Here is a 56822-nt window from a genome sequence, read left to right as displayed (position 1 = left end):
GCGCGCTCCGCTCGGCGGCGCAGATGATCTCCTACGAGGTCTCGCTCGGCTTCGTCATCATCTGCGTGCTGCTCTGCGCCGGGAGCCTAAACCTCTCGCGCATCGTCATGGCCCAGGACACGGCGCTCGGCCTGTTCGGCTGGTACTGGCTCTGGCTGTTCCCGATGTTCGCGGTATTCTTCGTCTCGGCGCTGGCCGAGACCAACCGCCCGCCCTTCGACCTGCCGGAGGCCGAGTCGGAACTCGTGGCGGGCTACATGGTCGAGTACTCCTCGACGCCGTACCTGCTGTTCATGCTCGGCGAGTACGTGGCGATCATGACCATGTGCGCCCTCGGCACGGTGCTGTTCCTGGGCGGCTGGCTCTCGCCGATTCCCTTCGTGCCCTTCACGTGGGTGCCGGGCGTGATCTGGTTCGCGCTGAAGGCCAGCTTCCTGTTCTTCATGATCGCCATGGTGAAGGCCATGGTGCCCCGCTACCGCTACGACCAGCTCATGCGGCTGGGCTGGAAGGTCTTCCTCCCGCTCTCGCTGATCTCGGTCATCGTCGTCGCCTTCGTCCTGAAGCTCACCGGCCTCGCGCCGGGAGCCTGATCGCAACCGCATCGGAGATCGCGCCGTGAAGCTCGATCAGGTCGCCAGAAGCCTCCTCCTGAAGGAATTCGTGTCGGGGTTCTTCCTCGCCATGAAGTATTTCTTCAAGCCGAAGGCCACGATCAACTACCCCTTCGAGATGGGCCATCGCGGGCCGCGCTTCCGCGGGGAGCACGCCCTGCGCCGCTATCCCAACGGCGAGGAGCGCTGCATCGCCTGCAAGCTCTGCGAGGCGATCTGCCCGGCCCAGGCGATCACCATCGAGGCGGGTCCGCGCCGCAACGACGGGACCCGGCGCACCACGCGCTACGACATCGACATGGTGAAGTGCATCTATTGCGGCATGTGCCAGGAGGCCTGTCCGGTCGATGCCATCGTCGAGGGTCCGAACTTCGAGTTCTCGGTCGAGACCCGCGAGGAGCTCCTTTACGACAAGGAGAAGCTTCTCGCGAACGGCGACCGTTGGGAGCGCGAGATCGCCCGCAACATCGCGATGGACGCGCCGTACCGCTGAAGTCCAACGGCGCGCGGTTGTGCGCCGCAAGACCGAGTTCTATAGACGGGCCGCCGACTGCGGCCGAGGGTCCACCGAGGCAGAAGGGAGCCGCTCGCTCGAGCGGCCGATGCTGAAAATCGCATGACCGCAGCCGCCGCCTTCTTCTATCTCTTCGCGGGCCTCGCCGTGGCCTCGGGCTTCATGGTGATCGCTGCCAGGAACCCCGTGACCTCGGTGTTGTTCCTGATCCTCGCCTTCGTGAACGCCGCCGGGCTGTTCGTGCTGATGGGTGCCGAGTTCCTGGCGATGATCCTCGTCGTCGTCTATGTCGGCGCCGTCGCGGTGCTGTTCCTCTTCGTCGTGATGATGCTCGACGTGGACTTCGCCGCGCTCCGCCAGGGCTTCCAGCGCTACCTGCCGATCGGCGGGCTGATCGGCGCGATCTTCCTGATCGAACTGCTGCTGGTGGTGGGGACCTGGACCATCGATCCCGGCCTCGTGCAGGCGCCTCTGGGCCGCGCCGCCCACGGCGAGAGCCTCACCAACACCCAGGCGCTCGGCCGGGTGCTCTACACGGACTACGTCTACTTCTTCCAGATCGCCGGCCTGATCCTGCTGGTGGCGATGATCGGCGCCATCGTGCTGACCCTGCGCGAGCGCACCGGCGTCAAGCGTCAGAACATCGCCGTGCAGAACGCCCGCACACAAGGCATGGCGGTCGACACCATCAAGGTGCCCTCGCGTCAGGGTGTGGAGGTCTGAAGCCGATGATCGGAGTGAGCCACTATCTGACGGTTGCCGCGATCCTGTTCACGCTCGGCGTGCTCGGCATCTTCATCAACCGCAAGAACGTCATCGTCATCCTGATGTCGGTCGAGCTGATCCTGCTCGCGGTCAACATCAATCTCGTCGCCTTCTCGACCCATCTCAACGACATCACCGGACAGGTCTTCGCCCTGTTCGTGCTGACGGTCGCCGCGGCGGAAGCCGCGATCGGGCTCGCGATCCTGGTGGTGTTCTTCCGCAACCGCGGCTCCATCGCCGTCGAGGACGTGAGCATGATGAAGGGCTGACGGCTCGCGAGAGCGCCGCCCCTTCGTCCGCCTGCTACGAGGCAATCGAATTCTATGTATCACGCGATCGTCTTCTTCCCGCTGATCGGCGCCCTGATCGCCGGCCTGTTCGGCCGGTCCATCGGTGCGCGGATGAGCGAGCTCGTGACGACGGGCTGCCTTGCCTTCGCGGCCCTGCTCTCCTGGGGCGCCTTCTTCCTCGTGACCGGTGACGGCCGCGCCGAGACGGTGCCGGTGGCGCAGTGGTTCAGCGCCGGCGACCTCGTGGTCGACTGGGCCTTCAAGGTCGATACGCTGACCGCGGTGATGCTCGTCGTCGTGACCTCGGTCTCGACTCTCGTGCACCTCTACTCCATCGGCTACATGCACGAGGATCCGCACCGGCCGCGCTTCTTCGCCTACCTGTCGCTGTTCACCTTCGCCATGCTGATGCTGGTGACGGCCGACAACCTCGTGCAGATGTTCTTCGGCTGGGAGGGCGTCGGCCTCGCCTCCTACCTGCTGATCGGCTTCTGGTACGAGAAGCCCTCGGCCAACGCCGCGGCGATGAAGGCCTTCATCGTCAACCGCGTCGGCGATTTCGGCTTTTCCCTCGGCATCTTCCTCGTCTTCGTGCTCACCGGCTCGGTCGGATTCGACGCGATCTTCGCCAAGGCCCCGGAACTGAAGGACGCGACCTTCCACTTCCTCGGCCATGACTGGCACGCCCTGACGCTCGCCTGCCTGCTCCTGTTCATGGGTGCGATGGGCAAGTCGGCGCAGTTCCTGCTGCACACCTGGCTCCCCGACGCGATGGAGGGCCCGACCCCGGTCTCGGCGCTCATCCACGCCGCGACCATGGTCACCGCCGGCGTGTTCATGGTCGCGCGCCTGTCGCCGCTCTTCGAGCTGGCGCCGACCGCGCTCACCGTCGTCACCGTCATCGGCGGCATCACCGCCTTCTTCGCGGCCACCGTCGGCCTCGTGCAGAACGACATCAAGCGGGTCATCGCCTACTCGACCTGCTCGCAACTCGGCTACATGTTCGTGGGCCTGGGCGTCGGCGCCTACGCCACCGGCGTCTTCCACCTCTTCACCCACGCCTTCTTCAAGGCGCTGCTGTTCCTCGGCGCCGGCTCGGTCATCCACGCGATGCATCACGAGCAGGACATGCGGAACATGGGGGGGCTGCGCCGCTACATTCCCTTCACCACGGCGATGATGACGATCGGCACCATCGCGCTGATCGGCTTCCCCTTCACCTCCGGCTACTACTCTAAGGACGCGATCATCGAGGCGGCCTACATGTCGGACCGCCCGGGCCACGTGCTGGCGTTCCTCGCCACCGTGATCGCCGCGCTGATGACCTCGTTCTACTCCTGGCGGCTGTTCTTTCTCACCTTCGAGGGACCGCAGCGCTGGGTGGCGCACGGCGCCCACGACCACGACGATCACGCGCATGACGATCACGCGCACGCGGCCCATGCCCACCAGGCGGACGGCAAGCCGGGGCACCACGAGGGCGTCGCCCACGACGATCACGGCCACGACGTCGAGCCGGCCTCGCACAGCGCGGTCGAGCATCACGATCACGCGCCCCTCAAGCCTCACGAGAGCCCGCTCGTGATGACGATCCCGCTGGCGATCCTGGCCTTCGGCGCCCTGTTCGCCGGCCTGATCTTCAAGGAGCGCTTCATCGGGCACGACATGGAAAAGTTCTGGGGCAACGCGCTCCCGCACGGGTCCGGCAACGACATCATGCACAAGATCCACGACGCGCCGGGCTGGGTCGCCGCCTCGCCCTTCGTGATGCTGGTGCTCGGCTTCCTCCTGGCCTTCTGGATGTACTTGCGCCGGCCCGATCTGCCGCATCGTCTCGCGGAATCTCAGCCGATCCTGTACCGCTTCCTGCTCAACAAGTGGTACTTCGACAAGATCTACGACCGGATCTTCGTGCGTCCGGCCAAGAACTTCGGCCTGTTCCTCTGGAAGGAGGGCGACGGGCGCGTCATCGACGGCCTCGGCCCCGACGGCATCTCGGCCCGGGTCGTCGACGTCACCCGCGGCGTGGTCCGTCTCCAGACCGGCTACGTCTACCACTACGCCTTCGTGATGCTCGTCGGGGTCGCCGGCCTGATCACGTGGTACCTCGTCTCCGGCGTGCCGGCGGGAACCCCGGGAGTGACCCACTGATGCTCGGCCTCGGCATTCTCTCAGGGCTGCTGATCGTCCCGCTGGCCGGCGCCGCCTTCATCCTCACCCTCGGCGAGGAGACGGCGGCGGTGAAGCGCAACGCCCGTTGGGCGGCGCTGATCACGACGGTCGTCACCTTCCTGCTCTCGCTGGTGGCCTGGGCGCGCTACGACATCGCGAGCCCGAGCTTCCAGCTGGTCGAGAGCCACGCCTGGCTCGCCGAGACGATCCGGTTCAAGCTCGGCGTCGACGGCTTCTCGATGCCGCTGATCCTGCTCACCACCTTCCTGATGCCGTTCTGCATCGGGGCCTCGTGGCTCTCCATCGAAAGCCGGGTCAAGGAGTACTTCGTCGCCTTCCTCGTGCTGGAAACGACGATGATCGGCGTGTTCTGCTCGCTCGATCTGGTGCTGTTCTACCTGTTCTTCGAGGCAGGCCTGATCCCGATGTTCCTCATCATCGGCATCTGGGGCGGCAAGCGGCGCATCTACGCCAGCTTCAAGTTCTTCCTCTACACCCTGCTCGGCTCGGTGCTGATGCTGCTCGCCATCATGGCGATGTACTGGGAAGCCGGTACCACCGACATCCCGACGCTGCTGGCGCACCGCTTCCCCGTGCACATGCAGACCTGGCTCTGGCTCGCCTTCTTCGCGTCCTTCGCGGTGAAGATGCCGATGTGGCCGGTCCATACCTGGCTCCCCGACGCCCACGTCGAGGCGCCGACCGCGGGCTCGGTCATCCTGGCGGGCATCCTGCTGAAGATGGGCGGCTACGGCTTCATCCGGATCTCGCTGCCGATGCTGCCGGATGCGAGCCACACCTTCGCCCCGCTCGTCTTCGCCCTCTCGGTGATCGCGATCATCTTCACCTCGCTCATCGCGATGATGCAGACCGACATCAAGAAGCTGATCGCCTACTCGTCGGTGGCGCATATGGGCTTCGTGACGCTGGGCCTGTTCACGCTCAACGAGCAGGGCATCCAGGGCGCGCTGTTCCTGATGATCTCCCACGGCATCGTCTCGGGCGCGCTCTTCCTCTGCGTCGGCGTCGTCTACGACCGGATGCACACCCGCGAGATCGCGGCCTATGGCGGATTGGTGAAGCGGATGCCGCTCTTCGCCGTCGCGATGATGGTCTTCACCATGGCCAATGTCGGCCTGCCGGGCACCTCGGGCTTCGTCGGCGAGTTCCTCGCGATGATGGGCGCCTTCCGGGCCAACCCCACGGTCGCCTTCTTCTCGGTCTTCGGCATCATCCTCTCGGCCGGCTACGCGCTGTGGCTCTACGCCCGGGTGATCTACGGGAAGCTCGAGAAGCCCAACCTCCAGGGCATCCTCGACCTCGACAACCGCGAAAAGATCATCATCGCGCCGCTCGTCGCCCTGACGATCTGGTACGGCGTCCACCCTGCACCCATCCTCGACACCTTCGCGCCCTCCACCGAGGCGCTGATGCAGAACATGCGTGCCGCGCTGGCCACCACGCAGACCGCCACCAAGGACGCCGCCGCCCGGACGGGCGCCGCCGAGTCCCCGAAGTCCCACCTTGCGACCATCGAGGCCGCCGCGCGATGACACCGATCCAATCCGTCCTGCCGGCGATCACGCCGGTCCTGCCGGAGATCGTGCTGAGCGTCGGCGCGCTCCTGCTCGTCCTCTACGGCGCGTGGCGCGGCGAGCGCTCGTCCGAGGGCGTCAATGTCGGCGCGCTGATCCTCCTGATCTTCACCTTCTTCCTCGTGGTCACGCAGACCGGCCGGGTCACGACGCTGAACGGCGCCTTCATCGCCGACCCATTCGCGCGCATCATGAAGGCGCTGATCCTGATCGGCTCGGCGGCGACCATCCTGCTCTCGCGCGACTACTTCCAGCGCGAGCGCATCGACCGGTTCGAGTACCCGATCCTGATCGTGCTCTGCACCATCGGCATGCTGGTCATGGCCTCGGCCAACGACCTGATCTCGCTCTATCTCGGCCTCGAGCTGCAATCGCTCGCGGCCTACGTCATCGCCGCCTTCCATCGCGACGACGCCAAATCCACCGAGGCCGGCCTGAAATACTTCGTGCTGGGCGCGCTCTCCTCCGGCATGCTGCTCTACGGCGCCTCGCTGGTCTACGGATTCACCGGCACCGTCTCCTTCCCCGGCATCGTCACCGCGCTCGACGGGCCGGCGAGCTTCGGCATCGTGCTCGGCATCGTGTTCGTGGCCGCAGGCGTCGCCTTCAAGCTCGCGGCCGTGCCGTTCCACATGTGGACGCCGGACGTCTACGAGGGCTCGCCCACGCCGGTCACCGCCTTCTTCGGCTCCGCGCCGAAGATCGCCGCCATGGCGATGACGGTGCGCGTCTTCATCGGGGCCTTCCCCGACATGACGGCGGTCTGGCAGCAGATCATCATCTTCGTCTCGATCGCCTCGATGGCGCTCGGCTCCTTCGCCGCGATCGGCCAGCGCAACATCAAGCGCCTGATGGCCTATTCCTCCATCGGCAATGTCGGCTACGCCCTGATCGGCCTCGCCGCCGGCTCGGAAGAAGGCATCCGCGGCGTGGTGATCTACATGATCGTCTACTTGGCCATGACGCTCGGCGCCTTCGCGGTGCTGCTGTCGCTCCGCCGCAAGGACAAGATGTTCGAGACGATCGACGACCTGTCGGGCCTCTCGCGCACCCATCCCTGGCTGGCCTTCTGCCTCGCCGCGATGATGTTCTCGCTCGCCGGCATCCCGCCGCTGGCCGGGTTCTTCGCGAAATTCTACGTCTTCGCCGCCGCGATCCAGGCAGGTCTCGTCACCCTCGCCGTGGTCGGCGTGGTCACCAGCGTCGTCGGCGCGTTCTACTACCTGCGCCTCGTCAAGGTGATGTACTTCGACGAGGCGCAGGCGCCCTACGAGCGGATCCCGCCGGGCTCGGCGATCGTGCTTGGCGTGTCGAGCGCGGTCGTGGTGCTGTTCTTCCTCGTCCCGGCCCCGCTGGTCGCGGCGGCGGGCGACGCGGCGAAAGCTCTGTTCTAGAGGCGCATGCAGTTCCGGTTGAGCCCGGCGGCACGGTCCGACGGCCATCGTCTCCACAGTCACGATACGCTCGGCTCGACCAATAGCGAGGCGCTCGCCCTCGCCAGGGGCGGGGAGACGGGGCCGCTCTGGGTCACAGCCCGGCGGCAGGAGGCCGGCCGCGGTCGCCGCGGCAATGCCTGGGCCTCCCCGGAGGGCAATCTCGCCGCGAGCCTGCTGCTGCCGGTGGCAGGCGTCGCGCCGGAGATGGTCGCGACGGTTGGATTCGTGGCGGGCGTGGCGCTGGTCGACGCCCTGCGCGACGCGTGCCGGCTGAAGCCCTCGCGCCGCACGCGGGCAGAGGATCGCGACGACACGGGCGCCGATGCCCCCGCCCCGCATGCGGGGGGAGGGGATGCACCGTCGCCGCACGGTCTTGCTGATGCCCCGGTTGCCATCCATCTGAAATGGCCCAACGACGTTCTCGCCGAGGGCGGAAAACTCGCCGGCATCCTGCTGGAGGCCGAGACGCTTCCGGGCGGACGGCGTGCCGTCGTGGTCGGTTTCGGCGTCAACGTTGCGGCCGCGCCCGAGAATTTGCCCTATCCGGCGGCGGCCTTGGCCGCCTTTTCCGCGGCGGATGCGCCGATGCTGTTCGAATTCCTGTCGGAACGGTTTGTCGAAGCGGTCCGGATCTGGAACAAGGGGCGCGGATTTCCAACGATCCGGCGGCGGTGGCTGGAGCGCGCGGCGGGGGTAGGCGCCCCCGTATCGGTTCGCATGGCCGAGGCCACGCTGACGGGCATCTTTGAAACGATCGACGAGGGGGGGCGGCTCGTGATCCTCGCCCCGGATGGAACCCGACGAACCGTGACGGCGGGCGAGGTGCATTTCGGAAGTGCCGCGACGGCGGCCTGAGACTGGATAGACGACAAGATGACGACACGGCAGGACGAGCTCGTCTTCGTGCCGCTCGGCGGCGTGGGCGAGATCGGCATGAATGCGGGCCTCTACGGGTTCGGACCCGAGCGGGCGCGCAAATGGATCATGGTCGATTGCGGAATGGGATTTGCGGGCGAGGAGGGCTTGCCCGGCATTGACCTGATGTTCCCGGACCTCACCTTCATCGAGGAGCGCAAGAAGGACCTCCTCGGCATCTTCATCACCCACGCGCACGAGGACCATATCGGCGCGATCTCGGAGCTGTGGCCGCGCCTCAAGGTGCCGGTCTATGCCACGCGCTTCGCCAAGCAGCTTCTGGAGACGCGCCGTCTCTCCGAGCCCGGCGCGCCCAAGGTGGAACTGCGCGAGATCAAGCCGGGCAAGCGCGTGACCATCGGCCCGTTCGAGCTCGAGTTCGTGCCGGTGGCGCACTCGATCCCCGAGTCGAACGCGGTGGCGATCCGCACCGAGCACGGCCTCGTGCTCCATACCGGCGACTGGAAGCTCGACGATACGCCGGTGGCCGGTGACACCACCTCGCCGGAGGCGTTCAAGGCCCTCGGCGACGAGGGCATCCTGGCCCTGATCTGCGACTCGACCAACGTGCTGCGCGAGGGCAGCTCGCCCAGCGAGTCCGAGGTGTCGGCCACGCTCGCCAAGCTGATCGCGGAGGCGCCGCACCGCGTGGCGGTGACGACCTTCGCCTCGAACGTGGCCCGCATCCGCGCGGTAGCCCTGGCCGCGCAGGCCTGCGGCCGTCAGGTCATCGCCGTCGGCCGCGCCATGGACCGGGTCATCGATGTCGCCCGCGAGTGCGGCTACCTCGACGGCCTGCCGGACTTCCTCTCGGCCGAGTCCTACGGACACCTGCCGCGCGACAAGGTGGTCTGCCTGCTCACCGGCTCGCAGGGCGAGCCGCGGGCGGCGATGTCCCGGGTCTCGCGCGACGACCATCCCGCGATCTCTCTGACGGCGGGCGACCGGGTGATCTTCTCCTCCCGCGCCATTCCCGGCAACGAGCGCGATGTCGGCGCCATCATCAACGACCTGATCGAGGCCGGCATCGAGGTCATCACCGACCGCACGGAACTCGTCCACGTCTCCGGCCATCCGCGGCGCGAGGAGATGGTGGCGATGTACGGCTGGACCCGGCCGAAATCGGTCGTGCCCGTCCACGGCGAGGCCCTGCACCTCGACGAGCATGCGCGCTTCGCCCGCAAGCAGGGCGTCGAGGCGGTGGTCAAGGCGCGCAACGGCGCCGTGGTGCGGCTCGCTCCCGGCAAGCCGGAAGTGGTCGAGCACGTCCGGGCCGGTCGCCTCTACAAGGACGGCAACGTCCTCATCGACCACAAGGACCGGGCGATCCCCGAGCGGCGCAAGCTGTCCCAGACCGGCATCGTCTCGGTGGCCATCGCCATCGACGAGCGCGGCGAGGTGATCGGCGAGCCGGCCGTGGACATCATGGGCCTGCCCAACCGCGGTCGCAGCGGCGAGCCGCTCCTCGACACGGTGGTCGACACGGTCAACCGCACCCTCAACGGCCTCTCGCGGGGCAAGATGAAGGACTCGGAGGCCGTGGAGAACGCGGTCGACCGCGCCGTGCGCTCCGCCGTCAACGAGGCGTGGGGCAAGAAGCCCGCCTGCCACGTGCAGGTGGTCGAGGTGTGATAGGCTCCTGAGCAAGCCGTCATCGCGAGCGTGAGCGAAGCGATCCAGCGGCGCGATCGTCCCGGAAGGGACGGCGCGCCGGATTGCCTCGGCTCCGCCTCGCCGTGACGGGCCGGAGAAGCGGTAAGGCAGGGAGGAAAAAAGGATGATCGGACGGCTCAACCACGTCGCCATCGCGGTGAAGGATCTCGACGCCGCGACCGCCATCTACCGCGACACGCTCGGCGCCAAGGTCACCGAGCCGCTGCCGCAGCCGGAGCACGGCGTCACCGTTGTGTTCGTGGAACTGCCCAACAGCAAGGTCGAGCTGATGTCGCCGCTGGGCGAGAACTCGACGATCCAGGGCTTCGTCGACAAGAACCCGGCCGGCGGCATCCACCATGTCTGCTACGAGGTCGAGGACATCATCGCCGCCCGCGACCAGATGAAGGCCGCCGGCGCCCGCGTGCTCGGCACGGGCGAGCCGAGGATCGGTGCCCACGGCAAGCCCGTGATCTTCCTCCACCCCAAGGACTTCCTGGGAACGCTGGTGGAGCTGGAGCAGGTCTGAGCCTTCAGACTCTCCGGCTGCACCAAGACCCTCCGAGAACCATGACGCGTTCACCCCTTCGCACCGTCACCGCCTCGACGCCGCTGACGCTCCTGACCGTGGCGGTGCTGGTCGGGCTGTTGGCCTTCGTCGCCGTGAAGGGGTTCGCCCTCACGGTGTTCGGCGCCTTCGCGCTCTACTTCGTCCTGTGGTGGACCTTCCTGTTCGCGATCCTGCCGATCGGCAACGCCGCCGAGGCCGATCCGCAGCGGCTGGTGCGGGGGCAGGATCCGGGGGCGCCTGCCGCCCCGCGCCTGCGGGAGAAGGCGCTTCTCACGACGGTCGTGGCTGGGATCGCGTTCTTCGCGGCGCTGCTGATCTTCCCGCTCGCACGCCTGTAGAGCATTCACGCGAGTTTCAGGCACAAAAACAAAAAGCAAGGCACAAGGCCTTGCTTTGAACACTTGAAGTCGATGTCAGCCAGATTTTTCTCGCGCATTTCTTGCGGCGCGGTGGCTGGTTGTTCCTCCCAAGACCCGGACCGTTCGCTGCCTCGTGGGCTGCGACCATCACGGCGCTGCTTATAGGAAGAACATTTCCCTTTGTCATCAGGGCAGAGAAGGCTGACGGCGCTTTTTTGCAAGGCTTGCGGTAAACGGTCTGCGACTTCGCGCGATGGAGCGTCGAAGGAGAGCTTGGCCGGCTTCCTTCCGCCGCAATGCGAGCGGACCCTGTGATCGTGCGGCGCTTGTGTTTTGTGGGCGCTATGTGTTGTGTGCCTCCGCACGCCGGACCGGTCCTCTTCGCCGCCGGCCGCGCCCGCCGTCTCCCAAGGTCGATCGATGCGTCTCTCCCGCTACTTCCTGCCGATCCTGCGTGAGACGCCGAAGGAAGCGGAGATCGTTTCGCATCGCCTGATGCTGCGCGCCGGCATGATCCGCCAGGAGGCCGCTGGGATCTACGCGTGGCTGCCGCTGGGTCTGCGCGTCCTCAACAAGGTCTGCGACGTGATCCGAGCCGAGCAGGATCGCGCGGGCGCCATCGAGATCCTGATGCCGACGATCCAGGCGGCCGATCTCTGGCGCGAATCCGGCCGCTACGAGGCCTACGGCAAGGAGATGCTGCGGCTGAAGGACCGCCACGAGCGCGATCTGCTCTACGGCCCGACCGCTGAGGAAGTCGTCACCGAGATTTTTCGCGCGAGCGGGCGGTCCTATAAGGACCTTCCGAAGAATCTCTACCAGATCTCGTGGAAGTTCCGCGACGAGGTGCGCCCGCGCTTCGGCACCATGCGCTCGCGCGAGTTCCTGATGAAGGACGGCTACTCGTTCGACCTCGATCAGGCCGCGGCGCGCCACTCCTACAACAAGGTCTTCGTCTCCTACCTCCGGACCTTTGAAACGCTCGGCCTCAGAGCGATCCCGATGCGTGCCGATACGGGGCCGATCGGCGGCGATCTCAGCCACGAGTTCATCATCCTCGCCAAGACCGGCGAGAGCGAAGTCTTCTGCGACCGCACCTATCTCGACATGCCGGTGCCGCCGCCCTCCGTCGATTTCGACGACGTGGCGGGTCTCCAGGGTGTGGTCGATGCCTGGACCTCGCACTACGCCGCCACCGACGAGATGCACGACGAGGCGGTCTTCGCCGAGGTGCCGGAGACCTCCCGCCTCTCCGCCCGCGGCATCGAGGTCGGCCACATCTTCTATTTCGGCACCAAGTACTCGACGCCGATGAAGGCGGTCGTCACCGGCCCGGACGGTCAGGAGCGGCCGGTCCATATGGGCTCCTACGGCATCGGCCCGAGCCGGCTCGTGGCCGCGACCATCGAGGCGAGCCACGACGAGGCCGGCATCATCTGGCCGGATGCGATCGCCCCCTTCGACGTAGCGCTCATCAACCTCAAGGTCGGGGATTCGGCCTGCGACGGCGCCTGCGCCGAGATCCAGGCGGCGCTCGAGACCGCCGGCCTGTCGGTCCTCTACGACGACCGCGACGAGCGCCCGGGTGCCAAGTTCGCCACCGCCGACCTGATCGGCCTGCCCTGGCAGGTGATCGTCGGTCCAAAGGGGCTCGCTGACGGCAAGATCGAGCTGAAGCGTCGCGCGACGGGTGAGCGCGAGACCCTCGACCCCGTCGATCTCCCTGCCCGTATCCGGCGCGTCTAGGAGCCGGCACCGATGGCGCTGGCGCTGGGCAAGGGAGTTGGCGGGACCATGAGGGGCGTTCTGGCACGGCTGAAGAGCGCCCGCGCCGCCGCCTCGACTCCGCCTTTCGCGGGCTTCGAGTGGATCATCGCCGGGCGCTACCTGCGAGCGCGCCGCCGGGGCGGCGGTGTTTCGGTGGTGGCCCTGTTCTCGGTACTCGGCATCGCGGTGGGTGTGGCCACCCTCATCATCGTGCTCTCGGTGATGAACGGCTTCCGCTCGGAGCTTCGCTCCAAGATCATCGGTCTCAACGGCCACGTCTTCGCCGCGCCGATCGACCGGCTCTTCACCGACTACGTCGATCTCTCCGACCGGCTGGAAAAGGTCGCTGGCGTGCGCGCCGTGGTGCCGATGGTGCAGGGGCAGGCCTTCGCCTCCTCGCCCTATGGCGGCTCGGGGGTGCTGGTGCGCGGCGTGCGCGAGGCCGACCTTCCGAAGATCCCGGCGGTTTCCGCCGCCATCAAGAGCGGCACGCTGGAAGGCTTCGACGACGGCGAGGGCGTGGCGCTGGGCAAGCGGCTCGCCGATTCCCTCGGGCTCCAGGCGGGCGATCAGGTCACCCTCTCGACGCCGAAGGGTGCGAGCACGCCCTTCGGGACGGCGCCGCGCACCAAGACCTACACCGTCAAGGCGATCTTCGAGATCGGCGTCACCGATTTCGACACCACCATGGCCTTCATGCCGCTCACCGAGGCTCAGGCCTTCTTCAACCGCGACGGCGACGTCAGCGTGATCGAGATCTACATCGACAACGCCGATGCGGTGGGCGAGATGCGCGAGCCCCTGGAGATGGCGGCCGAGCGCCCTGTGCTGCTCACCGACTGGCGCCAGACCAACCGCACCTTCTTCGGCGCTCTGGAGGTGGAGCGGAACGTGATGTTCCTGATCCTCAACCTCATCGTCATCGTGGCGACCCTCAACATCATCTCGGGGCTCATCCTGCTCGTGCGCGACAAGTCCTCGGACATCGCGATCCTGCGCACCATGGGCGCGACGCCGGGCACGATCATGCGGGTCTTCCTCATCAACGGAGCCCTGATCGGCCTCGTCGGTACGGCGATCGGTCTGATCGGTGGCGTGCTGTTCACCCTCAACATCAAGCCGATCCAGCGCACGCTGTTTCCCACCGCCTGGGACCCCACCGTGCGCTTCCTCGCCGAGATTCCGGCGGAGATGAACTCGAGCGAGGTCACGATCATCGTGATCACCTCGGTCCTGCTGTCGCTGGTGGCGACTCTCTATCCCTCGTGGCGCGCCGCCCGGCTCGATCCGGTGCAGGCCCTGCGCTACGGCTGACGGAACGCCCCGATCATGGCTCAGACGAATGCCGGCGCGGCCCAGCCGGTGCCGGCCCTGTTCTTCGCGGGCGTCCAGCGCCGCTACCGGCAGGGCGAGGGCGCGCTCGAAATCCTGCGCGGCACCGACCTCGCGATCTGGCCGGGCGAGCTGGTCGCGCTGGTGGCCCCCTCGGGCGCGGGCAAGTCGACCCTGCTCCACATCGCCGGCCTTCTAGAGCGCCCGGACGGGGGCGAGGTCTATATCGGCGGCCAGCCCACCGCGGGCATGTCGGATGCCGAGCGCACCCGCCTGCGGCGTGAGGAGATGGGCTTCGTCTACCAGTTCCACCACCTGCTGCCGGAGTTCTCTGCTCTGGAGAACGTGGTGCTGCCCCAGCTCATCCGTGGGCTGGCCCGCAAGGAGGCGGAGACGCGCGCGGCCGAACTCCTAAGCTTCCTCGGCCTCAAGGAGCGCCTGCCGCATCGCCCCGCCGAGCTTTCGGGCGGCGAGCAGCAGCGCGTCGCCATCGCCCGCGCGGTCGCCAACGGCCCCCGCCTGCTGCTCGCCGACGAGCCCACCGGCAACCTCGACCCGCAGACCTCGGGCCGGGTCTTCAACATCCTGCTCCAGCTCGTGCGCGCCTCGGGCCTCGCGGCGCTGATCGCGACCCACAACATGGATCTCGCCGCCCGCATGGACCGCCGGGTGACGATCCGCGAGGGGATGATCGAGCAACTGGCCTGAAGGCGCGAGCCTCGGGTCCGATCCGCCGCCGTCATCGCGAGCGAATGCGAAGCGATCCAGCGGCGCGGTCGATCGGGAGTGAGCGGCGCCCTGGATTGCTTCGGCTCCGCCTCGCAAAGACGCGAAGGACCCGTCTCTCATCCGAACCGGACATGGCGTCGTCCGAGCGCTCGCGTGCCCGCCTCCTGGCCCTCGTGCGTGGCACCGGCAACACATCGTTCACCATTCCGCCGGTTGACCGCTTCCCCAGGCTTTACACAGAACAAAACAAGAACAAAACTCACTCCATCAACACGGAGTGGAAGCGATGACAAAGAGCGTGTTCCTCACCAGCCTCGTCGAGTTCACCGCGTTCGGCCTGCTCTTCGGAGCGGTGGCGCTCTGGGCGGTAGCCTTGGCGCCGATTCACTAAGGGTTCGCGTTCGAACGCGGTTTGTTCCGGCGCTGGACGCGTTGCTCACAGGAAAGAGGGCTGGGCGGACCCATTTCGCCCGGCAGCACATGCAGGAACGGCTTCGCCCGCGAAGAGCGGTGGATATCGGTCGCGGTGCGGCGCGTCGGTGACAGACTCGCAAGGCCTTGAGCGGCGATCTTAAGGGGTTCGAACAGGGTCCCCCATGGCGCGCACGCTCAAAGACGTCGGCTTCGTCCACCTCCACGCCCATTCGTCGTACTCGCTGCTCGAAGGCGGGGTGAAGGTCGCCGACCTCGTCAAGGCCGCCGCCGCCGACCGGCAGCCCGCGCTCGCGCTCACCGACACCAACAACCTGTTCGGGGCGCTGGAATTCTCGGAGAAGGCCGCCGGCACCGGCATCCAGCCCATCGCCGGGCTTCAGCTGACGATCTGCTTCGAGGCCCCGGACCCGATGGCGCGCCAGCCCCAGGCCGGCTGCGCCAACATCGTGCTGCTCGCCCAGAACGAGGCGGGCTACGGCAACCTGCTGCGGCTCGCGAGCCGCGCCTATTTCGACGGAATGCTCGGCGAACCGCCCCGGGTCGCGGTCTCGGCCTTGGAAGGCGCCGTCGAGGGGCTGATCGCGCTTACCGGCGGCTTCACGGGCCCGCTCGACACGGCTCTGCGCGCCGGGCGCCACGATCAGGCCGCCAAGCGGCTGGACTTCCTGAAGACCGCCTTCGGCGCGGAGCACCTCTACGTCGAGATCCAGCGCCACGGCCTCGAGGACGAGCGCGCGGTCGAGCGCGAGCTGCTGCGCCTTGCCGATGGCAGCGGTCTCGGCATCGTCGCGACCAACGAGCCGTTCTTCGCCAAGCCGGGCGATTACGACGCCCACGACGCGCTGCTCGCCATCGCCGAAGGCCGCCTCGTCTCCGACGAGCGCCGTCGCCGGCTCACCCCGCGCCACGCCTTCACCACGCGCGCCGCGATGATGGAGCTTTTTCGCGATCTGCCGGATGCGCTCTCGGCCTCCGTCGAGATCGCCATGCGCTGCTCCTACCGGGCGCGCACCCGGAAACCCATCCTGCCGAACTTCGCCAGCGTCGCCGCGGGCGAGGCCCCACCCATGGCCGAGGTCTTGGCCGAGGCCGCGGACGCGCCGGTCCAGGCGGTGGCCGCCGACGAGCCGACCGAGCTGTGCCGGCAGGCCGAGGCCGGGCTGGACCTGCGCCTGAAGCAGCACGGCACCGCGCCGGGCTTCACGGAGGAGGATTATCGCGCGCGGCTCAAGTTCGAGCTCGACGTCATCGTCAAGATGAAGTTCCCGGGCTACTTCCTGATCGTTTCCGACTTCATCAAGTGGGCCAAGGACCACGACATTCCCGTCGGCCCCGGCCGCGGCTCGGGCGCGGGCTCGCTGGTGGCGTGGTCGCTCCTCATCACCGACCTCGATCCGCTGCGCTTCGGCCTGCTGTTCGAGCGCTTCCTCAACCCCGAGCGCGTCTCGATGCCGGATTTCGACATCGACTTCTGCGTCGAGGGCCGCGAGCGGGTGATCCGCTACGTGCAGCAGCGCTACGGCGAGCGGCAGGTCGGGCAGATCATCACCTTCGGTACGTTGCTCGCCCGCGGCGTGCTGCGCGACGTCGGCCGCGTGCTGGAGATGCCCTACGGGCAGGTCGACAAGCTGACCAAGCTCGTGCCGCAGAACCCGGCGAACCCCGTGTCGCTGGTCCAGGCCATCGAGGGCGAGCCCAAGCTGCAGCAGGCGATTGAGGAGGAGCCGATCGTCGCTCGGCTCATGGAGATCTCGAAGAAGCTGGAGGGCCTGCACCGCCACGCCTCGACTCACGCCGCCGGCGTGGTGATCGGCGACCGGCCCCTCGAAGAGCTGGTGCCGCTCTACCGAGACCCGAAGACGGGCATGCGGGTGACCCAGTTCAACATGAAGTGGGTCGAGCAGGCCGGCCTCGTGAAGTTCGACTTCCTGGGGCTCAAGACCCTGACGATGCTGCGCTGCTGCACCGACCTGCTCAAGCAGCGGGGCATCGAAGTCGATCTCGCTCAGATCCCGCTCGACGACAAGAAGACCTACGAGCCGATGGGCCGCGGCGAGACGGTCGCGGTGTTCCAGGTGGAATCGGCGGGCATGCGCAAGGCGCTCTGCGAGATGCAGGCCGACCGCCTGGAGGACATCATCGCGCTGGTGGCGCTCTACCGCCCGGGCCCGATGGCCAACATCCCGGTCTATTGCGAGCGCAAGCTCGGGCGCGACGCCGGCAACGAGGCGAGCTGGTACTCGCATCCGATGCTGGAGCCGATCCTGAAGGAGACCTTCGGGATCATCGTCTACCAAGAGCAGGTGATGGAGGTCGCCAAGGTTCTCGCCGGCTACACGCTGGGCGAGGCCGACATGCTCCGGCGCGCCATGGGCAAGAAGATCAAGGCGGAGATGGACGCCCAGCGCGACCGCTTCGTGAAGGGCTGCATCGAGCGCGGGCTGACCAAGGCCAAGGCCGACGAGATCTTCGACCTCCTGGCCAAGTTCGCCGATTACGGCTTCAACAAGTCCCACGCGGCCGCCTACGCACTGGTGACCTACCAGACGGCCTATCTGAAGGCGAATTATCCGGTCGAGTTCCTGGCCGCGGCCATGACGCTCGACATCGACAACACCGACAAGCTCGCCGAATTCCGCCAGGATGCGCAGCGCCTGAAGATCACGGTCGAGCCGCCTTCGGTGAACACGTCCGGCGTCGTCTTCGACGTGCGGGACGGGCGCATCCTCTACGCGCTCGCCGCGATCAAGGGGGTGGGCCGCGCGGCGGTGGAGTCGATCGTCGCCGCGCGCGGCGACAAGCCGTTCAAGGACCTCGCCTGCTTCGCCCGGCGCCTCAACCCGCGCCACGTCAACAAGCGCACGCTCGAAAACCTGATCGCGGCCGGCGCTCTGGACTGCATCGAGCCGGACCGGGCCCGTGCCTGGGCCGCGGTCGAGCCGATGATGAAGATGGCGCAGGGCGCGGCCGAGGCCGAGACCTCGGGCATCACCGACATGTTCGGCGGCGTCGCCTCGGCGGATGTGAGCCTGCGCATCCCGGCCCACGAGTTCTGGACCCACACCGACAAGCTCAAGCGCGAATGCGATGCCGTCGGCTTCTTCCTCTCGGGCCACCCGCTCGACGAGTACGGGCCGATCCTCGAGAAACTGCGGGTCCAGTCCTGGGCCGATTTCTGCCGGGCGGTGCGGGCGGGCACGGCCAGCGTCGGGCGGATCGCGGCCTCGGTGCTCGACCGCTCGGAGCGGCGCACCAAGAGCGGCAACAAGCTCGGCATCGTCATCCTCTCCGACCAGACCGGCCACTTCGAGGCGATCATCTTCTCCGAGGGGCTGAACCAGTACCGCGACATCCTCGAGCCCGGTCGCCCGCTGGTGCTGACGATCCAGGCCAACCTGGAGGGCGAGGACGTGCGCGCCCGCATCACCACCGCCGAGCCCCTCGATCAGGCCGCCGCCCGCCACCAGAAGGGCATGCGCATCTTCCTGCGCGACGACCGGGCTCTGGGCTCGGTGCAGCAGCGCCTGACCTTGCGCGGCGAGGGCGAGGTCTCGCTGATCCTGATCCTCGACGGCGGCGAGCGCGAGGTCGAGGTGCGCCTGAAGGACCGCTATCAGGCCACCCCGCAGGTGGCGGGCGCGCTGCGGGCGGTGCCCGGCGTGGTGCAGGTGGAGGTGGCTTGAGGCGGGCGCCGCCGCGGCGCGCTCTTGCGGCCGCAACGAGCCGGTAACCAAACCTGTCACGGCCGCAGGATATTGGCGGGGCATCACCTTTCGTGCCTCACCGCCGCCACAGCTCGGTGATTCAGCCAAGGTAAGGTTCCCGGTGCTCGGGAGGATCGGCTCGACTCCGGCTCTTCGGAGGTCGCCTCGCTCCATGGCACCGCCGAAGCCCTTCGACGAATGCTGCGGCCCGCACGGCGCCGCCTGATGGAGTGTGGGATGACCGGATACGGTTTGAGGCAAGGGCTGAGAGCGACCGCCGTCGCCGCCCTGATCGGGCTCGCCGGCACGGCGCAGGCCGCGCAATGCGGCAACAGCGCCGCCGGCTTCGAGGCCTGGAAGGACGAGTTCGCCGCCGAGGCCAGGGGCCGGGCGAGCCCGGCGGCGCTGGCGGCGCTCGCCAACACCTCCTACTCCACCGCGACGATCTCGGCGGACCGGGGGCAGAAGAGCTTCAAGCTCTCGCTCGACCAGTTCCTGGCCAAGCGCGGCGGCAACACCATCGTCTCCCGCGGGCGCGCCCTCAAAGCGCAGAACGCGGCGCTCTTCGCCGCGATCGAGCAGCGCTACGGCGTGCCGCCGGGCCCGCTCCTGGCGATCTGGGGCATGGAAACCGGCTTCGGTGCCGTGAAGGGCAACGTCAACACCCTCTCGGCGGTGGCGACGCTGGCCTACGATTGCCGCCGCTCGGCCTTCTTCACCGATCAGCTCTACGCGGCGCTCAAGCTCGTCGACAGCGGCGTGCTGACTTCCGCGACCCGCGGCGCGGCGCACGGCGAGGTCGGCCACACGCAGTTCCTGCCCAAGAACGTCCTGACCTACGGCGTCGGCGGCAGCCTCGACAGCGCACCGGTCGCGCTGAACTCCACTGCCAACTTCCTGAAAGGCCACGGCTGGCAGCGGGGCGCGGGGTATCAGCCCGGCGAGCCGAACTTCGCCGCGATCCAGGGCTGGAACGCGGCGGGCGTCTACCAGCGCGCCATCGCGCTCCTCGGCGCGCGGATCGACGGACAGTAAGTCTCTTCGCACTTCCGTCATCGCGAGGCGGAGCCGAAGCGATCCAGGGCGCGACCTCGTCCGGAGAGGGCGCGACGCTGGACTGCTTCGCTTCCGCCCGCAGGGACGGAGGCGCTACGTGCAGGCCCGTCCCTCGCGTAGGCGCTCGGCCACGCGCGCCTGGAGCGACCACAGGTGCCGGTCGTGAATGCCGAGCGCGGCGCAGGCCTCGACGGTGCGGAACAGGTATTCCGCACTCGGGCCCAGATGGCCGCAGGCCGTCGCGATCCGTTCCGCGATCTCCGCATCCGTCAGGCGGCCGGTGTATCGGTCGCTCGCCCGGTTCACCATGAAGGTCAGCGCCGTGACCGGCCCGGCCTCCGTCTCGACGCGGACCCAGCGCCCCTCGTAGCCCTTGCCCTTCATCTCCCGGCGCCAGACCGGCATCAGGGTCGCGTGCGGGTCGCCATCGTCCAGGCGGAAGGCGACGCCCCGGCAGATCCCGCCCCGGTCGAGCCCCAGCACGAAGCCCGGATTCTCCGGCGTGCCGCGAAAGCGCCGCTGCAGCAGGCAGAAGCGGCGATGCCAGCCCCGCAGCGTGCCGAGCCGCTGCTCGGTGAAGGCGAATTCCGGGCTCCACAGCAGCGAGCCGTAGGCGAACACCCAGAGCCCGCCTTCGGGCGAGGCGCGCCGCGCCAGCATGGCTTCGAGTTCGGGCGACAGCTCTTCGTCGGAGAGCAGCGTCAGCGCATTCGCGTCGTCGGGGACGGCGTCGGGATGGGCTTGGGCGATCAGGTCGAGGGAGAGGGACAGGGGACGCGGGGCCATCGGACCCGAACGGACCATTTTCGAGGGGGGCGGCGCAAGCCCCGTCAGGTCCCCGGCGAATCCAGCTCCGCGAACGGCTCGCTGCGGTGCCCCTCGCAGACGTCCTCCTCGTCGCGCAGGATCGTGAGCGCGCCGGTCTCCTCGCGCAACACGAGCTTCGGCCGCTCCGGCTTGTCGAAAGTGCGGCCCTTCATGCGGGTCGAGACGCAGTAGAGCCGGCGGCCGCCATCCTCGAAGGGGCCGGCGATGCGGCTACGCTCGAACCGAACGGGGAGCAGCGAGACCGAGCCGAACTCGACTTGGCCGCGGGCGAGCATCGCGATCCGCTCGCGGGCCGTGCCGGTCGCGGCCGTCGGGGCAGGCGGTGCGGCGGTCGCGGTGCAGCCACCGGCCGCGAGGGCCATCGCCAGCATCACTCCACCGCGCCGCCCGATCATCGCCGAATCTCCTGAGTGGCAATAGCCTAGCGTTTTCTATCAGAGCGGGAAACGCTCTCGTCCTCGCTATCGGATTTCGATGCCCGGCAGTCCCGTTTCCGCCACGGAATGACTATCTGTCTCCCATGCAGTGGATCGACGAAGGCCTCGTGATCGGCCTGCGCAAGCACGGCGAGACCGGGGTCGTGCTCGAACTGATGACGCCGGATCACGGGCGTCACCTTGGGCTTGTCCATGGCGGGCGCTCGCGGCGGATGCAGCCGATGCTGCAGCCCGGCAATACCCTTCGCGCCACATGGCGGGCGCGGCTCGACGGGGCGCTCGGCTCCTACGCGGTCGAGCCCTTGAACCTCGTCGCCGCCCGGCTGATGGGGTCGGGGCTGGCGCTCTACGGCGTCGCCCATCTCTGCTCGCTGCTGCGGCTCCTGCCCGAGCGCGATCCCCACCCGGCGCTCTACGAGGCGGCCCAGGTTCTGATCGAGCATCTCGACGAGCCGGAGATCGCCCCGGCGCTGATGGTGCGCTTCGAACTGGCCTTGCTGGCAGGGCTCGGCTTCGGCCTCGACCTGTCCCACTGCGCCGCCACGGGGGCCAACGACGCGCTGGTCTACGTCTCGCCCAAGAGCGGCCGGGCCGTCAGCGCCTCGGCAGGCGAGCCCTATCGCGACCGCCTGCTGGCGCTGCCCCCCTTCCTGCGTGATCGCGACCAACCCGGCAGCGGCTGGCAGACGCCCGACGCCCACGCCGTTCGGGAGGGGTTTACCTTGACGGGGTATTTCCTCGATCAGCACGTCTGGCGCCCGCGGGCGCAGGACGTGCCGGAGGAGCGCGCACGATTCGTCGCACTCGGCGCTGGCCAGAGTTGATGCTGTTCGTGTTATGTTCCTGTTTCGAGACATGATGTGGAGTGAGTGATGGGCCAGCCCGTCCTGCCGCCGCCGAGCGACGGCATCGAGAGCGTGGAGCTGAAGACGGCGCTGGAGGAGCGCTACTACGCCTACGCGCTCTCCACGATCATGCAGCGCGCGCTGCCCGATGCCCGCGACGGCCTCAAGCCCGTGCACCGGCGCATCCTCTACGGCATGCGGCTGCTCCGGCTCGACCCGACCTCCGCCTTCAAGAAGTGCGCGAAGATCGTCGGCGACGTGATGGGTGACTTCCATCCCCACGGCGACCAGGCGATCTACGACGCGCTGGTGCGCCTCTCTCAGGACTTCGCGCAGCGCTACCCGCTGGTCGACGGCCAGGGCAATTTCGGCAATATCGACGGCGACGGCCCGGCCGCCTACCGCTACACCGAGGCGCGGCTCACCGAGGTCGCCCGGCTCCTGCTCGACGGGATCGACGAGGATACGGTCGATTTCCGCGCCTCCTACAACGGCGAGAAGGAGGAGCCGATCGTCCTGCCGGCGGCCTTCCCGAACCTGCTCGCCAACGGCAGCCAGGGCATCGCGGTCGGCATGGCGACCTCGATCCCGCCGCACAACGCGGCCGAACTCTGCGACGCGGCGCTCTACCTGATCCAGAACCGCGAGGCGACGTCCGAGCAGCTCTGCACCTTCGTGCAGGGGCCGGACTTCCCCACCGGCGGCATCCTGATCGACAGCCCGGAGACCATCCGCGAGGCCTACCGCACCGGCCGCGGCGGTTTCCGCGTGCGGGCGCGCTGGGCCAAGGAGGATCTGGGGCGCGGCACCTGGAACATCGTCGTCACCGAGATTCCCTACGGCGTGCCGAAGGCCCGGCTCATCGAGAAGCTCGCGGATCTCCTTCAGGAGAAGAAGCTGCCGCTGCTCGCCGACGTGCGCGACGAGTCGGCCGAGGACGTGCGGGTCGTGCTGGAGCCGCGCTCCCGCTCGGTCGATCCGGTTATGCTGATGGAATCGCTGTTCCGCCTCTCCGAACTGGAGGCGCGGGTTCCTCTGAACCTCAACGTCCTCGTCGGCGGTGTCGTGCCCCGCGTCATCGGGCTGGCCGAATGCCTGCGGGAGTGGGTCGATCACCGCCGCGTCGTGCTCCAGCGTCGCTCGCGCTACCGCCTCGGCCAGATCGAGCGCCGCCTCGAGATCCTGGGCGGCCTGCTCATCGTCTATCTCGACCTCGACGAGGTGATCCGCATCATCCGCGAGGAGGACGAGCCGAAGGCCAGCCTCATGGCCCGGTTCGAACTCACCGAGGTCCAGGCCAACGCCATCCTCGACACCCGCCTGCGCTCCCTGCGCAAGCTGGAGGAGATGGAGCTGAAGCGCGAGTTCGACGCGCTGACCCTGGAAAAGGCCGGGATCGAGGAATTGCTGGCTTCCGAGAAGCTGCAATGGACCGACATCACCCGGCAGATCCGCGCGGTGAAGAAGACCTTCGGGCCCGAGACCAAGCTAGGCAAGCGCCGCACCACTCTGGAGAACCCGCCCGACACCGCCGGCATCGACTTCACCGCGGCCATGGTCGAGCGCGAGCCGATCACCGTGATCCTGTCCGAGAAGGGCTGGGTGCGCGCCCTGAAGGGCCACGTCACCGATCTGTCAGGCGTCGCCTTCAAGGGCGACGACACCCTGAAGGTCTCGTTTCTCAGCGAGACGACGGCCAAGATCCTGCTGCTCGCCTCGAACGGCAAGGTCTTCACTTTGGAAGCCTCGAAGCTGCCCGGCGGGCGCGGCTTCGGCGATCCGGTGCGGCTGATGGTGGATCTCGATGACGGCACCGAAATCGTCGCGGCTCTGCCCTACAAGCCGGAGAGCAAGCTGCTGATCGCCGGCTCGGACGGGCGCGGCTTCATCGCGCCCTCCGACGCGCTGGTCGCCAACACCCGCAAGGGCAAGGCGATCCTCGGCCTCGACGAGGGGTCGAGCGCGGTGCTGCTGGTCCCGGCGGAGGGCGACCACATTGCCGTCTGCTCGTCGGACAAGCTGATGCTGATCTTCCCGGCCTCCGAGGTGACGGAGCTCGGCCGCGGCAAGGGCGTGCGCCTGCAGCGCTGCCGTCAGAGCCGGCTCACGGACGCCTGCGTCTTCGCCCTGGCCGACGGGCTGCCTTGGCGCGACGGCGCCGGTCAGCGGCTCGCCCAGGCGGGAATGCTGGAGAAGTGGATGGGCCACCGGTCCGATGCCGGGACGCTGATGACCCGCAGCTTCCCGAAATTTGAGCGGTTCGGGAAGTAGTTTTCGGGATTTTGGCGGTGCCCCTGTCGGGCGCCGCCGATCGGTCTTCCCGAACGAAGGGCCCCCCCATGAAGCGCCGTCTCCGTCATGGCGAGGCGGAGCCGACGCCATCCAAGGCGCGCTGCCTGGCCCGGAAACGTCGCGCCGCTGGAACGCTTATCGGCGACGGAACTGCTGGCCGCCGCGCTGGGGCGGACGCGGACCGGTCGGGCCACGCTCGTCCTTGTGACGGAACACCAGACGGCCCTTCTCCAGGTCGTAGGGGGACATCTCGACGGTGACGCGGTCGCCGGCCAGGGTCTTGATGCGGTTCTTCTTCATCTTGCCGGCAGTGTAGGCCACGATCTCGTGACCCTGATCGAGCTGCACGCGGTAGCGCGCGTCCGGCAGGATCTCGACGACCAAGCCGTCGAACTGCATCAATTCCTCTTTCGCCATGCACTTGTCTCCGGCCGGGCCGCCTGCACGGGGCGCACCGGCAACATTTGAAAAATCGTCTGTCGTGCGGAACGCGCGGCGCTGCGGGTCCGATCCGCTCAGAAGGCGTCAGCGATGCCGGGCGTCGGGTACCATTCGCGAAACTCCCGGATCAGGGAGTCCTCCCTCGGGCCGGAAGACGGCTCGGCGGGCGTTTCGCGAAGGGCACCAGTTCTGCGACTTAAGCGTCGGGGGCGCTTCGTGCAAGAATAACCGCCGCCGCACGGTGAGTTAACGTGGATTGAAGCGGCCGCGCGGCGCGATCTTCGCCCTCAAGGCGAGATTTCGTTGCCGGCAAAATCGAGGTGGCCATCGGGAAGCTTGCGCCACGCATAGACGGCGAAGGGCGGCCTCGTGAGATCGCCGCGGGCATCGAAGGCGATCTCGCCGAGCACCGTGCGCAGGGGCGCGCCGCCGTGCAGGAAGGCGGCGACCCGGGCGGGCTCGGCCGAGCGGGCGCCCTCGATGCCTCGGCGGATCACCTCCACCGCCGCGTAGGCGCCGGCGGCGAACATCTCGGCCTCCGGGTTGCGCGGCGCCTTCGCGGCGCCCCGCGGCTCGGGCAGGCGGGGCGGAGCGGGCGCCAGCGTCATCAGCGTGCCCTCCGCCCCCGGTCCCGCGACTTGCGCAAAATCCTTGTCGAGGAGGCCGTCGCTGCCGATCACCGTCGCGGTGAGCCCCGCCTCGCGCATCGCCCGGATCAGCCCGGCGGCCGGGGCGGAGAGGCCCCCGAAATAGATCGCCTCGATCCCGAGGGCCCGCAGCTTGGAGACCAGCGCGGCGGTCTCGCGGTCGTCGCGGGAGACGCCCTCGAACAGGCGCTCCTGCCCGCCGCGCGCCCTCAAGGCCCGGGCGGCCTCGTCGGCCAGGGCGCGGCCGAAACTGGTCTTGTCGTGGACGATGGCGGTCGGCTTGGCGGCGAACCGCTCGGCCAACAGCGCACCGCCCAGCGCGCCCTGCTGCGCATCGCTGCCGGAGAGGCGGAAGAGCAGGCCGGCCCCGCGGCGGGTCAGCGGCGCCCAGGTCGCGCCGGGCGTGAGCGAGACGATGCCGGCCTCTTCGTAGACGGGGCTCGCCGCCGCGGTCGCGCCGGAGGTCAGGTGGCCGACGACGAAGCGCACGCCGCTCTCCGCGAAGCGACGGGCGCTCGCCGCCGCCTGCTTGGGATCGGCCGCATCGTCCTGCACCACGAGAAGCAACCTGCGGCCCAGGACGCCGCCGGTTCGGTTGATCTCGGCCACCGCCTGCTCGGCGCCGAGCCGCGCCCCCTGGCCGAAACCGGCATCCGGCCCGCTGAGCGGGACCGCGAGCCCGATCTTCAGGGGCTCCGCGGCGCCGGCCGGGCCGGCGAGCCCGAAGAGCGCCAGAGCGATGAGGGCCTGCCACGCGCTCCGCTTCGTCACCCGTAACCCCCCGGACCCCGTCGATGAGACGGCCTCGACTTGATACGCCCACACGCCACCCGTGCAAGCGCCTCCGTTCGCCGCATTGCGGAACGGGGCGACGCGCCTACCTCTTTCGTGACGGGACGGTCGGGGGCGGCGGAACCGGATGTTTCAGGACCCGAAGCCATGCTCTCCACCGAGGACGATATCCTGCGTGCCGCCGAGGGCTGGCGGCGCGAGGGGCGCGCCGTCGCGCTCGCCACCGTGATCGAGACCTGGGGCTCGGCCCCGCGCCCGGTCGGCAGCCATCTCGTCATCGACGGGGACAGCCGCTTCCTCGGCTCGGTCTCCGGTGGCTGCGTCGAGGGCGAGGTCATCACCGAGGCCCTCGACGTGATCGCGGACGGACGCCCCCGCACCCTGGAATTCGGCGTCGCCGACGAGACCGCGTGGCGGGCCGGGCTCTCCTGCGGCGGGCGCATCCGGGTCTTCGTCGAGCGCATCGACTGATTTCGTCGTCCTCAACCCTACGATCCCTTCCGCGCGCGGACCTCCGCCGCGACCAGAGCGTCCGATCCCATGCGCCTCGAGACCCTGACGGCCCTCAACGCGGAGCGCGCGGCGCGGCGCGCCGCCCTGATCGTCACCGACCCGGAGGACGGCGGCCAGCGCCTCGTGCGCGCCGCCGAGATCGACGCCGACCCGCTCGCCGATATTTTGCGCGAGCGGCTGCGCAGCGGTCGCAGCGGCCTCGGCGAGGGACCGGACGGCCGCCCTGTCTTCGTGGCCGTTCACGTGCCGCCGGTCCGCTTCGTGGTGGTGGGGGCCGTCCATATCTCCCAGGCGCTGGTCCCCTTCGCGGCGCAGCTGGGCCTCGACCTGACCGTGATCGATCCCCGCACCGCCTTCGCGAGCCCGGAGCGCTTTCCGAACGTGCGCCTGATCGCTGAGTGGCCGGACAAGGCTCTGGAGGTCGTGGGGCCGCTCGACGCCTATACGGCGTTGTCCGCGCTCACCCACGATCCCAAGATCGACGATCCCGCCCTGATCGCGGCCCTGCGGGCGGACTGCGCCTATATCGGCGCGCTCGGCTCGCGGAAGACCCATGCGCGGCGCGTCGAGCGGTTGAGGGAGGCAGGGTTCGACGAGGCGGCGATCGGCCGGATCCACGCCCCGATCGGGCTCGATCTCGGCGCCGTCTCGCCCGCCGAGATCGCCCTGGCGATCCTGGCACAGGTCGTTTCGACCTTGCGCAAGGGCTCGGACAAACCCCGCGATGCCGCGCCGGCTGGGGCCTGAGGCGATGCGCTTCGGACCCGTCGCGACGCGCGACAGCGCGGGGCTCATCGCCGCCCACACGGTGCGGGCGGAGGGTGCGAGCCTGAAGAAGGGCCGGCCGATCCCGCCGGAGGAAGCTCTGCGGCTCGCCGAATCCGGCATTGCCGAGATCCTGGCCGTGCGCCTCGATCCGGGCGATGTCGGCGAGGACGAGGCCGCGGCCCGCCTCGCCCGCCATCTCGCCGGGGCCGGCCTGCGGCCGGAGCGCCCCTTCACCGGGCGCTGCAACCTCGTCGCCGAGGCGGCCGGCGTGTTCGTGGTCGAGCCCGACCGGATTGATGCCGTCAACGCGGTGGACGAGGCGATCACCGTGGCGACGCTGCCGGCCTTCCGGCCCGTGGCGGCGGGCGAGATGGTCGCCACGATCAAGATCATCCCCTACGCCGTGGCGAGCGCGCCGCTGGAACGGGCGCTCGCCAGTGCGGCCGAGCCGCCGATGCGGCTCGCACCTTACCACCTGACCCGGATCGGCATGGTCTCGACCCTGCTGCCCGGTCTCAAATCCGCGACCGTGACCAAGACCCTGCGGGTGCTGGCCGAAAGGCTGGCGCCGACGGGGGCTCGGATCGTCACCGAGACCCGCGTCCGGCACGAGGCCGGCGCGGTCGCCGCCGCCATCGCGGGCGCGGCGGCGGAGGGGGCGGAGCTGGTCGTGGTGTTCGGCGCCTCGGCCATCGCCGACCGGCGGGACGTGATCCCGGCCGGGCTGGAGGCGGCGGGCGGCCGGGTCGAGCAGTTCGGCATGCCGGTCGATCCCGGCAACCTGCTGCTGCTCGGCGCGCTCGGCGCCGTGCCGGTGATCGGGGCGCCGGGCTGCGCCCGCTCGCCCAAGGAGAACGGCTTCGATTTCGTGCTGCACCGTCTGCTCGCGGGGCTGCCGGTGACCCGGGCCGACATCGTGCGCCTCGGCGTCGGGGGCCTGCTCACCGAGATCCCGCTCCGCGGTCAGCCCCGCTCGGGCGGTGACGGTGAGTAAGTCCTCCGTCGGCGCGGTGATCCTGGCCGCCGGCCTTGGCTCCCGCTTTCGCACGGCGCCGAAGATGCTCGCGCCCTATGACGGTACGCCGATGGTGCGGCGCGCGGCCGAAGCGGCACTCGCCTCCCGCGCCGGACCCGTCATCGCGGTGCTCGGCACGCAGGCCGAAGGCGTGCGGGCGGCGCTTGCCGGGCTCGATCTCGCCTTCGTCGAGAATCCCGATCCGGCCGCCGGCCTCTCGACCTCCCTGCGCGCGGGGCTCGCCGCCCTGCCGCCAGGGACGGAGGCGGCCGTGGTGCTTCTGGGCGACATGCCGCGCATCGGCTCGGCCCATATCGACGCGCTGATCGCGGCCTACGCGGGGGCGGCGCCGCGCCCGTCCGCGGTGGTGCCGGTGAGCGGCGGGCGGCGCGGCAATCCGGTGCTGCTCGACCTGCACCGCCTCGCCGACGCGCTCGCGGGCCTCACGGGGGATCGCGGGGCCGGGCCGATCCTGAAGGGCCGCGGCGATGTTCTGGAGGTGGCGGCCGACCCGGCGGTGCTCTTCGATGTCGACACGCCCGAGGCGCTCGAAGGCTGACGGTCAGCTCTTCCGGGCGGCGCGCTTCGCCTCCGTCCGGCAGCGGTCGGAGCAGTAGCGCACCTCTTCCCAGACCCGCTCCCACTTCTTGCGCCACGCGAAGGGGCGGCCGCATTGCGCGCAGATCTTCTGGGGGAGGTCGCCCTTGCGGCGCATCGGCGGCACGGGCTCTAGCGCCCGATCTGTCCTGCCTCGCTGAGCGGCACCGGGCTCCAACGCGTGATCTGCACGTAGCCGTCGCGGGCGGCGATCACGGCGTGGCGGCGGTGGCGGTGCACCACCGTGCCGGGGGCGTGACGGTGCGCCTCCGTCCAGCCGTCGGCGGCGGCGACGTAGACCCGGGCGTCGCCGAGCCGGGCGATCGTCTCGATGGTGCCGAACGCGCGCACCCGGCGCAGGATCTCGGCGACGTCCTTCCGGAAGTCGAGGCTGCGGTCGGCGTCGTTCACCCGCGGCCAGTAGGAGCCGTCGCCCTGCGGCTCCGGCCGGCGCCAGCGCTCGGCGAGCTCCTTGCCGATGGGGCCGAGGGCGAGGCGGCGGGCCGCCATCTGGCACTTGGCGAGCAGGGTCTCGTGGGTTTCCCGCTCGGCAAGAGCGAAGATGTCCTGGGCGAGGATGTCGCCGGTGTCGAAGCCCTGCTCGGCCAGCACGTGGGCGGTGACCCCCCAGCTCTCGTAGCCGTCGAGGATCGCCTTGAAGAGCGGGTAGGGGCCCCGACCGGTGGGCAGCGGCGAGGGATGGATGTTGAGCGCATAGCGCACCCGCCCGTGCCAGCCCCGCACCAGCCAGGGATAGCCCGAGACGACGAGGACGAGGTCGCGCCCGTGCTCCTTCGCCAATCCCTCGATGTCGTCGGGCCGCAGCCGGGAGAGCTGGATCGGGATGCGGTGGCGCCGCGCTTGGGCCACCACGACGTCGTTGTGATCGTAGATGCCGTCGCAGGGGCGCGTGAACAGCTTCACCGGCGTCCAGCCGGCCTCGACCAGCCCGTCGAACACGCCGCCGAGGAAGTCGATGCCGGCGAAGGCGAATTTCATGGGCGGCGGTCCCGTTGCGTGGCCCTGCGACGTTCGGCGCGGACGGCCGAGGCGGTCGCCGACTCCCTGCGGGCCGGCCGCGCCTTAGCTAGTCGATTTCGCACGCCGGTGGAATCGGCGGCTGCGGCCGGGAGAGGGCTTGATGGAACGGGTCGCGATCTACGGCGGGACCGGAGGCATCGGCCTCGCCACGGCGCGGGCGCTGCGCGCCCGGGGCACGTCCCTCCATCTCGTCGGCTGCGACGCGGAGCGCCTGGAGACGGCGGCGGCCGAACTCGGCGAGACCGGCTTCACCGCGGGCGACGTGACCGATCCGGACCTGTTCCCGCGGGTGGCGGAGGCGGCCGGCGGCCGTCTCGGCGGCCTCGTCTACGCGGTCGGCACGATTCAGCTCGCGCCCCTGGCCAAGCTCGGTCCAGCGCGCATCGAGGCTGATTTCCGCATCAACGCGCTGGGCGCCTTCCTGGCCATCCAGGCCGCCGCGCCCGCGCTCAAGGCCGGGGCGGGCCGGGGCGGCGCGGGCGTGGTGCTGTTCTCCACCGTCGCCGCCGCGCAGGGCTTTTCGCACCACGCCTCCGTCGCCATGGCCAAGGGGGCGGTCGAGGGGCTCGCCCTCTCGCGCGCCTCGGCGAGCCGGAGGACGCCGCCGCTCTCGCCGCCTTCCTCGTCGGTCCCGAGGCGGGCACATCACCGGGCAAGTGATCGGCGTCGACGGCGGGCGCCTCGCTCCGCACGAAGGGCTGAGCGAGCCTCATAGCGTCCGCCAGACCGCGAGGGAGAGGTAGGGGCTGAGCCGATCGCCCGGGTTCTCGCTCTGGCAGCCGGCGGAGAGCCGGAAGCGGGTCTCGCCGAGGGCGAAATCGGTGGCGTGGAGGCCTAGGCTCCATTTCCGGTAGTCGGTGCGGTCGCCGTAGAAGGCGATCTCCGGCCCGAGATAGGCCCCGAAGAGGGCAAGGCCCCAGGACAAGCGAGCATAGGCGTCGCCGCGCGCCGTGCCGAAGATGGCGGTCGCGGTCACCAGCGTCCCGGCGGTCGGCCGCGCCCAGACCTCGCCGCGGAGCCGCAGACCCGCCTGCAGGGGCAGCGCCTGCATCCCGCCGGCGCCCGACAAAGATTCCCAGGACGCCTCCGGGCCGGCGAAGACGCTCACCGCGCCCCAGTCCTGGATGAACTGGTAGCCGCCGAGCGCGGCGCCGAGGAGGGTCAGGCGCACCAGCGTCGGCGCGGCGCTCTCGAGCCGGACCCCGCTGCCCAACGTCACGAGGGCGACGGGGCCATCGCGATCGAACCGGTCGAAGGCGAGTTTCGCCCCGCTCGACGAGAAGGTCGAGGGCCCGGCTTCCAGGCTGCCGAACAGGACGGTGCGCAGCGCGCTATCCTCCGCTCGCGCCGGGCTCCAGGCGACCAGAACGCAGACGGCGAGGGAAAGAGCCTCCTGATGTGCGCGGCGGCACACGGGCCGCCGGGAGGTCCTCCGGCGGTACAGAATGCTTCGCAGGAGGGCAAAGATGAACATCCGGCGTCGCAGGCATATCGGTCTGACAACTTATGGATGTCACATGTCGCAACTGAAAGTAAGGGGAACTTTACTCTATTCAGTCGTGAAGGGTTAGTATTGACCTGAGGTAGATTGATTGATGCTTGCCGCAACTTGAAGGCGGGTCTCCAGAGGGCTGCGCGGCGCCACCCGGTCCCGACGGTGCTTGGCGGATGCCGCGCGTTGGGCTAGAGCCCGCTCACCGAAAATCCAACGGCCGAGCCGGTTTGTCCTCCGCTGCGCGCACTTCCGACGTTCTCACCATGCTCGCGAGCCAGGAGAGCGAACGGCTGACCGTCGGCGACATCATCGCCGTGCTGCGCGACCGTGCCTTCGCACTGCTCGTGGTGCTGCTCGGCCTGCCCAACTGCCTGCCGATGCCGCCGCCGATCCCGCTGGTGTGCGGGCTCGTGCTGCTCGTCATCGCCATCCAGATCGTCGCCGGCATGACCGCGCCCTGGCTGCCGCGGCGGCTGCTCGATCAATCCATCGCCCGCGAGACGGTGGCGAAGGCGGTGACGCGGGCCGTGCCGCTGCTGCGGCGGCTCGAACGCTGGTCGCGCCCGCGCCTGAGCGTGTTCGACGGTGCGCTCGGCATGCGCGGCATGGGGGTGCTGATTCTCGCCCTGGCGCTGGCGCTGATCGTGGCGCCGCCCTTCTTCGGGCAGATCCCGCTCGGGCTCGCGGTCTCGCTGATCGGCCTTGGGCTGGTGGAGCGCGACGGCTTCGTGGTGCTGATCGGCCTCGTGATCGGCGGGATCGGCGTCGGTATCTCGATCGGCTTCGTCTACACGCTGTTCGCCAGCGTCATGAGCGCCTTCGCGTGGCTCTCGCAGGCGATCCCCGGCCTCGGGCTGTAGCGCCCGCACGGGCGGTCGACGTCCGCTGCCTGCATACGCGTTCCATTCGATTTCTTCATGCTCCTCCCGTCATGGCACGGCGGGAGGCAAGCCATCCAGTGCTCGGTCCTTTTGAAAAGGTCGCGCTTCCGGATCGCTTCGGCCTCGCCTCGCGATGACGCCTTCCACCAGGGGAGGTATCACGCGCGCGGGAGTATAAGGACCGTCCGCGCCGAGGAGCCGGCCTAGGCTTCCAGATGGCGGCGGCGGACGAGGCGGTGGATCAGGCCGCCGCGGGGGCCGAGCAGCATCGAGACGAGGTAGAGCGCGCCCGCCGACAGCACGATCGCCGGCCCCGTCGGGAGCCGGATGCCGGCGTGGTAGGAGACGAGCAGCCCCGTCACGCTGGCGATGATCGAGACGAGCATCGACACCGGGATCAGCCCCGACAGATCCTCCGCCCAGAACCGGGCCGTGATTGCCGGAAGCAGCATGAGGCCGACCGCCAGCAGCGTGCCCAGCGCCTGGAAGCCGCCCACGAGGTTGACCACCACCAGCGCCAGGAAGGCCGAGTGCACGGGGCCGCCCGCACGGCTCACCGTGCGCAGGAAAAGCGGATCGACGCACTCGATCACCAGCGGCCGGTAGAGCAGGGCGAGGGCGACCAGGGTGAGGCTCGCGATGCCGCCGAGCAGGGTCAGCGCGTCGTCGTCGAGCGCCAGAACGGTGCCGAACAGGATGTGCAGGAGATCGACCTGCGAGCCCCGCAGCGACACGAGGAAGACGCCGCCGGCCAGCGAGATCAGGTAGAAGGCGGCCAGACTCGCATCCTCCTTCAGGACGGTGGAGCGGGTGACGAGTCCGGCGGCGAGCGCCACCGCGAGCCCGGCCACGAGCCCGCCCAGCGTCATCGCCGGCAGGGACAGGCCGGCGACGAGGAAGCCCGCGGCGGCGCCGGGCAGGATGGCGTGGCTCATCGCCTCGCTCATCAGGCTCATCCGGCGCAGCATCAGGAAGACCCCGAGCGGCGGGGCCGACAGCGACAGGGCGAGGCAGCCGGCGAGCGCCCGGCGCATGAAGCCGAACTCGACGAAGGGGCCGATCAGGAAATCGGTCAGGTCGGCGAGCGTCACGAGGCCGCCCTCCGCGGCAGAGGGGCCGGACCGTGGTCGTGCCCGTGATGATCATGGGACGCGTGCCCGTGCGCGTGCTCGTGCCCGTGCCCGTGCCCGTGGCCATGATCGTGCCCGCCTTCGTCGGCGGACTGCGTCCCGTGCGGTGTCGCGTGGCGGCAGATCGCGGCGGCCTCGTCCCAGGCTTCGGACAGGCGCAGCGCCTGCGCCAGAACCGGCGGCGTCAGCACCTCGGCGGTCGGCCCCCAGGCGATGGGGCGGCGGGCCAGCACCAGGGTGAGCGGGAAATGCGCGCGCACTTGCCCGAGATCGTGGAGCGCTGCCACGACGCTGCGGCCCTCGCCGTGCCAGCCGCGGATCAGGGCGATGAGGTCGGCGGTGGTGCGCTCGTCGATGCCGGTGAAGGGCTCGTCGAGCAGGATCACGGCCGAATCCTGTAGGATCAACCGGGCGAACAGGGCCCGCTGGAACTGGCCTCCGGAGAGGGTGCCGATCGGCCTGTCCTCGAAACCGGTGAGCCCGACCGCCGCGAGCGCATCGAGCAGGCGTCCGCGCTGGCGGGCGAGGCTGCGCCACGCGCCGAGGGGGCGCCACAATCCCATCGACACGAGGTCGAGGACGCTCAGGGGAAAGCTGCGATCGATCTCGGCCGCCTGCGGGAGGTAGGCGATGGCGCCCGTCCGCGGGCCCGCCTCGATCGTCCCGTCGAGCGCCCGGATCTCGCCGACGATGCCCTTCAGCAGCGTGGACTTGCCGGCCCCGTTCGGTCCCACCACGGCGAGCAGGTCGCCGGGCGCGATGGTGCCGTCGAGATGGTGGACCGCAGGATGCCGGTCGTAGCCGAGCGTCAGGCCTCGGAACCGGATGCCGCTCACGCGCGCGCCCACAGGATCACCGCCCAGAGCAGGGCCGACAGAAGGAGGGCGGCCGCGAGGCGCGGGCCGGCCCCGCTGCGGAACAGGGAGCGGCGCGGGAGGCGGACGGTCCCGCCGGCACGGGTCATGGGATCTCCTGGGACCGCCGAGGATGAACCGGCGCTGTCGCTGTCGCGGGACGCTGGACATCGTTGCCCGATCGCGGCCGGACGCCTATCTTGGTGGGGCTGATACACTGTAACACGGACCGAGTTCAATCGGCCCGTTCAGGCGGCCGTTACCGGGGAGGTCGGGATGCGCGGTGACGCGCAGCAGGAGCATGGCGAGGGGGCCGAGCACGCTCGTGGGCACGCTGACCCTCATGGTCATGGGGCCTGCGGGCACGCGCCGTCCGCCGAAAGCGTGACGGACCGGGCGGAGCGCCTGTGCCAGGACCGGGGCCTGCAATTCACGCGGCTGCGCCGCGACGTGCTCGCGGCCGTGGCGGCGGAGAGCCGTCCGCTGGGCGCCTACGACATCGCCGAGCGGATGAGTGCGCCCGGCCGCCGGGTCGCGGCGGTCTCGGTCTACCGGGCGCTCGACTTCCTGACCGAGCAGGGGCTCGTCCACCGCATCTCCAGCCGCAACGCCTTCGTCTCCTGCGGGCACGAGCACGGCGAGGGGGCGGGCCTCGTCTTCCTGATCTGCCGCACCTGCGGCGGCATCGACGAGATGACCGCCCCGGCCGTGGAGAGCGCCCTCGACCAGACCTTGGCGGGGGCGGGGTTCACGCCGACGAGCCGCATCCTCGAGGTGGAGGGGGAGTGCGGGACCTGCCGTGGGCGCGGGGACGCACCCGAGGGGTGAGCCCGGCGCGTCGTCAGAACGCGTTGCGGTAGGCCTTCGGCGAGACGACGGTTCGGAAGATGATCGTCATGTCGAGCCAGAGCGACCAGTTGTCGATGTAGTGCAGGTCGGCCTGGACGCGGGCCTCCATCGCCGCGTCCGTCAGCGTTTCGCCGCGGAAGCCGTTGACCTGCGCCCAGCCGGTGATGCCGGGCTTCACGTTGTGGCGGCGCGCGTAGAGGGCGATGCGCCGCTCGAAGCTGCGGTCGTGGGCGAGCGCGTGCGGGCGCGGCCCAACCAGGGACATGTCGCCTCGGATCACGTTGAGAAGCTGGGGCAGTTCGTCGAGGTTGGTCCGGCGCAGCAGCGCGCCGACCCGAGTAATACGATCGTCGTTGCGCGAGGCCTGCCGGAAGGGCGCGTCGGGCGTGACCCGCATGCTGCGGAACTTGAAGACGCCGAAGGCTTCCTGGTTGAATCCGTAGCGCCGCTGCCGGAAGAAGACCGGTCCGGGGCTGTCGAGCTTGATCAGCACGGCGAGAGCGATGAAGAGCGGCGCCAGCAGCAGGAGACCGATCCCGGCCAGGGTCACGTCGAAGGTGCGCTTGAGCAGGATCTCGCCCATGGAGAGCGGCCGGCGGCCGATATTGATGCCCGACAGCCGCCCGACCCGGGCAACCTGAAGGTCGGGGAAGCGGTCCATCATCGTGCCGGGACGCAGGTGCAGGGCGGCCGGCACCCGCAGGAAGGCATCGATGCAGCGCTCGATGTCGGCGGTCTCCGTCCACGGCACCAGCACGAACACGTCGTCGGGGCGCAGGAAGCGCACCACCGAGACGGCGAGATCGAGATCTTCCGCCAAAAGGGCCTCCGCGCTCGGGGCGCCGGCCTCGGCGTCGAAGCGGCGCAGGTAGCTCGTGCCGACGATCCGAAGTCCGAGGGCCTCGACGTCGTTGTTGGCGTAGAAATTGGCGACGTCCTCCTCGTAGCCGACGAGATGGACCCGGCTCACCGAGGCCGAGGCGGAGGTGGAGCCGCGGCGCACGAGCGCCAGCATCAGCGCCCGGCCGAGGATCGTGATGGGCAGGCCCGCGAAGAAGAAGGCGACCGTGGCCACGCGGGAGGCATCCTGGGTGGTCTTGGTCGCGAAGCCGACCAGCAGGGCGATCGTCCAGGCCATCAGCCAGAGGGTCGCCCGGCGCCGCAGGTGGGGGGTGGCCGAGAGGCAGGTCTCGATGCTGTACTCGCCTCGCGCCAGATTGGTCAGGACGACGATCAGCGCCAGGAGCCCGGCGGTCTGCAGGTTCATGCTCTGCGACGGCGGCAGGAGCCCGCCATCCGTGCTGTAGGCGTAGTAGGCAGCCTCGACCGCGAAGCCGACCGCGAGGATCGTCACGAGGTCGGCCAGAAGCAGCGCGGTCGAGATCCCGATGCGGAGCGCCATGCGCCGCCGTCGCGGCAGAAGCGAAGCCCAGACCGCCCGACGGGCCCGGTCGGAGGACAACTGCTGGTACTTCTGAGGGGGGCGCTCGTGAAACATGTGTCCCGCGCTGTGCTGCCCTGGGGCGGTGTCCGTCCCGGAATGGGACATTTTCGGTCCCTGTTTCCGGTTTTGCCTGTTCCTGCGCAAACACCGCACCGGCCGCGCTTGGCAGCGATCCGACGCGTCCGGGGGAGTCAAAGGGAAGGCGCGCCGGTCCCCTCGCAGGGTCGGCTCCGCCACCGCGACGGCACGAGGCCGGAACCCGGATTCTCGAAGGAATCAAATCGATTCTGCGTGATCCGGCCGGGAAGCCGTCGGCGAATTTTGGAAAGGTCGCGAGAGACCTGTCGTTCCGCCCTTGCCCTATCGTCGGAGCGCGAGACGGGAGCAGAAGGCGCGACAGTCGGGGCTCGGAGAGGGGACGCGACCGCCCGGCGCTGGATCGCGTCCAGGATCGGTGTCGCAGGCGCCCTGATGGGCTTGGCGCCTTCTTGCTCGGCCTGGCGGCATGGAGCGAGTCGTACGCCTTCCCTCCGGCCCTGAAACTCATGACCGGCGTCCTGGCTCGGTCGCGGTGAGGACAATTGCATCGTCCCACCTCTAGGCGGGACGATGTGGCCGGACGCTCCACCGACCCATTCGCGCAAGGCTCGCCGGGCTGCCGGGAACGCCCTCGGCCGGCGCGAACGTAAGGCGGTCTCAGGCCGCCTGTTCGGATTCGGGGCGCGCGACGGTCTGAATGGATTCAAAACCTTCGAACTGAGGATGGCCGAGGTAGAGCGGTTTGGTGCCCGGCACCCGGCCGTGGGCCTTGCGGAACTGTTCGGAGCGGGTCCAGGCCTCGAAATCGGCCCGCGAGCGCCAGACCGTGTGCGAGGCGTAAAGGATGTGATCCTCCGCTTCCGGGCCCTTGAGCAGGTGAAACTCGACGAAACCTTCCATCTCGCCGAGGTGGCTGTCCCGCCCGAGCCAAACGCTCTCGAAATCGTGAGCCGAATCCTTGACCACTTTGAACCGATTCATCGCGATAAACATTCCGGACTTCTCCCTTGACGGGCCATGCCGACCGTGGCGGCCCTCAAATGATAACTCTACGTAGTTTCGCTCTAAAGCTGAAGTCGATTTGGGTCGACTCTTAGGGCTGTAAAGCGCCGCGTTCAGCGAATTCGCGAGAAATCCTGCGTAAGTCCGGCCTACGCCGGCAAATTTCCTGCGCGAACGTTCGGTGAACGGAAACGATTGCGCAACTAAAAAACACCCATCCAACAACTCCTAGGCACTTGCATTTCGCATGCACTTCATGGTGATGCTACAGCTAGGTTAAACCACAGCGATACTGTTGCCTCCCGAAGCCTCGGTCCGGTCTGTACCGGCAATAGAAGCAGTTAGGGGCGCCCGAAGTTGCTGTCTGGTACACGAGCGCTACCGACCTAAGGTCCTTGTGTCGGTTTGCGAGATGGAACAGGGACCGTGTCGTAAGATGATGCCGAAACAGACAACCGATGTCGACCGCCTCGTCGGGCTCCGGATCACCGCTTTGCGCAAGGCTCGAGGGTTGAGCCAAACCGCACTCGGGACCGCGGTGGGCGTGACCTTCCAGCAGGTCCAGAAGTACGAGAAGGGCCAGAACCGCGTCGGCGCCGGTCGCCTGCGCGAGATCGCCCGACTGCTCGAAGTGCCGGTCTCCGCCTTCTTCGAGGAAGGCGATGGTGCCGCCGCCCAGGAGCAGACCGAGGTGTTCGGCTTCCTCCGCGCCCACGGTGCCGTCGATCTGTTGCGCGCCTTCGCCGCGATCGAGGACGACCAAATGCGCCGCGAGGTTCTCGCACTCGTCCGCAGCGCGGCCCGCATCGGCCGCAAGAAGGACGCCGAAGTCCCTCTCGACGCCTAAGCCTTCGGACCGCACCGCCGACGCCGCCGCGCGGCGGCTCGGGCGCGCCTCACGCGACTCCCGGCCGTCTTCCTTCACAGGCGACGGCGAAGCGGGCCTTCGTCGGGAGAGGCGTTCTCGAACTCACGGCGCCGACCTGTCCGCGATCAGGTGGAAGAAACTGCCCGTGACCCGGCCCAGGCGATGGCCCGCGAGTCCGAGCGGTGTGCCCTCGGCATCCGTGACCTGCGCCAGCGCGAGACCGGCCTCCGGGGCCGGCGTCAATTCGCTCGCGTAATGGAACTCGTGTCCGACGAGGCGGGTGCCGGCGGCGCCGAGCAGCCCGTCGGCGACGAGGCGCGCCACGCGGTAGCCGAGATGGAGCTTGCGCCGCCGGTAGGAGGTCGCCACCGGCAGGAGGCCGAGCATCGGGTGGGTCACCCCATCCGCATCCTCCAGGCTCTCGCCCAGCACCATGTAGCCCCCGCATTCCCCGTGGACCGGGCGACCTTCCGCGAAACGGCGCAGGCCGTCGCGGAAGGCGGTCGCCTGCGCCAGGGTGCCGGCATGGAGTTCCGGGTAGCCGCCGGGCAGCCAGCAGGCGCCGCAATCCTCGGCCGGCGCCTCGTCGGCGAGGGGCGAGAACGGCACGATCTCCGCGCCCGCCGCGCGCCAGCCGGCCATCATGTGAGGGTAGAGGAACGAGAAAGCCGCATCCCGCGCGACCGCGATCCGCTGGGCCGGCGGGTTCGGCAGGCCGCCCGTCGCGGTCGAGGAGTGCCCGCCGGCGACGGCGAGGATCGCGTCGAGGTCGAGGCTCGTCTCCGCTAGATCGGCGAGCCGGTCGAGCCGGGCATGAAGGTCGGCGGTCTCGCCTGCCTGGACGAGACCGAGATGGCGCTCGGGCAGGACGAGGCCCGCCTCGCGCGGAAACGCACCGAGCACCGGCAGTCCGACCCGCGACAGGCCGGCCTCGACCAGCCGGCGATGGCGCGGGCTCGCGACCTTGTTGAGGATCACGCCGGCAATGCGGATGCGCGGATCGTAGGCGGCGCAGCCCAGCGCCACGGCGGCGGCCGATTGCGCGGCGCCCGACACGTCGAGCACCAGCAGCACCGGCCAGCCGTAGCGCGCGGCGATGTCGGCATTGGCCCCCGTGCGGCCCTCGCCGGCCACGATGCCGTCATGCAGGCCCATGGAACCCTCCGCCACCACGAGCGCGGCGTCCCGCGCAGCGAGGCCGGCGCAGGCGTCGAGCAGGGCGTCGGACATGGCGAAGCTGTCGAGGTTGAGGCTGGGCGCGCCCGTTGCCGCCTCGTGGAAGGCGGGGTCGATGTAGTCGGGCCCGCATTTGGCGCCGCGCAGGGCCACGCCCCGGCGGCGCAGCGCCCGCATCAGCGCCAGCGTCACGGTGGTCTTGCCCGAGCCCGAGCGGGGCGCCGCGACGAGGAGGCCGGGGGCGGGGGTCACCGCGCAGCCTCGCCCGGCGTGTCGCCGGCCGCGCCGACGGCGCCGCGGGGACGGAAGCGCCGGTCGTAATCGGGCGCGTAGAGGGCGCTCTCGCGGAAATCCGCAGGGTCGAGGGCGGGCCCGACCAGGATCAGCGCCGTGCGCTCGATCCGTTCCGCCCGCACGCGCTCCGGAAGGTCGGCGAGCGTGCCGGCGAGCGCCCGCTCGTCCGGCCAGGTCGCGCGAAACACGACCGCCGCGGGACAATCCGCCCCGTAGAAGGGCACGAGCTCGGTGCAGGCCTCCTCCACCACGTGGATCGAGAGGTGCAGCGCCAGGGTCGCGCCGGTGCTCGCGAAGGCGGAGAGCCGTTCGCGCTCCGGCATCGGGCTCGCCCGGCCCGAGGTCCGGGTCAGCACCACCGATTGCGTCAGGCCCGGCACGGTCAGCTCGCGGCGCAGCAGGGCGGCGGCGGCGGCGAAGGAGGGGACGCCCGGCGTCACCGTGTAGGGGATGCCGAGGGCGTCGAGCCGGCGGGTCTGCTCGGCCAGCGCGCTCCAGATCGAGAGGTCGCCCGAATGCAACCGGGCCACGTCCCGGCCGGCGGCATGCGCCTCCACGATCTCCGCCATGATCGCGTCGAGGTCGAGGGGCGCGGTGTCGACGATGCGCGCGCCCTCCGGGCACCAGGACAGGATCTCGGGCGCCACCAGCGAGCCCGCATAGAGGCAGACGGGGCAGGCGGCGATGCGGTCGCGCCCGCGCACGGTGATGAGGTCGGCGGCACCGGGGCCGGCGCCGATGAAATGGACGGTCATGGCGTCCGCTTACAGCATCGGACCGGCGATTGGGGAGAGCGGCGCCGATCGTGCCGCGGCTTTACGCGACGCGGACCCGGTTCCGGCCGCCGACCTTCGCCTCGTAGAGCGCCCGGTCCGCCCGCTCCATGGCGTCGTGCAGATCCTCGCCTGCCGCACGCATCGCGACGCCGACGCTCACGGTGACGGGGATCGCCGCCTCCCTCCAGGTCATCGGCGTGCCGACGATCGCGCGGCGCAGGCGCTCCGCGAGATAGGCCGTCGCGTTGTGGTCGCGGCCGGGCAGCACGATGCCGAATTCCTCGCCGCCCAGCCGCGCCATGTGGCCGCCCTGCGGCAGGAGCGTCCCGGCCCGCCGGGTGAATTCCCGCAGCACCGCGTCGCCGCCGGCATGGCCGAAGCGGTCGTTGACCGATTTGAAGTGATCGAGATCGGCCACGATGATGCCGGCCTCGCCCGGATCGTCGCCGATCTCGGCCGCGAGGCCCTGGCGGTTCAGCGCGCCGGTCAGCGGGTCGGTCCGGGCCATTCGCGCCACGACGGCATGCGCCTTCTCGGCCTCCAGCGCGAGGATCGCGGTCGTCAGCACGATCGAGCTGACCTGATCGACGATGAAGATGCCGACGATCGACAGGCGGGCGACGGTTTCGCCGAGCGGCAAGAGGGGCAGGCAGATCGCCAGGGCGATGGCGAGCAGGGCCCAGGCGATCAGCTGGCGCAGCGGCGAGCGCGGCGGGGAGTTGCGGAAGACGTAGAACGCGTTGCCCGATTCGTGGAGCGCGTAGGCGACCGTGCTGCCGGCATTGACCGCGACGGCGTCGAAGCCCGCCAGCGTCATGAGGATGTGCGTGAGGGTGGGAAGCGCGAAGAGGGCGAGCATCGGCCGCGTGACCGGCGGTCGCCCGTCGAACAGGCGCAGCCCCATCCAGAAGGTCGAGCCGGCCATCGACCAGCCGAGCGGCGACCAGACGCTGCCGTAGGAGCCGAAATCGACGAACCAGACGGCCATGCCCGCGCAGACCGCGTAGCTCGCCGCGAACAGGAGGAGATAGGTCTTCTGCCGGTGCAGGAGCCAGGTGCAGAGGAAGATCGCTCCGCAGGAGCCGAACACCAGGAAGTCCGAGAATTGAAGTGTGGGGACCGATAATCCCATCGCCGACCAGACCCTCCCGTGCGCCTGCTCTACCCCCCGAGCGTGAAAGGTTCCCTTCGGCGGTCCGGGCGGGGCGGTTCCGGGTTAATGGATTGTGTCGAGAGGGCTCCGGCACGCAGATGACCGGCGGGGCCGGACGCGCTCATCCCGCGAGCGCGCAGGTCGCCCCGGCGCTGGCGATCCGCGGCAGGACGAGACGCGCCTGCGGGCCGGCGCAGGCGAGCGCTGCGGCCTCCGCCAGGGAGCCGACGCCGCGCAGCGCCTCGATCCGAACGGAACGCGTGACGATCCGCCCGTCGGCCTGCGCCAGCGCTGCCGGATCGAGGGCGCTCGGTGTCAGGCCGAAGGCGGCGGCGGCCTCGCGGATCGCCGGCTCGCCGGCCCGGTCCGCCGCAGTGGCGATGGCGGCAAGAGCGTCCGGCGCGAGGCCCGCCTCACGCAAGGCGCGGTGCACCAAGGCGATGATCTCCGCCGTCGCTGCCGCCCTGCGGAAGCCGATGCCGGCGACCACGGAGGCGGGGCGGGCGCTCACGAGCGCGTCCAGACCCATTGCGTGATCGGCATGGCCGGACGCCAGCCGGTGAGACCGCCGACCGGCACCGCGTGGGCGACCGAGAGACGGCGCAGCGCCCCTCCGCTCTCGGTGAGGGCGGCGAGCAGGGCCGCTTCGCCCTCCAGGGTCACGGCGTTGGCGACGCAGCGTCCGTCCGGGGCAAGCGCGGCGCGGCAGGCGGCGAGCAGGCCGGGCTCCGCTACGCCGCCGCCGACGAAAATCGCCTGCGCCGGGGGGAGGGCCGGCAGCGCCTCCAGCGAAGCGCCGCCGACGATCCGCACCCGGGCGCCGACGCCGAGCGCCTTCGCATTGCGGGCGATCCGCTCGGCCCGGTCCGGACGGCGCTCGACCGCTACGGCGCGGTTGGCGGGATGGCGCAGGCACCACTCGATGGAGATCGAACCCGAGCCGGCGCCGAGATCCCACAACATTTCGCCCGCGCGGGGGCGAAGCGCCGCCAGCGTCACGGCACGGATCTCGGCCTTGGTGAGCTGGCCGTCATTCTCGAACCACGCGTCGTCGAGGCCCGGGCTGAGAGAGAGGATCCGGGCGCCGGGCTCGGCGAGGACCTCGACCGCCAGCGTGTTGAGGGCGGCGATGCCCGTGAGATAGAAGCCATCGGCCGTCCCGTCCCGGACGCGCTCGCGCGGACCGCCCATGGCCTCCAGCACGATCAAGCGCGAGCGGCCGAGGCCGCGTTCGGCGAGCAGGGACGCCACGGCGCCGGGCGTCGTGTCGTCCCAGGACAGGGCGAGGAGGCGGGCGCCGGGCTGGAGATGGGGCACGATGCCGAGAAGGTCGCGCCCGTGCAGGGTCAGGCAGGCGGTCTCGGGCAGCGACCAGCCGAGCCGGGCGGCGGCGAGGCTGAAGGCGGAGGGCTGCGGAAAGGCGCGGATCTCGGAGGCCGGCACCAGCCGGGCGATCTCGGCGCCGATGCCGAAGTGGAAGGGATCTCCGGTGGCGAGGAGGCAGGTGGGTTGCCCGCGCCGGGCCAGGATTCCGGGATAGGCATCCGTGATCGGGCTCGGCCAGGGCCGGCCCTCGCCGGTGAGGGGCGCGGCCAGGGCGAGGTGGCGGCGGCCGCCGTAGATCACCGCTGCGCCGTCGAGGGCTGCGGCGGCGGCGGGCGAGAGGCCGGCCCGCCCGTCCTCGCCGATGCCGACGATGCTGAGCCAGGGGGCGGAGCCGGGCTCGGGGAGAAGCGGCGCGGTCATGGTCCGCGCCGCCGGTCTTCGATGTGCATGAGGGCCGGCTCGGGTGAGGCTGATGGTCTCGCAAGGCCCTCCGTTACGCGCCCCCGGCCCCGACGGCCAGGGGCGGTTGCGCGCCTGCGGACCTTCAGCCGGCCGCCGGACGGGCGGCCAGCGGCAGGGCGGCGTCCGGCACGGCCGGTCCGGGCACGCCGAGATAGGCGCGGCGGGCGGGCTTGAGCACGTACCAAGCGAGGGCCGCCACGATGAGGTCGAGGACGATGGCGATGCCGAAGACCGGCACCCAGCTTCCTACCGCGTCGTGGATCAGGGCCGCCACGGGGCCGCCGAGCAGCGAGCCCACGCCCTGCGCCATGTAGAGGAAGCCGTAATTCGTGGTCGCGTGCTTCGTGCCGAAGGTGTCGGTCAGCGTCGAGGGGAAGAGCGAGAAGATCTCGCCCCAGGCGAAGAACACGACCCCCGAGAGCAGCGCGAAGGCGTAGGCGTTCTCGCGGAACACCAGCAGCAGGCCGATCGCCACCGCTTCGAGGGCGAAGGCCACCGCCATGGTGTTCTCGCGGCCGACATGGTCCGAGACCCAGCCGAAGAAGGGCCGCGTCAGGCCGTTGGTGATCCGGTCGAAGGTGAGCGCGAAGGGAAGCGCGGCAAAGCCGAACACCATCGCGTCCGCGACGCCGAATTCCTTCGCGAAGGCGGCGAACTGCGCGACCACCATCAGGCCGCCGGTCGACATCATCGCCATCATGGCGAACATCAGCCAGAACAGCGGGGTCCGCAGCATCTGGGCCGGGGCCACGTCGCGGGCGGCGCTCGCGACCTTGTCGGTGGGGATGGCGGGGGTCTCGCCGGCTTTCGGCGTGCGCAGGCCGAGCGCCGCGACGACGCCGATCGCCGCCATGATCGCGCCGAACACCAGCAGCGTGTGGCGGTAGCCCGAGGCGGCGATCATGTCGGTGATGGGGAAGGTGGTGGCGATGGCGCCCATGCCGTAGCCCGCTGCCACGACGCCGACGGCGAAGCCGCGCCGCTCGGGGAACCAGCGCACCATCAGCCCGACCACGCCGACATAAACGATGCCGGTGCCGAGCCCGCAGAGCAGACCGTAGGTTGCGTAGAGGCCCCAGAGCGTGTCGGTGTAGGAGGCCGCGACCCAGCCGATCCCCGAGAGGCCGGCGCCGAGCGCGATCATCGCCTTGGCGCTGAAGCGCTCGATCAGCCAGCCCTGCACCGGCGAGAAGAAGGTCTGGAGCACGATCAGCAGCGTGAAGGCGACCTGCACGGCCGCCAAGCTCGCTCCCGTCGTCACCTGGAACGGCTTCACGAACAGCGTCCAGACGTATTGCGGGCTCGAGATCGTCATCATCACGAGGAGACCCAGGCCCAGCTGGATCCACCGCGTGCGGTTCGAGATTGTATCCATCATTCACTCCTCGACGGCATCGCGACGCCGCAAGGAGCGTGCCAGAAAAGAACCTCAGGTTCCGGCAGAGACGAGCCAGCAGGCGCCGCCGAGCCTGACAGGGCCGGAGCCGAACCGCTCGGCGAAGAGCGCGGTGATGATTTCGAGGGCAGCCTGCCGCACGGCCGGCTCGCTCTCGCGCAGCAGCCGCGCGATCGGGCCGCGGGTCGCGGCGAACTCCGCCGCGGCCTCCGGGGTATCGCCGAGCAGCATGGTCCGATCGAGCGGCTCGTGCTCGACGGCGCGGAAGCCGGCTGCCTCAAGAATAGGCAGAAGCGCCTCGCGCGCGGCGAAGCGGAAGGGCCCCGGCCCATCGGGGGCCGCCGGCTCGACCGGGGGCAGCAGCGGCAGAACCGCCGCCCGCGGGACCGTCACCCAATCGTTCTCGTCCATCGGGCGCCAGCAGAGGAAAGTCAGGCGCCCGCCCGTCACGAGCGCCCGGCGGATGTTGCGGAAGGCGGCGATGGAATCGTCGAAGAACATCACGCCGAAGCGCGAGAGGGCGTGATCGAAGGCTGCCCCGAAATCGTGCTCCTGCGCATCGGCCCTGAGCCACTCCACCGGGGCGGCGCCCGGCAAGTCCTGCGCCGCCCGTGCGCGAGCGGTGTCCAGAAGCGGCTGCGAGAGGTCGGCGGCGGTAACGTGGCCGCTGCTCCCGAGCGTCCGGGCCGCGATCAGGGCCGTCTCGCCGGCCCCACAGCCGATATCGAGCACGCGCTGGCCCGGCTTCAGGGCGGCGCGGGCGAACAGGGCCTCGGTAAAGGGCGCGAAGGCGCGATCCAGCGCATGATGGTGGGCGGCCCAGCGCTGGCCGACCTCGCCGTTCCAGTAATCGCTCTGGTCCTGGTTGACCGCGCTCATGCCGTCTCCGTTCGCTGTCCCGACGCGGCCAGCGCCTCGAAGGCCATCGCCACCGCCACCGCGCCCGGATCGGGATGCCCCTCAAGGTCAGCGCTGGCAAGATAGCTCGAACGGCCGGTGCCGGCCCGCGAAAGGCCCGCGGTCGCCTCCGCTCCGGCGCGGGCCGCCCGCGCGGCCTCCGGCAGGCCGGAGGCGGCGAGGGCGTCGACCGCCGGAATCAGCGCGTCGAGGAGCGTGCGGTCGCCGGGGCCCGCACCGCCGGCATCGCGCAGCCGCTGAACGCCGACGGCGCAGGCCTTCGCCCAATCCGCGCCGTCCCCCAGCGCCGATCCGAGCGCGGAGAAGAAGATGGAGAGCAGCACGCCGCTCGTGCCGCCCGCAGCCCGGCCCAGGCGCTCGCCGAGCGCCCGGCAGAGCGGAGCGGGCTCGGCCAGAGGCAGACGGTCGATCTCGCTCAGCACGGCGCGGGCCTCGGAGGCGAAGGTCGAGCCAGCATCGCCGTCGCCGACCCGGGCGTCGAGGGCGTTGAGCGGCGCCTCCGCCGCGATCAGTGCCCGGCAGACCGCCTCGATCCGCGCGGCCACCACGGCATCCTGCGAGGGCGTCGGCGGCAGGCCGCCGCCCAGCCCCTCCGGCAGGGGCCGGACGAGCGGTTCGCGCAAGGTCCGCGCGCGGGGCCAAGCCGCGACCGGCGTCTGCGCCAGGAGGGCCGCCTCGATCTCCGCGTCCAGGGCCAGGAAGGAAAGGGAGGCGCCGTGCATGTCGAGCGCCGTCATGGCGCGCGTGGGGCCGAGCAGGAGGCGCACGCGCCGCCCGAGATCGGTCGCCAGCACCGCCTTCGTCAGCACCTCCATCTCCAGGGCCGTGGTGGAGCCGAGATCGTTGACGAGCAGCGCGAGGCGTCCGGCCCCGGCGATGGGAGCAGGGAAGCGAGCGGTCATCAGTTCGGCAAGCGCGCTCGCGGGCGGCAGCGCGATGCGTTCGATGCCGGGCTCGCCGTGGATGCCGAGCCCCAGTTCCGCCTGTCCCTCGGCAAGGCGCGGCTCCGGCGTCGCGCCGGGCATGGTGGCGGTGGAAACGGCGATGCCGAGCGTGCGGGCCGCGGCCGCCGTCCGGCGCGCGAGCGCCGCCACGGCCTCCAGCGAGGCGCCGGAGGCGGCGGCGTGGCCTGCCACCTTGTGGACGAAGAGGGTGCCGGCGAGGCCTCGCGGCTGCTTGGCGTCGGGCAGGGCGATGTCGTCGGCCACCAGCACGGTCTCGACCCTGAGGCCGGCGGCGCGGGCGCGCTCGGCGGCCAGCCCGAAATTCAGCCGGTCGCCGGCATAGTTCTTCACCACGAGCAGGCAGCCCGCCTCGCCCGTGACCGCGAGGATGCCGGCGAGTACGGCATCGGCGGAGGGTGAAGCGAAGACGTCGCCGCAGACCGCCGCCGAGAGCAGGCCCGGCCCGACGAAGCCCGCATGGGCCGGCTCGTGCCCCGAGCCGCCCCCGGAGACGACGGCGACCTTGCCCGGATCGGGCTCGGCGCGCAGCACGACGCGGATCTCGGGATCGCCGTCGAGACGCGCCAGCGCCCCGCCGCTGCCCGCGACGAGCCCTTCGACCGCGTCGTTCACGAGGCTGGCGCGCTCGTCGATGAAATGGGCCATGGGCGGTTCCTCCCGGCACGCCGGCTTGTGAGGCAGGCTGTCCCGGCAAGGGTAAGGCGGGCCGGGTGCGCTACAAACCCCGGCCTACAGCGCGCGTCAGAGCCCGGCCGCGCCGCCGTCGGAGCGCGGATCGTGCGTCGCCTCGATGCGCCCGTTCCGCGGGTGCCGCACCAGCATGCCGGCATGTCCAAGCGAGTCGATATAGGCGCCGCCCAGTTCCTCGATGTCGTGGCCCATGCGCCGCAACGCGGCGATGCAGGCCGGATCGAAGCGGTCCTCGACCTTCACGCTGAGCGACTCGGCGCCCCAGGTGCGTCCGTAGAGCAGGCGCGGCGCGTCGACGGCCTCGGCCACCGACATCCCGTAATCGGCGTAGCGGGTGAAGATCTGCGCCTGGAATTGCGGCTGCCCGTCGCCGCCCATGGAGCCGTAGGACATCACCCGCCCGTCGTCGAAGGCGGCCAGTGCCGGGATCAGGGTGTGGAACGGGCGCCGGCCCGGCTCCAGCGGATTCACGGCGTTCGCGTCGAGCGAGAAGGACATGCCCCGGTTCTGCCAGCAGATGCCGGTGGCGGGCAGCACCGTGCCGGAGCCGTATTCCCAGTAGACCGACTGGATGAAGGAGACGGCCATGCCGTCGTTGTCGATGGCGCCCATCCAGACCGTGTCGCCCTCGCCCGAGCGGACGGGGATGCTGGCGGCGCGCGCCCTGTCGATCAGCGCGGCCTCGCGGTCGAGGCGGCGGGCATCGAGGAAGGCGGACGGATCGCCCTTCAGGCGGTCGAAGTCGGTGACGAAGCCGTCGCGGATGGCGAAGGCGCGCTTCGTCGCCTCGATCAGCCCGTGATAATGCGCCGTCGTTTCCGGCTCGCGGACGTTCAGCCGGTCGAAGATCCCCAGGATGATCAGCGCCGCGAGGCCCTGGGTCGGCGGCGGGAAGTTGTAGAGCGTGGCATCGCGCCGCCGCAGGGTCAGCGGCGCCCGCTCCTTGGCCACGTAGGCCTTGAGGTCGTCGCGGGTGACCGGCGCGCCGAGGCGTTCCAGGTCGGCGGCGATCTCGCGGCCGATATCGCCCCGGTAGAAATCGTCCAACCCGGCATGGGCGAGCTGGGTCAGGGTGTCTGCGAGCTTGGGCTGGGCCCGGATCGCGCCGGCCGCATAAGGCTTGCCGTCGTCGAGATAGGTTTTCGCGAAATTCGGCGCGTCGTGGAGCGTGTCGAGTTCCTTCGGCACGTAGCGCGCCTCCGAGGCCGAGACCGCGCAGCCCTCGCGGGCGTGGCGGATGGCGTCGGCGAGGATCGCGTCGAGGGGGAGCCGGCCGCCGAAGGCGCGGGCCATGTCGAGCGCGAGGCGCCAGCCGCCGACCGTGCCGGCGACCGTCACCGCCGCGTCGGGACCGCGGGAGGGGATCGCCTCGTACGCCTTCTCGCGGTAGCGGGCGCGGGTGGCGAGTGCGCCCGCCGGGCCGCAGGCCTCGATGCCCCGAACGCGGCCGTTCCGCTCGCGGATCAGCCAGAAGCCGTCGCCGCCGATGCCGTTCATGTGCGGGTAGACCACCGCGATGGCGGCGGCCATGGCGAGCATCGCCTCGATGGCGTTGCCGCCCTGCGCCAGCACGCTCTGCCCGGCCGCGGCCGCGAGGCTGTGGGGGGCGGCGACGGCCGCGTGGGCGAAGACGGGTGTGTCGGGCATGATCGCGTTCTGATGAAACCTGAGATCGGGATGGACCGGGAGGCAGGATCAGGACCATGTGCGCGCCGGGAGGGCAACCGAAACACGCTCCACTGCGACGCATCCCCGGTATTCACGGCTCACTCGACCGCCCCGGCGCACGGTCCAGTGCCCGCTCCCGGAGATCCGACACGCTGGGCGCCAGACGCACGATCGCGTGAGTTCCGAGAAGGTTCCCGGGACTCTGCCGCCTTTCAGTCAATGTTGCAGAAATGGAACTGCGCCGACGCGGGCGGGCTGACATGATCGGCTTCGCGAATCGGCGGGCATTTCAGAACATGAAGCAAAATGATCGGGCGATCCTTCAGGATCGTGTGAGGACACTTGTCTTGCGCCATGCTTTGGAGGCAACGCTTCAGCGGCTGTCCCAGCTTTCCGGCACAAGTGCAGAGGAAGAATTGTTGCGGCTCGAGCATTCCATCGTCCTCGCGACGCGGCGCATGGGTGAGGTGCCGGGACATGTGCAGCTCGCGACCCTGGTCGCCGTCGAGGACGCGGTGGGAACCATTCGCGCCGCCTTCGACACCGCGCATCAGCGCATCGAAATGGCCCCGGCCACACCGCTCGCGGCCTGATCGCTCGCATTTTCGCATCCGCGCCCCGGCGCAGCGATTGAATTGCCGTCTCGCCATAGGCATATCGCCCCCGCTTTTTTCGCGCGTCCCTTACCGCTCCTCTGCCGCGCCGCCTCGATCGGGCGGCGGCCCATGGCCGGAGCATCGTGGGGCACGCTAGAACGGGAGAGATGCTCTTGAGCGAGACGGTGGAGCGGCACGAATTCGGTGCCGAGGTCGGGCGCCTGTTGGACCTCGTGGTTCACGCGCTCTATTCCGACCGCGAGATCTTCCTGCGCGAACTGGTGGCCAACGCCGCCGACGCGACCGACCGGCGCCGTTTCGAGGCGCTGACCGACGAGGCCCTGGCGCTTCCCTCCGACGCCCGGGTGCTGATCGCGCCGGACAAGGCGGCGCGCACGCTCACGATCTCCGATTCCGGCATCGGCATGAGCAAGGAGGATCTGGCGCAGAACCTCGGGACCATCGCCCGCTCGGGCACCCGCGCCTTCTCGCAGGCGCTCGGCGAGACGAAAGCGGGTGAGGGCAGCGAGGACCTGCGTCCGAGCCTGATCGGCCAGTTCGGCGTCGGCTTCTATTCCGCCTTCATGGTGGCCGACCGCGTCACCGTCACGTCGCGGCGCGCGGGCAGCGAGGAGGCCTGGGCCTGGGCCTCGGACGGCAAGGGCAGCTACACCCTGGAGCCGGCCACCCGCGAGGGAGCCGGCACCGACATCGTGCTGCACCTCAAGGAGGATGCCGACGAGTATCTGGAGAGCTACCGGCTCGATCACGTCGTGCGCAAATGGGCCGACAACATCGCCGTGCCGATCGCGATCCGCGACGCGGAGGGCAAGGAGGAGGCGGCCAACCGCGGCACCGCCCTCTGGCGCAAGCCGAAATCCGAAATCACGGAAGAGCAGTACAAGGAGTTCTACCGCACCGTCAGCCACGGCTTCGACGAGCCTTGGGCGACCCTGCACTGGCGGGCGGAGGGCGCCCTCGAATTCACCGGCCTCCTGTTCGTGCCGAGCATGAAGCCGTTCCTGGCGGTGGAGGACGAGCGCCGCTCCAAGGTGCGCCTGCACGTGCGCCGCATGTTCATCACCGACGAGGCCGATCTGTTGCCGAACTGGCTGCGCTTCGTCCACGGCGTGGTCGATACGGACGATCTGCCGCTCAACGTCTCCCGCGAGATGCTGCAATCGACGCCGGCGCTCGCCAAGATCCGCCGCGCCGTGACCACCCGCGTGATCAACGAGCTGTCGAGCCGCTCCAAGAACGCCGAGAAGGCCGAGGAATACCAGAAGTTCTTCGAGAATTTCGGGCCGGTGCTCAAGGAAGGCATCTACGAGGATTTTGAGCGCCGCGCCGAGATCGCGCCGCTCCTGCGCTTCCGCTCCTCCACGCAGGAGGGCTGGACCTCGCTGCCCGATTACGTGGCGCGGATGAAGCCCGAGCAGGAGGCGATCTACTACCTCGTCGCCGACGACGTGGAGGCCCTCAAGAACTCCGCTCAGCTCGAAGGTTTCCGTGCCCGCGACGTCGAGGTGCTGCTGCTCTCCGACCACGTCGACGCCTTCTGGCCGGAGCAGCTGGGCAAGTTCGAGGACAAGCCCCTGCGCTCGGTCACGCAGGGCTCGGCCGACCTCGCCAAGTTCAAAACCGAGGGCGAGGAGGCGGAGGCCCCCCCGGTCGACAAGCTTGTGGCCGCGCTCAAGCTCGCGTTGGAGCCCGACGTCGCCGACGTCCGCACGACCGACCGCCTCGTCGACAGCGCGGTGGTGCTCGCCGCCTCCGGCACGGGGCCGGACCTGCAGATGCAGCGCCTGCTGCGCCGGGCCGGCCGCGGCTTCGGCGGGGGCGCGCCGATCCTGGAAATCAATCCGCGCCACGCCCTGATCCGCGCGCTCAACGAGCGGGCCGAGGCCGGTGAGGATCTCAAGGATCAGGCGGGCACTTTGCTCGATCTCGCCCGGGTTCAGGACGGCGACACGCCCCGCGATCCGGTGGCCTTCGCCCGCGCCGTCGCGGCGGCCCTGGCCGGCACGGTCGCCTGAGGTCCCGCCCGCCCGGGGGCGGGATGCGGGCTCAGATCCGCGTCCCGTCATCCCGGGGCGGCGCGCCGCAGCGGAAGCGGGCGACCCGCCAGCGGTCACCATGCGCGTTCTGCCACGCCGCCATCTGCGGTTGAGCCACCGACAGGCATTGCTGAGGCGTGACGACGTCCTCGTTGAAGCGGTGGACGCGCATCACGCAATGCGTGGGATTGTTGACCATGCAGGTCAGGAAGTAGAGGCCGTAGAGCATGCGCCGGGGCTCCGTGCTGGCGTGGGTCTCTCCTCCCGGGCCGCTTCTTGTTCTGACCGCCAGAGGCATCGCAACGAGCGTGCCGGAAGTTCCCGCACCGCCTGCAGCGGTTGCTGGCCGGCAAGACGTGTTGCGAGCCGGCCGCATCGTGATCTCCGTCGGCCCTCGCGCCCGACTCGGCGGCGTTGACAGCCTCGCCGCATCCGCGCGAACACCGAGCCATGGCCGCCGACCCCCTCACCGATCCCCAGACCGCCCGCCTCGACCGGCGGGTGACATGGAGCGTGATCGCCCTCGTGGCCGCGACCGTGCTGGTCGGCGCCCTCGTGCCCGGCGCGCCCCGCCACGCCGCGCTGGCCCCGGCCCAGGATCCGGCCTGCGCCGAGTGGGGCGACGGCTGCAAGGTCTGCCGCCGCACCGAGGACGGGGCGGCCTGCTCGCTGCCGGGCATCGCCTGCACGCCGGGCGCCATGGCCTGCCTGCGCGCCGCGGGAGAACCGTGAGCCGGCCGACGTTCCGCTTCGCGCCGAGCCCGAATGGTCGCCTGCATCTCGGCCACGCCTATTCCGCCCTCCTGAACGCGCGCATCGCCGGGCGCTTGGGCGGGCGCCTGCTCCTGCGCATCGAGGACATCGATCCCGGCCGTTGCCGGCCCGAATTCGTGGACGGCATCCTCGCGGATCTCGACTGGCTGGGCCTCACCTTCGAGGCATCCGTCCGCCGTCAATCCGAGCATCTTTCGGACTATGCCGCAGCCCGCGACCGGCTGGCGGCGGACGGCCTGACCTACCCTTGCTTCTGCTCGCGGGGGCAGATCGGGGCCGACATCGCCGCCCGCGAGGCGCGAGGGGAGGGGAGGGCGCGCGATCCCGACGGGGCGCCCCTCTATCCGGGCACCTGCCGCGGCCTGTCCCCGGAGGAGCGGCGCGCCCGCATCGCGCGGGGCGAGCCGCATACCTGGCGCCTCGACATGGAGGCCGCGCTCCGAACGCGGACCGATCCTCCCGTCATCCGCCGCTTCTCACCCGATGACGGGGCGCAGGAGACGGTCGCGGCCGATCCCGCCCGCTGGGGCGATGCGGTGATCGCCCGGCGCGACGTACCGGCGAGCTACCATCTCTCGGTGGTCTGGGACGACGCCGTTCAGGGGATCACCCACGTGGTACGCGGGCAGGATCTGGAGGCGGCGACCGATCTCCACGCCCTGCTCCAGAGCCTCCTGGATCTGCCCGCCCCGGCCTATCACCATCACGCCCTGATCCGGACGGAGAGCGGCGAGAAGCTCGCCAAGTCGAAAGGGTCGGAAGCTTTGGCCGACCTGCGCGCCCGGGGCGCCACGGCCGGTGAGGTGCGGGCGATGCTCGGATTTTAGAGGCCGGCAGCCGAACGACAGCGCCTACAGGGCGGCTAATGCTGCCTTCGACGAGGGGGGGAGGGCCTAGCTCAAGGGCGTCCAGCAAACCTGGTTGCAGTTCCGCACGCAGGCCTGCGAATGGCCGGGCCGGGTCTATCCGGGCGGCCGTATCGGCGGCCCGCTCTCGGGCGTGTGCTACACCGAGCAGACGGCGCTGCGCGCGATCGACCTCATCGCAATCCGGGACTCGCTCGAGACGCGATAGCTCCAGATCGCCCGCCGCTCACCGCATCGCGTCGCGCTGCGCCATCGCCGTGGCGGTCTTCGACTTCTGCATGGTCGCGTCGATCTGCTCGCGCTGGCGCCTGAACTCGGCGAGCAGGCGTCCGTCGAGCTCGCGCCCGCGCGGCACGCGGATCTTCATCGGATCGACGAAGTGGCCGTTGATGATCACCTCGTAGTGCAGGTGTGCGCCGGTGGAGAGACCGGTGGAGCCGACATACCCGATCACCTGCCCCTGGCGGACCCGGGCGCCCGCGCTGACGCCGCGAGCAAAGCGCGACATGTGGTTGTAGGTCGTGACGTAGCCGTTGATGTGCTGCACCTCGACCCGGCGCCCGTAGCCGGAATCCCACTCGGCCTTGATCACCGTGCCGTTGCCCGCGGCCACGATCGGCGTGCCGATCGGGTTGGCCCAGTCCACACCGGTATGCAGCTTGGCGTAGCCGAGGATCGGGTGGCGGCGATAACCGAAGCCCGAGCGCATGATGCCGTCGGCGATGGGCTTGCGGATCAGGAACTTCTTGAGCGAGCGGCCCTGCTCGTCGAGGAAGTCGATCGAGCCGTCGTCGGGTGATTGGAAACGGTAGACCTTGCGCCACTCGCCGCCGAGATTGAGCGCGGCGTAGAGCAGTTCCGGCCGCTCGGCGGCGTTGGGACCCGCTTCCTCGTCGTAGGTGTAGAACAGATCGATCCCGTCGCCCGCCGAGATGCGGCGCTGGAAGTCGATGTCGTAGCTGAAGATCCGGACGATATCCTCGACCGTGGCGCGAGGCACGTCGTGGCGCGCACCGGTCTCGTAGAGGCTCTGGTAGAGGCGGGGGCCGCTGCCCTGGTCCTCCTCGTCCTCGCTGTCGGCGGTATCGGCCTGGGCCTGTTCCCGGCTGCGGCCCCGCGTCTCGTCGACCGGCGGCGCGACGGCCACGAAGCTCCCGCGATCGTTGATCGCGGCGATGGCCTGCACGCCGCTCTCGCCGAAGAGCACCACCCGCGTGACCTGCCGGCCGTCGCCGGACCGGGGCCCGGGGGCGATCTGCACCCGGAATTGCTGCCCTTCCGACAGGGCTGCGACCTTCGCCTTGCCGCCGAGTGCGGCCACGATACCCGCGACCGCAGGGTCGGAGGCGTGGCCCGTCGCCTTGAGCAAGGCCTCGAGGCTGTCGCCGCGCTTGAGCGCGAGGTCGCGTTCCTCCACCAGCGGCGCCTCGCCGGGGCGCAACTCCACCTTGGCGAGCTTCGTCACGTTCTCGGGGACGACGAGCACCTCGATCGACTTAAAGGGGCTGCCGTCCTCGCCGAGCTTGCCCTTGCCGTTCCCTTGGCCGCTTGCCTGTCCGTTTCCTTCGCCGAACCCGAAGGCGGAGCCCTGCTGCAGGGTGCGCGAGAGCAGGATCTGGGGTGCGAGCGGCAGGGCGGTGCGGCGGCCGGCTTCCGCCGCGAGGCGGCGCTCCTCCTCGACCTGAGCGGTCACGTCCTCGTCCGACAGCGCCGGGGCGCCGGGCTCGATGGCGAGTTCGCCGAGATCCCTTTTGACCACCGTGACCTCGGCGCCCGGCGCATCCGCCGCGCCGGGATCGGGTGCGCGCTCCTGCGGCTCGTCCGAGACGAACTTCATCGGATCGAAGCGGGGGATGTCGCTCGCGAACACGCCGGTCGACATCGAGAGGTTCGAGGCGATCCGGACGAAGGGACGGACCTTGATGATTTCCCGGTCCCCGAGCCGCACCGTCACAGGCGTGCGGAAGCTCTGCTTGGCCGAGGCGATCATGAGATTGCGCACGAGCCGGTCGCCCTTCTGCGCCGAGGCGACGCCGGGCTCCTCGCTGAGCGGACCCTGCAAGCGGGGGGGCGGGGCGGGGCGATCCGAGACGGAGGCGAGCGAGACCTCGCCCTGAAGCGAGACGTGGATCGCCGCGCCGATCAGGAGCGCGCCGGTGATGCCGGTGAGCGCACTGGCGCAGAGCCAGCGCAGGTTGACGTCCCGTCGGTCGATCTGGCGGGCATCGGCGCCGAGCAGGTTGAGCGGCGGCTCCACGCCGCGCGGGAGTCCTGCCGGGCGCCGCTTCGACGCCTCGGTCGCTCCCCCGATCTTCAGTCGCTCGCGCGTCACGGACTTCCTCTGCGTCGGCGCTGCGGACCGGATCGCCGTTCCGTCCTACCAGACTCGCGGGTCGCGAGCGACTTGGGACTTCGCGGCATGAAGGCTGGCCGACGGAGAACCGATCTCCGGGGCCAGCATGTCCAGATTGAGGCGGTACGAGCAGAGGAAGTGGCCCATCCCCGACGCCACTGTCGCACGGCCTTCATCCCGGCGTGGTGAACTGCGCAACTTTTTCGAATCGGTCTGTTGACGTTGGTCGGGGCTGTCCGTAGAAGCTACCTCACCGACGGGGCGCCGCGGTCCACCGCTTGGTGGTCAGGCGCTTCGGGGTCTTCGGAGTTTGTGGTGGAGCGGAGCTGATCCGGGTGACTGGATCGGGCGATCGCTGTCCTTCCTGCTCCGGGGTGTCGGCGCTTCCGGACGCTTCGGCGTCCGCTCGGAGCGGTTGACAGGACGGTTCGCCGGCTCTAGACGCCGCGGACCGCTGCGGCGGGGCCAAGATGGCGACTGTGGTCGCCGGCCCTGCAGAGGATTGATCGCCGAGGGTGGGCTGGATGGGCCGGGCAACCGGGCTGTCGGCGCGTCTTCGGTGGAGGGTTATACCCGCAAGGGTGTAGGCTTCGCGCTCTTTGACAAGTGAATCGAGAGAAAGAGAAACGTGGGCGGCTTGTTTTCGTCCTTGCGGGTTCGAGCGATC

Annotated in this window: 53 protein-coding genes and 1 pseudogene (1 of these 54 running past the window's edge); 31 read left to right on the top strand and 23 right to left on the bottom strand. The window is 69.9% G+C overall.

The window, feature by feature from the left end; translation table 11 throughout:
- The 16 genes from nuoH to BY998_RS11325 all read left to right on the top strand — a co-directional run.
- Positions 1–593, top strand: the 3' portion of a protein-coding gene (nuoH, locus tag BY998_RS11400) for an NADH-quinone oxidoreductase subunit NuoH (RefSeq protein ID WP_110351746.1). The gene continues 430 nt to the left of window position 1, outside the view; only the last 593 of its 1023 coding nucleotides appear in the window; the start codon falls outside the window, past its left edge; the stop codon is at positions 591–593.
- 25 nt (positions 594–618) lie between these two features.
- A complete protein-coding gene (nuoI, locus tag BY998_RS11395; RefSeq protein WP_110351745.1) occupies positions 619–1107 on the top strand; it encodes an NADH-quinone oxidoreductase subunit NuoI in 489 nt (162 codons plus the stop codon).
- A gap of 123 nt (positions 1108–1230) precedes the next feature.
- Positions 1231–1851, top strand: a complete 621-nt coding sequence (locus tag BY998_RS11390) for an NADH-quinone oxidoreductase subunit J (RefSeq protein WP_110351744.1) — start codon at positions 1231–1233, stop codon at positions 1849–1851.
- A gap of 5 nt (positions 1852–1856) precedes the next feature.
- Complete coding sequence (gene nuoK, locus BY998_RS11385) at positions 1857–2162, top strand: NADH-quinone oxidoreductase subunit NuoK (protein ID WP_110351743.1); 306 nt, start codon at positions 1857–1859, stop codon at positions 2160–2162.
- Between the two features lie 54 nt (positions 2163–2216).
- Positions 2217–4334, top strand: a complete 2118-nt coding sequence (nuoL, locus tag BY998_RS11380; protein ID WP_110351742.1) for an NADH-quinone oxidoreductase subunit L — start codon at positions 2217–2219, stop codon at positions 4332–4334.
- Positions 4334–5908 carry an NADH-quinone oxidoreductase subunit M gene (locus BY998_RS11375; protein ID WP_110351741.1) on the top strand — a complete coding sequence of 525 codons (1575 nt, stop codon included), beginning with the start codon at positions 4334–4336 and terminating at the stop codon, positions 5906–5908. Before nuoL ends, BY998_RS11375 begins: the two co-directional genes overlap by 1 nt.
- A complete protein-coding gene (gene nuoN, locus BY998_RS11370) occupies positions 5905–7344 on the top strand; it encodes an NADH-quinone oxidoreductase subunit NuoN (protein WP_110351740.1) in 1440 nt (479 codons plus the stop codon). Before BY998_RS11375 ends, nuoN begins: the two co-directional genes overlap by 4 nt.
- 6 nt (positions 7345–7350) lie before the next feature.
- Positions 7351–8241, top strand: a complete 891-nt coding sequence (locus tag BY998_RS11365; RefSeq protein ID WP_110351739.1) for a biotin--[acetyl-CoA-carboxylase] ligase — start codon at positions 7351–7353, stop codon at positions 8239–8241.
- 18 nt (positions 8242–8259) lie between these two features.
- Positions 8260–9933 carry a ribonuclease J gene (locus BY998_RS11360; protein ID WP_110351738.1) on the top strand — a complete coding sequence of 558 codons (1674 nt, stop codon included), beginning with the start codon at positions 8260–8262 and terminating at the stop codon, positions 9931–9933.
- 145 nt (positions 9934–10078) lie between these two features.
- A complete protein-coding gene (gene mce / locus BY998_RS11355) occupies positions 10079–10483 on the top strand; it encodes a methylmalonyl-CoA epimerase (RefSeq protein ID WP_110351737.1) in 405 nt (134 codons plus the stop codon).
- Between the two features lie 41 nt (positions 10484–10524).
- A complete protein-coding gene (locus BY998_RS11350) occupies positions 10525–10863 on the top strand; it encodes a DUF1467 family protein (protein WP_110351736.1) in 339 nt (112 codons plus the stop codon).
- Positions 10864–11304: 441 nt separating this feature from the next.
- Positions 11305–12630: a proline--tRNA ligase gene (gene proS, locus BY998_RS11345; RefSeq protein ID WP_110351735.1), complete on the top strand. Its 1326-nt coding sequence runs from the start codon at positions 11305–11307 to the stop codon at positions 12628–12630.
- A 12-nt stretch (positions 12631–12642) separates the two neighbouring features.
- Positions 12643–13965 (top strand): lipoprotein-releasing ABC transporter permease subunit, encoded by a 1323-nt coding sequence (locus BY998_RS11340; RefSeq protein ID WP_110351734.1) that lies wholly within the window; start codon positions 12643–12645, stop codon positions 13963–13965.
- Between the two features lie 15 nt (positions 13966–13980).
- Positions 13981–14691 carry an ABC transporter ATP-binding protein gene (locus BY998_RS11335; RefSeq protein ID WP_110351733.1) on the top strand — a complete coding sequence of 237 codons (711 nt, stop codon included), beginning with the start codon at positions 13981–13983 and terminating at the stop codon, positions 14689–14691.
- Between the two features lie 617 nt (positions 14692–15308).
- The gene (dnaE, locus tag BY998_RS11330; protein WP_110351732.1) at positions 15309–18830 is read left to right on the top strand and encodes a DNA polymerase III subunit alpha; all 3522 of its coding nucleotides are present in this window, start codon (positions 15309–15311) and stop codon (positions 18828–18830) included.
- A 258-nt stretch (positions 18831–19088) separates the two neighbouring features.
- Positions 19089–19886, top strand: a complete 798-nt coding sequence (locus BY998_RS11325) for a lytic transglycosylase domain-containing protein (RefSeq protein WP_110351731.1) — start codon at positions 19089–19091, stop codon at positions 19884–19886.
- Between the two features lie 114 nt (positions 19887–20000).
- Here BY998_RS11325 and BY998_RS11320 read toward each other — a convergent pair whose 3' ends face one another.
- Positions 20001–20693, bottom strand: a complete 693-nt coding sequence (locus tag BY998_RS11320; protein WP_110351730.1) for a gamma-glutamylcyclotransferase — start codon at positions 20691–20693, stop codon at positions 20001–20003.
- A gap of 44 nt (positions 20694–20737) precedes the next feature.
- A complete protein-coding gene (locus tag BY998_RS11315) occupies positions 20738–21130 on the bottom strand; it encodes a hypothetical protein (protein ID WP_110351729.1) in 393 nt (130 codons plus the stop codon).
- 125 nt (positions 21131–21255) lie between these two features.
- On the opposite strand from BY998_RS11315, the gene recO reads away from it, so the two are divergent.
- Positions 21256–21996, top strand: coding sequence for a DNA repair protein RecO (recO, locus tag BY998_RS11310; RefSeq protein WP_110351728.1), 741 nt, complete (start codon positions 21256–21258; stop codon positions 21994–21996).
- Between the two features lie 48 nt (positions 21997–22044).
- Complete coding sequence (gene parC, locus BY998_RS11305) at positions 22045–24288, top strand: DNA topoisomerase IV subunit A (protein ID WP_110351727.1); 2244 nt, start codon at positions 22045–22047, stop codon at positions 24286–24288.
- Positions 24289–24444: 156 nt separating this feature from the next.
- On the opposite strand, the gene infA is transcribed toward parC, so the two are convergent.
- A complete protein-coding gene (gene infA / locus BY998_RS11300) occupies positions 24445–24726 on the bottom strand; it encodes a translation initiation factor IF-1 (protein WP_056239380.1) in 282 nt (93 codons plus the stop codon).
- Positions 24727–25037: 311 nt separating this feature from the next.
- A complete protein-coding gene (locus tag BY998_RS11295) occupies positions 25038–26168 on the bottom strand; it encodes a branched-chain amino acid ABC transporter substrate-binding protein (RefSeq protein ID WP_110351726.1) in 1131 nt (376 codons plus the stop codon).
- Between the two features lie 168 nt (positions 26169–26336).
- Here BY998_RS11295 and BY998_RS11290 point away from each other — a divergent pair, with 168 nt between their 5' ends.
- The 4 genes from BY998_RS11290 to BY998_RS11275 all read left to right on the top strand — a co-directional run bounded on the left by BY998_RS11290 (position 26337) and on the right by BY998_RS11275 (position 29044).
- Positions 26337–26660, top strand: coding sequence for an XdhC family protein (locus BY998_RS11290; protein ID WP_110351725.1), 324 nt, complete (start codon positions 26337–26339; stop codon positions 26658–26660).
- Positions 26661–26729: 69 nt separating this feature from the next.
- Positions 26730–27449, top strand: a complete 720-nt coding sequence (locus tag BY998_RS11285; RefSeq protein WP_110351724.1) for an XdhC family protein — start codon at positions 26730–26732, stop codon at positions 27447–27449.
- Between the two features lie 4 nt (positions 27450–27453).
- The gene (locus BY998_RS11280; RefSeq protein ID WP_110351843.1) at positions 27454–28464 is read left to right on the top strand and encodes a molybdopterin-binding protein; all 1011 of its coding nucleotides are present in this window, start codon (positions 27454–27456) and stop codon (positions 28462–28464) included.
- Positions 28451–29044: a nucleotidyltransferase family protein gene (locus tag BY998_RS11275; RefSeq protein ID WP_110351723.1), complete on the top strand. Its 594-nt coding sequence runs from the start codon at positions 28451–28453 to the stop codon at positions 29042–29044. Before BY998_RS11280 ends, BY998_RS11275 begins: the two co-directional genes overlap by 14 nt.
- A 3-nt stretch (positions 29045–29047) precedes the next feature.
- Here BY998_RS11275 and BY998_RS11270 read toward each other — a convergent pair whose 3' ends face one another.
- Positions 29048–29209, bottom strand: a complete 162-nt coding sequence (locus BY998_RS11270) for a DUF2256 domain-containing protein (protein WP_181425488.1) — start codon at positions 29207–29209, stop codon at positions 29048–29050.
- 5 nt (positions 29210–29214) lie between these two features.
- A complete protein-coding gene (locus tag BY998_RS11265) occupies positions 29215–30081 on the bottom strand; it encodes a formyltransferase family protein (protein ID WP_110351721.1) in 867 nt (288 codons plus the stop codon).
- A 142-nt stretch (positions 30082–30223) separates the two neighbouring features.
- Here BY998_RS11265 and BY998_RS11260 point away from each other — a divergent pair.
- Positions 30224–30825, top strand: a pseudogene (locus BY998_RS11260) (SDR family oxidoreductase).
- Between the two features lie 7 nt (positions 30826–30832).
- Here the strand turns inward: BY998_RS11260 and bcsS are convergent.
- On the bottom strand, positions 30833–31537 hold the full coding sequence (gene bcsS, locus BY998_RS11255) for a cellulose biosynthesis protein BcsS (protein ID WP_245421557.1): 705 nt from the start codon (positions 31535–31537) through the stop codon (positions 30833–30835).
- Between the two features lie 308 nt (positions 31538–31845).
- On the opposite strand from bcsS, the gene BY998_RS11250 reads away from it, so the two are divergent.
- Positions 31846–32478 carry an exopolysaccharide biosynthesis protein gene (locus BY998_RS11250; RefSeq protein ID WP_280952904.1) on the top strand — a complete coding sequence of 211 codons (633 nt, stop codon included), beginning with the start codon at positions 31846–31848 and terminating at the stop codon, positions 32476–32478.
- A 224-nt stretch (positions 32479–32702) separates the two neighbouring features.
- Here BY998_RS11250 and BY998_RS11245 read toward each other — a convergent pair whose 3' ends face one another.
- From BY998_RS11245 to BY998_RS25050, 3 genes are read right to left on the bottom strand one after another with little or no spacing between them, the layout of a single operon-like run.
- Positions 32703–33590: a metal ABC transporter permease gene (locus BY998_RS11245; protein ID WP_181425487.1), complete on the bottom strand. Its 888-nt coding sequence runs from the start codon at positions 33588–33590 to the stop codon at positions 32703–32705.
- On the bottom strand, positions 33587–34465 hold the full coding sequence (locus BY998_RS11240) for a metal ABC transporter ATP-binding protein (protein ID WP_245421556.1): 879 nt from the start codon (positions 34463–34465) through the stop codon (positions 33587–33589). Before BY998_RS11240 ends, BY998_RS11245 begins: the two co-directional genes overlap by 4 nt.
- Positions 34462–34593 carry a hypothetical protein gene (locus BY998_RS25050; RefSeq protein WP_280952903.1) on the bottom strand — a complete coding sequence of 44 codons (132 nt, stop codon included), beginning with the start codon at positions 34591–34593 and terminating at the stop codon, positions 34462–34464. Before BY998_RS25050 ends, BY998_RS11240 begins: the two co-directional genes overlap by 4 nt.
- Before the next feature lie 166 nt (positions 34594–34759).
- On the opposite strand from BY998_RS25050, the gene BY998_RS11235 reads away from it, so the two are divergent.
- A complete protein-coding gene (locus BY998_RS11235; RefSeq protein WP_110351718.1) occupies positions 34760–35311 on the top strand; it encodes a Fur family transcriptional regulator in 552 nt (183 codons plus the stop codon).
- A 13-nt stretch (positions 35312–35324) separates the two neighbouring features.
- Here the strand turns inward: BY998_RS11235 and BY998_RS11230 are convergent, their stop codons facing one another.
- A complete protein-coding gene (locus BY998_RS11230) occupies positions 35325–36830 on the bottom strand; it encodes an exopolysaccharide biosynthesis polyprenyl glycosylphosphotransferase (RefSeq protein ID WP_110351717.1) in 1506 nt (501 codons plus the stop codon).
- A 642-nt stretch (positions 36831–37472) separates the two neighbouring features.
- On the bottom strand, positions 37473–37808 hold the full coding sequence (locus BY998_RS11225; protein WP_110351716.1) for an antibiotic biosynthesis monooxygenase: 336 nt from the start codon (positions 37806–37808) through the stop codon (positions 37473–37475).
- A 445-nt stretch (positions 37809–38253) separates the two neighbouring features.
- Here BY998_RS11225 and BY998_RS11220 point away from each other — a divergent pair, with 445 nt between their 5' ends.
- On the top strand, positions 38254–38664 hold the full coding sequence (locus BY998_RS11220; RefSeq protein ID WP_110351715.1) for a helix-turn-helix transcriptional regulator: 411 nt from the start codon (positions 38254–38256) through the stop codon (positions 38662–38664).
- Positions 38665–38787: 123 nt separating this feature from the next.
- Here the strand turns inward: BY998_RS11220 and BY998_RS11215 are convergent, their stop codons facing one another.
- The 9 genes from BY998_RS11215 to BY998_RS11175 all read right to left on the bottom strand — a co-directional run bounded on the left by BY998_RS11215 (position 38788) and on the right by BY998_RS11175 (position 49488).
- A complete protein-coding gene (locus BY998_RS11215; protein WP_110351714.1) occupies positions 38788–40113 on the bottom strand; it encodes a cobyrinate a,c-diamide synthase in 1326 nt (441 codons plus the stop codon).
- A complete protein-coding gene (gene cobM / locus BY998_RS11210; RefSeq protein ID WP_110351713.1) occupies positions 40110–40910 on the bottom strand; it encodes a precorrin-4 C(11)-methyltransferase in 801 nt (266 codons plus the stop codon). Before cobM ends, BY998_RS11215 begins: the two co-directional genes overlap by 4 nt.
- A 61-nt stretch (positions 40911–40971) precedes the next feature.
- On the bottom strand, positions 40972–42063 hold the full coding sequence (locus BY998_RS11205; RefSeq protein ID WP_110351712.1) for a GGDEF domain-containing protein: 1092 nt from the start codon (positions 42061–42063) through the stop codon (positions 40972–40974).
- Positions 42064–42205: 142 nt separating this feature from the next.
- Entirely contained in the window at positions 42206–42613 is a 408-nt protein-coding gene (locus tag BY998_RS11200; protein WP_110351711.1) for a cobalamin biosynthesis protein, read from the bottom strand.
- The gene (gene cbiE / locus BY998_RS11195) at positions 42592–43830 is read right to left on the bottom strand and encodes a precorrin-6y C5,15-methyltransferase (decarboxylating) subunit CbiE (protein WP_110351710.1); all 1239 of its coding nucleotides are present in this window, start codon (positions 43828–43830) and stop codon (positions 42592–42594) included. Before cbiE ends, BY998_RS11200 begins: the two co-directional genes overlap by 22 nt.
- A 124-nt stretch (positions 43831–43954) precedes the next feature.
- A complete protein-coding gene (gene oxlT / locus BY998_RS11190) occupies positions 43955–45247 on the bottom strand; it encodes an oxalate/formate MFS antiporter (protein WP_110351840.1) in 1293 nt (430 codons plus the stop codon).
- A gap of 54 nt (positions 45248–45301) precedes the next feature.
- Positions 45302–46147 carry a methyltransferase domain-containing protein gene (locus BY998_RS11185; RefSeq protein ID WP_110351709.1) on the bottom strand — a complete coding sequence of 282 codons (846 nt, stop codon included), beginning with the start codon at positions 46145–46147 and terminating at the stop codon, positions 45302–45304.
- Positions 46144–47796 (bottom strand): dihydroxyacetone kinase subunit DhaK, encoded by a 1653-nt coding sequence (locus BY998_RS11180; RefSeq protein ID WP_110351708.1) that lies wholly within the window; start codon positions 47794–47796, stop codon positions 46144–46146. Before BY998_RS11180 ends, BY998_RS11185 begins: the two co-directional genes overlap by 4 nt.
- Positions 47797–47892: 96 nt before the next feature.
- Positions 47893–49488, bottom strand: coding sequence for a gamma-glutamyltransferase family protein (locus BY998_RS11175; RefSeq protein ID WP_110351707.1), 1596 nt, complete (start codon positions 49486–49488; stop codon positions 47893–47895).
- Between the two features lie 317 nt (positions 49489–49805).
- On the opposite strand from BY998_RS11175, the gene BY998_RS11170 reads away from it, so the two are divergent.
- Complete coding sequence (locus BY998_RS11170) at positions 49806–50102, top strand: hypothetical protein (protein ID WP_110351839.1); 297 nt, start codon at positions 49806–49808, stop codon at positions 50100–50102.
- Positions 50103–50278: 176 nt separating this feature from the next.
- Positions 50279–52141: a molecular chaperone HtpG gene (gene htpG, locus BY998_RS11165; RefSeq protein WP_110351838.1), complete on the top strand. Its 1863-nt coding sequence runs from the start codon at positions 50279–50281 to the stop codon at positions 52139–52141.
- A gap of 31 nt (positions 52142–52172) precedes the next feature.
- On the opposite strand, the gene BY998_RS11160 is transcribed toward htpG, so the two are convergent.
- Positions 52173–52391: a hypothetical protein gene (locus tag BY998_RS11160; protein ID WP_110351706.1), complete on the bottom strand. Its 219-nt coding sequence runs from the start codon at positions 52389–52391 to the stop codon at positions 52173–52175.
- A gap of 221 nt (positions 52392–52612) precedes the next feature.
- Between BY998_RS11160 and BY998_RS11155 the strand changes: the two genes are divergently transcribed.
- From BY998_RS11155 to BY998_RS11145, 3 genes are all read left to right on the top strand, one after another.
- On the top strand, positions 52613–52894 hold the full coding sequence (locus tag BY998_RS11155; RefSeq protein WP_110351705.1) for a hypothetical protein: 282 nt from the start codon (positions 52613–52615) through the stop codon (positions 52892–52894).
- Positions 52891–53763, top strand: coding sequence for a tRNA glutamyl-Q(34) synthetase GluQRS (gluQRS, locus tag BY998_RS11150; protein WP_110351704.1), 873 nt, complete (start codon positions 52891–52893; stop codon positions 53761–53763). The genes BY998_RS11155 and gluQRS overlap by 4 nt, the downstream gene beginning before the upstream one ends.
- 94 nt (positions 53764–53857) lie before the next feature.
- Positions 53858–54010: a hypothetical protein gene (locus tag BY998_RS11145; protein ID WP_245421554.1), complete on the top strand. Its 153-nt coding sequence runs from the start codon at positions 53858–53860 to the stop codon at positions 54008–54010.
- 18 nt (positions 54011–54028) lie between these two features.
- On the opposite strand, the gene BY998_RS11140 is transcribed toward BY998_RS11145, so the two are convergent.
- Entirely contained in the window at positions 54029–56134 is a 2106-nt protein-coding gene (locus BY998_RS11140; RefSeq protein WP_110351703.1) for a M23 family metallopeptidase, read from the bottom strand.
- Positions 56135–56822: the final 688 nt, after the last annotated feature.

Origin of the sequence: Methylobacterium sp. B4 (assembly GCF_003201865.1) — a bacterium.
In the GTDB taxonomy this organism is placed as follows: Bacteria; Pseudomonadota; Alphaproteobacteria; order Rhizobiales; family Beijerinckiaceae; genus Methylobacterium.
The sequence above is the reverse complement of the archived record's forward strand: the minus strand, read 5'-3'. Positions and strand labels throughout refer to the sequence as shown.

Bases quoted from the DNA above. Each gene is read 5' to 3' on its own strand.
- BY998_RS11360 (WP_110351738.1), top strand. From the start codon at position 8,260: ATGACGACACGGCAGGACGAGCTCGTCTTCGTGCCGCTCGGCGGCGTG.
- BY998_RS11290 (WP_110351725.1), top strand. From the start codon at position 26,337: ATGCTCTCCACCGAGGACGATATCCTGCGTGCCGCCGAGGGCTGGCGG.
- BY998_RS11235 (WP_110351718.1), top strand. From the start codon at position 34,760: ATGCGCGGTGACGCGCAGCAGGAGCATGGCGAGGGGGCCGAGCACGCT.
- infA (WP_056239380.1), bottom strand. From the start codon at position 24,726: ATGGCGAAAGAGGAATTGATGCAGTTCGACGGCTTGGTCGTCGAGATC.
- BY998_RS11280 (WP_110351843.1), top strand. From the start codon at position 27,454: ATGCGCTTCGGACCCGTCGCGACGCGCGACAGCGCGGGGCTCATCGCC.
- proS (WP_110351735.1), top strand. From the start codon at position 11,305: ATGCGTCTCTCCCGCTACTTCCTGCCGATCCTGCGTGAGACGCCGAAG.
- BY998_RS11175 (WP_110351707.1), bottom strand. From the start codon at position 49,488: ATGCCCGACACACCCGTCTTCGCCCACGCGGCCGTCGCCGCCCCCCAC.
- nuoK (WP_110351743.1), top strand. From the start codon at position 1,857: ATGATCGGAGTGAGCCACTATCTGACGGTTGCCGCGATCCTGTTCACG.
- BY998_RS11200 (WP_110351711.1), bottom strand. From the start codon at position 42,613: ATGGGTCTGGACGCGCTCGTGAGCGCCCGCCCCGCCTCCGTGGTCGCC.
- BY998_RS11325 (WP_110351731.1), top strand. From the start codon at position 19,089: ATGACCGGATACGGTTTGAGGCAAGGGCTGAGAGCGACCGCCGTCGCC.
- BY998_RS11180 (WP_110351708.1), bottom strand. From the start codon at position 47,796: ATGGCCCATTTCATCGACGAGCGCGCCAGCCTCGTGAACGACGCGGTC.
- nuoN (WP_110351740.1), top strand. From the start codon at position 5,905: ATGACACCGATCCAATCCGTCCTGCCGGCGATCACGCCGGTCCTGCCG.
- BY998_RS11160 (WP_110351706.1), bottom strand. From the start codon at position 52,391: ATGCTCTACGGCCTCTACTTCCTGACCTGCATGGTCAACAATCCCACG.
- BY998_RS11350 (WP_110351736.1), top strand. From the start codon at position 10,525: ATGACGCGTTCACCCCTTCGCACCGTCACCGCCTCGACGCCGCTGACG.
- BY998_RS11265 (WP_110351721.1), bottom strand. From the start codon at position 30,081: ATGAAATTCGCCTTCGCCGGCATCGACTTCCTCGGCGGCGTGTTCGAC.
- recO (WP_110351728.1), top strand. From the start codon at position 21,256: ATGCAGTGGATCGACGAAGGCCTCGTGATCGGCCTGCGCAAGCACGGC.
- parC (WP_110351727.1), top strand. From the start codon at position 22,045: ATGGGCCAGCCCGTCCTGCCGCCGCCGAGCGACGGCATCGAGAGCGTG.
- cbiE (WP_110351710.1), bottom strand. From the start codon at position 43,830: ATGACCGCGCCGCTTCTCCCCGAGCCCGGCTCCGCCCCCTGGCTCAGC.
- BY998_RS11320 (WP_110351730.1), bottom strand. From the start codon at position 20,693: ATGGCCCCGCGTCCCCTGTCCCTCTCCCTCGACCTGATCGCCCAAGCC.
- BY998_RS11230 (WP_110351717.1), bottom strand. From the start codon at position 36,830: ATGTTTCACGAGCGCCCCCCTCAGAAGTACCAGCAGTTGTCCTCCGAC.
- BY998_RS11315 (WP_110351729.1), bottom strand. From the start codon at position 21,130: ATGATCGGGCGGCGCGGTGGAGTGATGCTGGCGATGGCCCTCGCGGCC.
- BY998_RS11170 (WP_110351839.1), top strand. From the start codon at position 49,806: ATGAAGCAAAATGATCGGGCGATCCTTCAGGATCGTGTGAGGACACTT.
- BY998_RS11335 (WP_110351733.1), top strand. From the start codon at position 13,981: ATGGCTCAGACGAATGCCGGCGCGGCCCAGCCGGTGCCGGCCCTGTTC.
- BY998_RS11285 (WP_110351724.1), top strand. From the start codon at position 26,730: ATGCGCCTCGAGACCCTGACGGCCCTCAACGCGGAGCGCGCGGCGCGG.
- BY998_RS11390 (WP_110351744.1), top strand. From the start codon at position 1,231: ATGACCGCAGCCGCCGCCTTCTTCTATCTCTTCGCGGGCCTCGCCGTG.
- mce (WP_110351737.1), top strand. From the start codon at position 10,079: ATGATCGGACGGCTCAACCACGTCGCCATCGCGGTGAAGGATCTCGAC.
- dnaE (WP_110351732.1), top strand. From the start codon at position 15,309: ATGGCGCGCACGCTCAAAGACGTCGGCTTCGTCCACCTCCACGCCCAT.
- BY998_RS11375 (WP_110351741.1), top strand. From the start codon at position 4,334: ATGCTCGGCCTCGGCATTCTCTCAGGGCTGCTGATCGTCCCGCTGGCC.
- BY998_RS11365 (WP_110351739.1), top strand. From the start codon at position 7,351: ATGCAGTTCCGGTTGAGCCCGGCGGCACGGTCCGACGGCCATCGTCTC.
- BY998_RS25050 (WP_280952903.1), bottom strand. From the start codon at position 34,593: ATGACCCGTGCCGGCGGGACCGTCCGCCTCCCGCGCCGCTCCCTGTTC.
- BY998_RS11340 (WP_110351734.1), top strand. From the start codon at position 12,643: ATGGCGCTGGCGCTGGGCAAGGGAGTTGGCGGGACCATGAGGGGCGTT.
- BY998_RS11220 (WP_110351715.1), top strand. From the start codon at position 38,254: ATGATGCCGAAACAGACAACCGATGTCGACCGCCTCGTCGGGCTCCGG.
- oxlT (WP_110351840.1), bottom strand. From the start codon at position 45,247: ATGGATACAATCTCGAACCGCACGCGGTGGATCCAGCTGGGCCTGGGT.
- BY998_RS11185 (WP_110351709.1), bottom strand. From the start codon at position 46,147: ATGAGCGCGGTCAACCAGGACCAGAGCGATTACTGGAACGGCGAGGTC.
- BY998_RS11205 (WP_110351712.1), bottom strand. From the start codon at position 42,063: ATGGGATTATCGGTCCCCACACTTCAATTCTCGGACTTCCTGGTGTTC.
- BY998_RS11225 (WP_110351716.1), bottom strand. From the start codon at position 37,808: ATGTTTATCGCGATGAATCGGTTCAAAGTGGTCAAGGATTCGGCTCAC.
- nuoL (WP_110351742.1), top strand. From the start codon at position 2,217: ATGTATCACGCGATCGTCTTCTTCCCGCTGATCGGCGCCCTGATCGCC.
- cobM (WP_110351713.1), bottom strand. From the start codon at position 40,910: ATGACCGTCCATTTCATCGGCGCCGGCCCCGGTGCCGCCGACCTCATC.
- BY998_RS11155 (WP_110351705.1), top strand. From the start codon at position 52,613: ATGGCCGCCGACCCCCTCACCGATCCCCAGACCGCCCGCCTCGACCGG.